This is a genomic window from [Acidovorax] ebreus TPSY, assembly GCF_000022305.1.
GTDB lineage: Bacteria > Pseudomonadota > Gammaproteobacteria > Burkholderiales > Burkholderiaceae_C > Diaphorobacter > Diaphorobacter nitroreducens.
Genome location: NC_011992.1, coordinates 1,602,851 through 1,659,095, shown reverse-complemented (window position 1 = coordinate 1,659,095; position 56,245 = coordinate 1,602,851). Strand labels below are relative to the sequence as shown.

At 66.5% G+C, this 56,245-nt stretch carries 51 protein-coding genes and 1 pseudogene (1 of these 52 only partly in view); 21 read left to right on the top strand and 31 right to left on the bottom strand.

The features are described from left to right. Positions 1 to 324 precede the first annotated feature (324 nt). From DTPSY_RS07875 to icd, 11 genes and pseudogenes are all read right to left on the bottom strand, one after another. A pseudogene (locus DTPSY_RS07875) lies at positions 325 to 1,152 on the bottom strand (type IV secretion system protein); the annotation flags it as partial. A 60-nt stretch (positions 1,153 to 1,212) separates the two neighbouring features. Next, a complete protein-coding gene (mobF, locus tag DTPSY_RS17785) occupies positions 1,213 to 4,494 on the bottom strand; it encodes a MobF family relaxase (protein WP_015913136.1) in 3,282 nt (1,093 codons plus the stop codon). 2 nt (positions 4,495 to 4,496) lie between these two features. Then, on the bottom strand, positions 4,497 to 4,751 hold the full coding sequence (locus DTPSY_RS07865; protein WP_015913135.1) for a hypothetical protein: 255 nt from the start codon (positions 4,749 to 4,751) through the stop codon (positions 4,497 to 4,499). Between the two features lie 26 nt (positions 4,752 to 4,777). Next, positions 4,778 to 5,269 (bottom strand): hypothetical protein, encoded by a 492-nt coding sequence (locus tag DTPSY_RS07860; RefSeq protein ID WP_015913134.1) that lies wholly within the window; start codon positions 5,267 to 5,269, stop codon positions 4,778 to 4,780. Between the two features lie 264 nt (positions 5,270 to 5,533). Beyond that, complete coding sequence (locus DTPSY_RS07855) at positions 5,534 to 7,249, bottom strand: type IV secretion system DNA-binding domain-containing protein (protein ID WP_015913133.1); 1,716 nt, start codon at positions 7,247 to 7,249, stop codon at positions 5,534 to 5,536. 9 nt (positions 7,250 to 7,258) lie between these two features. Then, positions 7,259 to 7,525, bottom strand: coding sequence for a hypothetical protein (locus DTPSY_RS07850; protein ID WP_015913132.1), 267 nt, complete (start codon positions 7,523 to 7,525; stop codon positions 7,259 to 7,261). Positions 7,526 to 7,746: 221 nt separating this feature from the next. Continuing rightward, positions 7,747 to 7,983, bottom strand: a complete 237-nt coding sequence (locus DTPSY_RS18540) for a hypothetical protein (RefSeq protein ID WP_187148603.1) — start codon at positions 7,981 to 7,983, stop codon at positions 7,747 to 7,749. A 537-nt stretch (positions 7,984 to 8,520) separates the two neighbouring features. Further along, a complete protein-coding gene (locus DTPSY_RS18385; protein ID WP_148215370.1) occupies positions 8,521 to 9,225 on the bottom strand; it encodes a hypothetical protein in 705 nt (234 codons plus the stop codon). 273 nt (positions 9,226 to 9,498) lie between these two features. After that, positions 9,499 to 9,819 carry a helix-turn-helix transcriptional regulator gene (locus tag DTPSY_RS07840; RefSeq protein ID WP_015913131.1) on the bottom strand — a complete coding sequence of 107 codons (321 nt, stop codon included), beginning with the start codon at positions 9,817 to 9,819 and terminating at the stop codon, positions 9,499 to 9,501. 80 nt (positions 9,820 to 9,899) lie between these two features. Further along, entirely contained in the window at positions 9,900 to 10,202 is a 303-nt protein-coding gene (locus tag DTPSY_RS17780; protein WP_187148602.1) for a hypothetical protein, read from the bottom strand. Positions 10,203 to 10,631: 429 nt separating this feature from the next. Then, positions 10,632 to 11,891 carry an NADP-dependent isocitrate dehydrogenase gene (icd, locus tag DTPSY_RS07830; RefSeq protein ID WP_015913129.1) on the bottom strand — a complete coding sequence of 420 codons (1,260 nt, stop codon included), beginning with the start codon at positions 11,889 to 11,891 and terminating at the stop codon, positions 10,632 to 10,634. Between the two features lie 273 nt (positions 11,892 to 12,164). Between icd and DTPSY_RS07825 the strand changes: the two genes are divergently transcribed. Continuing rightward, the gene (locus DTPSY_RS07825) at positions 12,165 to 12,428 is read left to right on the top strand and encodes a hypothetical protein (RefSeq protein WP_015913128.1); all 264 of its coding nucleotides are present in this window, start codon (positions 12,165 to 12,167) and stop codon (positions 12,426 to 12,428) included. Positions 12,429 to 12,514: 86 nt separating this feature from the next. Beyond that, complete coding sequence (locus DTPSY_RS07820; RefSeq protein WP_148215369.1) at positions 12,515 to 13,030, top strand: DUF192 domain-containing protein; 516 nt, start codon at positions 12,515 to 12,517, stop codon at positions 13,028 to 13,030. Between the two features lie 228 nt (positions 13,031 to 13,258). Here DTPSY_RS07820 and DTPSY_RS07815 read toward each other — a convergent pair whose 3' ends face one another. From DTPSY_RS07815 to xseA, 3 genes are all read right to left on the bottom strand, one after another. Further along, on the bottom strand, positions 13,259 to 15,493 hold the full coding sequence (locus DTPSY_RS07815) for an NADP-dependent isocitrate dehydrogenase (protein WP_015913126.1): 2,235 nt from the start codon (positions 15,491 to 15,493) through the stop codon (positions 13,259 to 13,261). Positions 15,494 to 15,836: 343 nt separating this feature from the next. Then, on the bottom strand, positions 15,837 to 16,418 hold the full coding sequence (locus DTPSY_RS07810; RefSeq protein ID WP_015913125.1) for a superoxide dismutase: 582 nt from the start codon (positions 16,416 to 16,418) through the stop codon (positions 15,837 to 15,839). Positions 16,419 to 16,565: 147 nt separating this feature from the next. Beyond that, positions 16,566 to 17,903 (bottom strand): exodeoxyribonuclease VII large subunit, encoded by a 1,338-nt coding sequence (gene xseA / locus DTPSY_RS07805; protein WP_015913124.1) that lies wholly within the window; start codon positions 17,901 to 17,903, stop codon positions 16,566 to 16,568. Positions 17,904 to 18,279: 376 nt separating this feature from the next. Here xseA and DTPSY_RS07800 point away from each other — a divergent pair, with 376 nt between their 5' ends. From DTPSY_RS07800 to adk, 6 genes are all read left to right on the top strand, one after another. Continuing rightward, the gene (locus tag DTPSY_RS07800; protein WP_011805510.1) at positions 18,280 to 18,918 is read left to right on the top strand and encodes a MotA/TolQ/ExbB proton channel family protein; all 639 of its coding nucleotides are present in this window, start codon (positions 18,280 to 18,282) and stop codon (positions 18,916 to 18,918) included. 31 nt (positions 18,919 to 18,949) lie between these two features. Then, on the top strand, positions 18,950 to 19,375 hold the full coding sequence (locus tag DTPSY_RS07795) for an ExbD/TolR family protein (protein ID WP_011805511.1): 426 nt from the start codon (positions 18,950 to 18,952) through the stop codon (positions 19,373 to 19,375). Between the two features lie 10 nt (positions 19,376 to 19,385). Continuing rightward, positions 19,386 to 20,402, top strand: coding sequence for a tetraacyldisaccharide 4'-kinase (gene lpxK, locus DTPSY_RS07790; protein ID WP_015913123.1), 1,017 nt, complete (start codon positions 19,386 to 19,388; stop codon positions 20,400 to 20,402). A gap of 8 nt (positions 20,403 to 20,410) precedes the next feature. Then, positions 20,411 to 20,593 (top strand): Trm112 family protein, encoded by a 183-nt coding sequence (locus DTPSY_RS07785; RefSeq protein WP_011805513.1) that lies wholly within the window; start codon positions 20,411 to 20,413, stop codon positions 20,591 to 20,593. Then, a complete protein-coding gene (kdsB, locus tag DTPSY_RS07780; RefSeq protein WP_015913122.1) occupies positions 20,590 to 21,378 on the top strand; it encodes a 3-deoxy-manno-octulosonate cytidylyltransferase in 789 nt (262 codons plus the stop codon). The genes DTPSY_RS07785 and kdsB overlap by 4 nt, the downstream gene beginning before the upstream one ends. A 121-nt stretch (positions 21,379 to 21,499) precedes the next feature. Beyond that, the gene (adk, locus tag DTPSY_RS07775; RefSeq protein ID WP_011805515.1) at positions 21,500 to 22,156 is read left to right on the top strand and encodes an adenylate kinase; all 657 of its coding nucleotides are present in this window, start codon (positions 21,500 to 21,502) and stop codon (positions 22,154 to 22,156) included. 87 nt (positions 22,157 to 22,243) lie between these two features. Here adk and DTPSY_RS07770 read toward each other — a convergent pair whose 3' ends face one another. Further along, positions 22,244 to 23,215 (bottom strand): asparaginase, encoded by a 972-nt coding sequence (locus tag DTPSY_RS07770; protein WP_015913121.1) that lies wholly within the window; start codon positions 23,213 to 23,215, stop codon positions 22,244 to 22,246. A gap of 82 nt (positions 23,216 to 23,297) precedes the next feature. Here DTPSY_RS07770 and lexA point away from each other — a divergent pair, with 82 nt between their 5' ends. The 3 genes from lexA (at position 23,298) to DTPSY_RS07755 (ending at position 25,157) form a co-directional block, all read left to right on the top strand. Next, positions 23,298 to 23,972, top strand: a complete 675-nt coding sequence (gene lexA, locus DTPSY_RS07765; protein WP_011805517.1) for a transcriptional repressor LexA — start codon at positions 23,298 to 23,300, stop codon at positions 23,970 to 23,972. 161 nt (positions 23,973 to 24,133) lie between these two features. Continuing rightward, on the top strand, positions 24,134 to 24,535 hold the full coding sequence (locus DTPSY_RS07760; protein ID WP_015913120.1) for a hypothetical protein: 402 nt from the start codon (positions 24,134 to 24,136) through the stop codon (positions 24,533 to 24,535). Positions 24,536 to 24,656: 121 nt separating this feature from the next. Next, on the top strand, positions 24,657 to 25,157 hold the full coding sequence (locus tag DTPSY_RS07755; protein WP_015913119.1) for a pyridoxamine 5'-phosphate oxidase family protein: 501 nt from the start codon (positions 24,657 to 24,659) through the stop codon (positions 25,155 to 25,157). Positions 25,158 to 25,388: 231 nt separating this feature from the next. Here DTPSY_RS07755 and hrpA read toward each other — a convergent pair whose 3' ends face one another. Both hrpA and DTPSY_RS07745 read right to left on the bottom strand, forming a co-directional pair. Next, entirely contained in the window at positions 25,389 to 29,414 is a 4,026-nt protein-coding gene (hrpA, locus tag DTPSY_RS07750; RefSeq protein WP_015913118.1) for an ATP-dependent RNA helicase HrpA, read from the bottom strand. Positions 29,415 to 29,461: 47 nt separating this feature from the next. After that, entirely contained in the window at positions 29,462 to 30,802 is a 1,341-nt protein-coding gene (locus DTPSY_RS07745) for an NAD(P)H-dependent oxidoreductase (protein WP_015913117.1), read from the bottom strand. A gap of 292 nt (positions 30,803 to 31,094) precedes the next feature. Here DTPSY_RS07745 and DTPSY_RS07740 point away from each other — a divergent pair, with 292 nt between their 5' ends. Further along, complete coding sequence (locus DTPSY_RS07740; protein ID WP_015913116.1) at positions 31,095 to 32,282, top strand: metallophosphoesterase; 1,188 nt, start codon at positions 31,095 to 31,097, stop codon at positions 32,280 to 32,282. A gap of 183 nt (positions 32,283 to 32,465) precedes the next feature. Here DTPSY_RS07740 and DTPSY_RS07735 read toward each other — a convergent pair whose 3' ends face one another. Genes DTPSY_RS07735 through DTPSY_RS07710 form a run of 6 tightly spaced genes read right to left on the bottom strand, consistent with a single transcriptional unit; the run spans position 32,466 to position 37,828 of the window. After that, the gene (locus DTPSY_RS07735) at positions 32,466 to 33,164 is read right to left on the bottom strand and encodes a nitroreductase (RefSeq protein ID WP_015913115.1); all 699 of its coding nucleotides are present in this window, start codon (positions 33,162 to 33,164) and stop codon (positions 32,466 to 32,468) included. 2 nt (positions 33,165 to 33,166) lie between these two features. Continuing rightward, the gene (locus tag DTPSY_RS07730; RefSeq protein ID WP_015913114.1) at positions 33,167 to 34,336 is read right to left on the bottom strand and encodes a thiolase family protein; all 1,170 of its coding nucleotides are present in this window, start codon (positions 34,334 to 34,336) and stop codon (positions 33,167 to 33,169) included. After that, entirely contained in the window at positions 34,333 to 35,817 is a 1,485-nt protein-coding gene (locus DTPSY_RS07725) for an AMP-binding protein (protein WP_015913113.1), read from the bottom strand. The genes DTPSY_RS07730 and DTPSY_RS07725 overlap by 4 nt, the downstream gene beginning before the upstream one ends. Next, positions 35,814 to 36,398 carry a biotin transporter BioY gene (locus DTPSY_RS07720; protein WP_015913112.1) on the bottom strand — a complete coding sequence of 195 codons (585 nt, stop codon included), beginning with the start codon at positions 36,396 to 36,398 and terminating at the stop codon, positions 35,814 to 35,816. Before DTPSY_RS07720 ends, DTPSY_RS07725 begins: the two co-directional genes overlap by 4 nt. A gap of 36 nt (positions 36,399 to 36,434) precedes the next feature. Then, positions 36,435 to 37,028, bottom strand: coding sequence for a CbiQ family ECF transporter T component (locus DTPSY_RS07715; protein ID WP_015913111.1), 594 nt, complete (start codon positions 37,026 to 37,028; stop codon positions 36,435 to 36,437). Between the two features lie 17 nt (positions 37,029 to 37,045). Beyond that, complete coding sequence (locus DTPSY_RS07710; protein WP_015913110.1) at positions 37,046 to 37,828, bottom strand: energy-coupling factor ABC transporter ATP-binding protein; 783 nt, start codon at positions 37,826 to 37,828, stop codon at positions 37,046 to 37,048. A 317-nt stretch (positions 37,829 to 38,145) separates the two neighbouring features. On the opposite strand from DTPSY_RS07710, the gene DTPSY_RS07705 reads away from it, so the two are divergent. Further along, positions 38,146 to 39,351 carry an MFS transporter gene (locus tag DTPSY_RS07705; protein ID WP_015913109.1) on the top strand — a complete coding sequence of 402 codons (1,206 nt, stop codon included), beginning with the start codon at positions 38,146 to 38,148 and terminating at the stop codon, positions 39,349 to 39,351. Between the two features lie 81 nt (positions 39,352 to 39,432). Here DTPSY_RS07705 and DTPSY_RS07700 read toward each other — a convergent pair whose 3' ends face one another. Continuing rightward, positions 39,433 to 39,780, bottom strand: a complete 348-nt coding sequence (locus tag DTPSY_RS07700) for an ankyrin repeat domain-containing protein (protein WP_011805530.1) — start codon at positions 39,778 to 39,780, stop codon at positions 39,433 to 39,435. A 168-nt stretch (positions 39,781 to 39,948) separates the two neighbouring features. Here DTPSY_RS07700 and DTPSY_RS07695 point away from each other — a divergent pair, with 168 nt between their 5' ends. Further along, on the top strand, positions 39,949 to 40,554 hold the full coding sequence (locus DTPSY_RS07695; protein ID WP_015913108.1) for a class I SAM-dependent methyltransferase: 606 nt from the start codon (positions 39,949 to 39,951) through the stop codon (positions 40,552 to 40,554). Between the two features lie 102 nt (positions 40,555 to 40,656). Here the strand turns inward: DTPSY_RS07695 and DTPSY_RS07690 are convergent, their stop codons facing one another. Both DTPSY_RS07690 and DTPSY_RS07685 read right to left on the bottom strand, forming a co-directional pair. Continuing rightward, positions 40,657 to 41,631 (bottom strand): Bug family tripartite tricarboxylate transporter substrate binding protein, encoded by a 975-nt coding sequence (locus tag DTPSY_RS07690; RefSeq protein WP_011805532.1) that lies wholly within the window; start codon positions 41,629 to 41,631, stop codon positions 40,657 to 40,659. A gap of 510 nt (positions 41,632 to 42,141) precedes the next feature. Beyond that, positions 42,142 to 43,292 (bottom strand): IS3 family transposase gene (locus DTPSY_RS07685; protein WP_085945350.1). Its coding sequence is split into 2 segments (ribosomal slippage): positions 42,142 to 43,046 and positions 43,046 to 43,292, totalling 1,152 coding nucleotides; the frame shifts between segments, so codons are not numbered across the junction. Between the two features lie 135 nt (positions 43,293 to 43,427). On the opposite strand from DTPSY_RS07685, the gene DTPSY_RS07675 reads away from it, so the two are divergent. Together DTPSY_RS07675 and argA are read left to right on the top strand one after the other, a co-directional pair. Further along, a complete protein-coding gene (locus DTPSY_RS07675; RefSeq protein WP_015913106.1) occupies positions 43,428 to 44,576 on the top strand; it encodes an acyltransferase family protein in 1,149 nt (382 codons plus the stop codon). Positions 44,577 to 44,863: 287 nt separating this feature from the next. Then, positions 44,864 to 46,210 carry an amino-acid N-acetyltransferase gene (argA, locus tag DTPSY_RS07670; RefSeq protein ID WP_015913105.1) on the top strand — a complete coding sequence of 449 codons (1,347 nt, stop codon included), beginning with the start codon at positions 44,864 to 44,866 and terminating at the stop codon, positions 46,208 to 46,210. A gap of 3 nt (positions 46,211 to 46,213) precedes the next feature. Here the strand turns inward: argA and bla are convergent, their stop codons facing one another. After that, the gene (bla, locus tag DTPSY_RS07665) at positions 46,214 to 47,104 is read right to left on the bottom strand and encodes a class A beta-lactamase (RefSeq protein WP_015913104.1); all 891 of its coding nucleotides are present in this window, start codon (positions 47,102 to 47,104) and stop codon (positions 46,214 to 46,216) included. Positions 47,105 to 47,207: 103 nt separating this feature from the next. Here bla and DTPSY_RS07660 point away from each other — a divergent pair, with 103 nt between their 5' ends. From DTPSY_RS07660 to DTPSY_RS07640, 5 genes are all read left to right on the top strand, one after another. Beyond that, entirely contained in the window at positions 47,208 to 48,074 is an 867-nt protein-coding gene (locus DTPSY_RS07660) for a LysR family transcriptional regulator (protein ID WP_015913103.1), read from the top strand. A 137-nt stretch (positions 48,075 to 48,211) separates the two neighbouring features. Further along, on the top strand, positions 48,212 to 48,571 hold the full coding sequence (locus DTPSY_RS07655; protein ID WP_041838994.1) for a DUF2946 family protein: 360 nt from the start codon (positions 48,212 to 48,214) through the stop codon (positions 48,569 to 48,571). 166 nt (positions 48,572 to 48,737) lie between these two features. Then, on the top strand, positions 48,738 to 50,912 hold the full coding sequence (locus DTPSY_RS07650) for a TonB-dependent receptor (protein WP_015913101.1): 2,175 nt from the start codon (positions 48,738 to 48,740) through the stop codon (positions 50,910 to 50,912). Positions 50,913 to 50,928: 16 nt separating this feature from the next. Beyond that, positions 50,929 to 52,482: a PepSY-associated TM helix domain-containing protein gene (locus tag DTPSY_RS07645; RefSeq protein ID WP_015913100.1), complete on the top strand. Its 1,554-nt coding sequence runs from the start codon at positions 50,929 to 50,931 to the stop codon at positions 52,480 to 52,482. Between the two features lie 25 nt (positions 52,483 to 52,507). Continuing rightward, on the top strand, positions 52,508 to 53,179 hold the full coding sequence (locus DTPSY_RS07640; protein WP_015913099.1) for a glutathione S-transferase: 672 nt from the start codon (positions 52,508 to 52,510) through the stop codon (positions 53,177 to 53,179). 85 nt (positions 53,180 to 53,264) lie between these two features. Here the strand turns inward: DTPSY_RS07640 and DTPSY_RS07635 are convergent, their stop codons facing one another. The 4 genes in view from DTPSY_RS07635 to cysT are tightly spaced (at most 59 nt apart) and all read right to left on the bottom strand, a layout consistent with a single transcriptional unit that may run on beyond the window. After that, positions 53,265 to 53,792, bottom strand: coding sequence for a disulfide bond formation protein B (locus DTPSY_RS07635; protein ID WP_015913098.1), 528 nt, complete (start codon positions 53,790 to 53,792; stop codon positions 53,265 to 53,267). A 59-nt stretch (positions 53,793 to 53,851) separates the two neighbouring features. Beyond that, positions 53,852 to 54,979 carry a sulfate/molybdate ABC transporter ATP-binding protein gene (locus DTPSY_RS07630; protein WP_011805541.1) on the bottom strand — a complete coding sequence of 376 codons (1,128 nt, stop codon included), beginning with the start codon at positions 54,977 to 54,979 and terminating at the stop codon, positions 53,852 to 53,854. Between the two features lie 11 nt (positions 54,980 to 54,990). Further along, on the bottom strand, positions 54,991 to 55,902 hold the full coding sequence (cysW, locus tag DTPSY_RS07625; protein ID WP_015913097.1) for a sulfate ABC transporter permease subunit CysW: 912 nt from the start codon (positions 55,900 to 55,902) through the stop codon (positions 54,991 to 54,993). Next, a protein-coding gene (gene cysT / locus DTPSY_RS07620; protein ID WP_011805543.1) for a sulfate ABC transporter permease subunit CysT crosses the window boundary here: on the bottom strand, positions 55,899 to 56,245 show its final stretch. The gene runs 505 nt beyond the window's last position; 347 of the gene's 852 nt are visible here — the last part of the coding sequence; its start codon lies beyond the right edge, outside the window; the stop codon is at positions 55,899 to 55,901. The genes cysW and cysT overlap by 4 nt, the downstream gene beginning before the upstream one ends.

Genomic DNA, 56,245 nt, shown 5'->3' with positions numbered 1-56,245 from the left:
TGACAGCCTGCGCGTAGCGCCCCGCAGGGGGCGGGAGGGAGGGATAAATAGGGAGCGAAGCGACCGGTTTATGCTCACTCCCGACAGGCTGGCGCGACGGTTGCAAATGCGAGGCAAGCTCGTAGCAGCTTGGGCGGCTCCGAAAAGCAGGAATTCACGGCGGGCGCGCTGTGATGCACAAGCCCGCAAGGCGAAAGCGCCAGCGCTGCAGCGTTGCTCTTTGTCTGCGCAGTCCCTGCAAGGGGCTGCGCCTGGCTGAATGCGAAGAAGCCGGGAGTTGCGCGCAGCGTGTCTCCCGGCTCTGTGTTGCGCCTGCAGGCGCTGCTACTTCTTCGGAAGCGTTGGCTTGCCGGCCTTGCGCACGACCTCGCCGCGCAGGTTCTTCGCGCCATGCATGATGCCGCTGGCCACGGCGCCCGCGCCGCTGCCGCCGCCACCAATCAGGCTGCTGGCGATGTCTTCGGACTTCATCAGGAAGTACGCGACAAAAACGATCACCGCCACCGACGACATGAACGCGCCGGCCCTGACCATCAATTCCATGAACCACGGCAATTCGGGATCGGCGCCGATGGTCGCCATCTGGGCGGCAAAGTCACCGATGACCCCCGCGCCCAGCGTGGCCAGCGTCACACCAACGACCAGCGAAACGCCATTGGCCAGCATGAACCTGAGCCAGTTGTGAAAGAGATGGCTCATCGGCTGCCAGGGCAGCCAGGCCACCAGCAGCGGGCCGAAGATCACACCCAGTTGCAGGGCCAACAGGGGGCCATAGAGGGCCAGCAGTAGCGCGAAGCTGACCAGGCCGGAGATGAAGAAAAGGATCACGTCGAAGGCAACCTGGGTGAGACTGCCGATAAGCGCCTTTCCGATACTGGCATCGCCCGTGATGAAGTCCCACGCCTTTGACCAGGCGCTTTTGCCGTCGTCCTTCTGCGCGCTCGGGAACATCGCGGTATTGAGCTTTTCGATTGCCGTCTTGACGGCATCCCCGGCGCTGCCGCCGCCTGCCGCGCTGGTAATCGGCGCGGTTAGCTCTGTCGTAAAAAACTTCGTCGTGGTCTGCATCCACGGCGTCCAGTTCAGCAGCAGCGCAAGCGGAAGGATCAGCACCAGCGCGCCCCGCGTCACGCGCGAGAGTGCGTCGGATAATCGCTGGGCAGCTTGAGCGTTGGCGCCGCGTCCTTGTGCTCCACGGCAGCATTGCGGGCGTCACGGAATTTCGCATCTCCCTCGGCGCGCTGCTGCTCGCGCTCCTGCGTGCGCTGAGCCTCCATCGCCGCATTCGCGTTGGCCTGGGCGATCGAGCTGGAGATGTCCCCCAGTAACGCCTGAACCTGCATGTTTTGGCTCGCCAGGGCTTGCAGGCCGCCCACGTTGGAATTGATGCCGCGCACCGTCGTCGCCTGCTTCTGCACGTCCGCGGCCGTCTTGGAAAGCCGGTTGCTTGTTCTGCTTGTAGTCGTCGCGCGCAGCCATGATCCAACGCTCGCCAGCGCTGGGCGCGCGTGGGCCTGCGTTGGCGGCGGCGTGTTGGCTCTCGGGGTTGGCCATGTCAGCACCCCCACGGGTGACGATGGTTGCGCGCTTGGTGGTCAGGCCCAGCGTAGCGGCCTGCCGCAGCTCTACGGACTGCGGCCCGCGTGCGTGCAGGTCGCGGTGATACGTGCGCCCGTCCCGATACTGCAAAAAGCGGTCGCCCTGGCTGTTGTACTCCCACCGGGCGCGGCCTTTCTCAATGTCGCGGTTGATCTTCGCCGCCTGGGGCATCGTGCCTCCGGTCTTGAGCGCTGCGCGTGCTAGATCCGCGTCGTGCTCGCGCTGCTCGGGCGTGCGCCGGTCGCGTATCAGCTCACGCGGCTGCTGCGCCTGTTGCGGCCTGCGCTCTGCGGCGCGCTCGGCTTGGTCGCGCTGGTAGTCCTGCGCGCGGTCGCGGTCGCGGTCTGCCCATGCTTCATGCTCCTGACGGCGCTCCGCGTCGGTCTGCGGGCGCCGTGGCTGCTCGTCGTCGTGCTCTTGCTCGGCCTGTTTGCCCTTGGCTGCGGCGCCACCCTCGGGGCCTGGCCCGTCGTGGCCTGGCGGCTGGGCGCGCTCATAGTCGGCGCTGGTGTCCTTGTCGCGGGCGCGGCTCATCTCCTTATGCAGCTCGTCGCGTTGCGCGTTGGTGTGGTGGTAGCTCATGGCCTCGCGGTGGCGACTGGCTGCAACGTAGCTCAGGCTGCGGTCGCTCATGGCGCTGTCGTGCGCGACGTGGGCACGGTCAACGGTCACGCCCTGGCTTTTGTGGACTGTGGCGCAGTAGGCGTGATCGAGGGCTTTGTATTGCTTCTGGCTGATGCTCTGCTCCTTGCCGTCCCCGTCGCGCTTGAGGGTCAAACGGCCGTCTTGGGCGGCGGTGACAGTCCAGGTTTGGCCGTTCTTCAGATCTAGGCTGCGGTCGTTCTTGAGCGTGATAACCCGGTCGCCCACGGCAAACGCCTGGGCGCGCTCCGCGCTCTCGGGCGTGCGCTGGGTCGTGAAAGTGCGGTCGGGGCCGTGCAACAGGCCGGCGTCCCTGGCCTGGGCGCGTGCGGCCTGATTGATGGCCTGCACTTCCTGGCGACGGGCGGCCAGGCTGATTGAGGTCTTCCCCTCCCGCAGGTCGTTGACGACGTTGCGCGCGATGGCCTCGCGCATATGCTCGGGCGTGGCGTGCTCACGCAGGTAGCCGCGCTCCTGCATAGTCTGCAGCGCCTTGCCGGCCTCGCCGTTCTTGAGGTCGGTCACCATCTGGCGGTCTGCCTCGTGGTGCTGGCGGCGGATCTCGGTCATCTCTGCGGCCTGGCCGGCTGCGGTCTTCATGCTGCGCATGGCTCCGCCTGCGTCCACTGGCTGAAGTTGCCGGGTGTCACCGACAAGCACCACCTTGGCGCCGGCCTGCTGCGCCTGGTCGCACAGGCGCGACATGAGGCGAGAGCCTGCCATGCCGGCTTCGTCCACGACGACGACGGTTTGCTTGTCTAGCTGCAGCTCGCCGCGCTCGATGCGCTGCAGCGTGCCGTGAATCGTGTCCGACTTGATCCCGCTGCCTTCCTCTAGGCCGCTAGCGGCCTTGCCGGCCAGGGCGCAGCCGACAACGCGGGAACCGCTGGCCTCCCAGGCTTCGCGGGCGGCGCCCAGCATGTAGGACTTGCCCGCCCCGGCCGTGCCTTCGACAACCGCAAAGCTGTTGCGACTGTCGGTAATGTGGCGCATGGCCTGCGCCTGGTCGTTTGAGAGCCCTTTCTTTTGAATTAGGTCTTCGACGTTGCGCGAATCCGCGCGGGCGTCGGTTGGCGTGTGCGCAGCGGCTTTGGCATATTGCGCCAGGCCGGTTTCGATTTCGAGCATTTCGCGGCTGGTAAAACGGTCGTTGCCCTCCTTGTCTTTTAGGCGCACCAGCTCCCCGGACTGCTCCAGCTCGCGCAGCTCTGACAGTGCCGCTTTAATGTCTTGGCCATTGACCTGGGCGCGTTCAAATGCGGCTCGCTCCAGTTGTGCGCGGCTGAGGGTTGAGGCTTCGCTGAATGCGGTTTCGTGCAGCTGCGCGGGCGGCTCTTTGCCCTGGCTAGCCTGGTGCGACTGGTCGCGCAGAGATTCGACGTTGAACCCGTTTTCTGCTGCTGCTTCGCGGGCGGCATTAAATGCTGTCTCGCGGGGGCGCTCGCCCTTCATTTCGCGCGTGGCCAACTGGTGCATTTCCCGGGCTTTGTCGCTTTTCATTCCGGTCTGCGCCTGGCGCTCGGCGATTTGTGCGGCCCTGGTGGAAAGCTGCTGTTCCAACTCTTTCGGGAATCCGTCAAGGCGAAACGATTTGCCGTCTTTCTCGATTTGGAAACCCAGCTTTTCCAGCTCGTGGGCAAACTCGGCACGATAGGCGGTGCCGATGGTGTGTGCATAGCGGGTGTCGAAATCGACGCGCTTGCCGTTCTCACTGATATTCATCACAACGCAATGCGTGTGCAAATGCGGCTCGCCTGCGCGGTTGCTGCTGTGTTCAAACGTGGCGGCGGCGATTTCGTGATGGGGGACTTTGATTGCCCCGGCGTGTCCCTCGCGCTGGATGAATGCGCCCCCGGTTTGCTCGGCGTATTCGATTGCCGATTCAATGGCGCGTTGGTGTGCCGCGCTGATTTCCCTTTGCAGCTCGGGCGATGCACTCGCCCAGGCGACGGAAACGGATTTGGGCGCGGAAAATGTCAGGTCATAGCCTGGCTTGTGGCGTTCATCCCCGGCGTTGTTGGAAAACGGATTGCCGGTTTTAGGGTCGTAGCCCTTCAGCGCGCTTTCGATCTCGCCACGATGAACGATGGAATCTTTGAAGCCCAGGCGCTCGGAGAATGCGCCAATCCATTTTCCGTTGGGTTCGTCGTGTTGCTTAGCGTTGGGGTCTTCTGCGCCCAGCTGGTAGCCCTCGTAATATGCTGCGACTTTGGAAACGCCGCCACCAGATTTAATTGATTTCATCGAAAGCATGGTTATTCTCCTTGAGCTTGATCTGCTGGATTTGCGGATTCAATCGGCAGAGCGAGAGGCATTTGCTTGGCTTCATCCTCGCGCTGCAGAATTTCACGCAACCGGCTTGCGCTGATGTTGTGCTTGTTGATCAGACTGATGATTTCCTTATGGCGTGCGGCCTGCGTATCTTTCTTGGCCTTCTCTATCTTGGCGTCCAGTTCGGCCAGCTGTGACTTCATGGCGTCGCGTTTGGCTTTGATTTTGTCGATGTTCATGATTGCTCGCTGTTGATTCAAATGGATTAACCTGCGGGTTTGATCCTGGGGAACTTCGCAAGGTCGGCGCCAGGTGCGGGGCCAAACTTGGTTTTGTCTTCTGGATCGGGCCAAACTTGATATTGAATAAAATATCGGTGCGCCAAGCGCAGCAAATAAACTTCTTCGGCCTCTCCGTCGCGTTTTATCGAATTCCCCGCCAGGTCGCGGGCGCGATATTCGCGGAAAGTCGGGATGCGCAGGAACTCATTCAAGTTCGTGAGAAGCAGGGTAAATGCTGAAGCTGAATCATTGAGGGCCATTTGCATATCACGCTGCCCAGCCTCCAGCGCCACCAAGCGCGATTCGTCCATGGGCGGTGCTGGTGTGGCGACGGGTAGGCCGATGGGCGCTTGTCCGCCCAGGGCCACGGCGCGCAGGTAATCGGTTTTCGATAGGCGCAGGGTCTTGCAAATGCGCTCGATTTCGGTCATTTCGTCGCCGTCCAGGCGGAACGTGATAACGTGTTTTTTGCTCATGCGGGCATCCCTTCGTGTAATACGGCGCAAACCCGCGCCGCTACTACACTTCTGCAGTTCGCGGACATTTTTTGTAATGCGGGCGTGGCGCAAACGTAGGACGCGCAAACCCGCTCCGGCATTGGGCACAGCACCTAAAGCGCCTGCACCCTTGGTGGGTAGGGTGCATACCTTGATACTGAGTTTCTTGCTTCTCCACGGACTGCCTGGGAAGTCCAAAAGAAAAGCCCAGCGCAAAGGCTGGGCGAGGGGTGAAAAGGATAATCAGATCACGTCGTCGGATTCGACGCCGGGCAAATCTGAATCGCTGACGGCGGTATTCTCTGTCTCTGTCGGCTTTTGAATCTCTGCGGGTTTTGCTGGTGCCGCGATCTTGATTTCCTTGCGGGTCGTGGCCTGGAAGTGCTCGGCGACTTTATGGCGCTCCATCCATTCGACTTCAATCGGCGCCGCTGGAATGTCGCCCGCGAAATTCAGAATGCCGTAGAGATCGGGGAAGTTCATAATCTCGCCGGTCATCACGATTCGATCTGTCGTGATTTGCTGGCTCCAGTTCTCGGATTTGCTGCCGCCAATTTGCATGCTCTGCGACGATTCACCGCCGCTTTGAATAACGCGGCTGATTTGCTGGTCGCCCAGGAGGCGAGACATAATATCCGCCGTGTCTGGATCGGGAACCCGGAAAACAATCTGAGAAGACAAGCAAGACATTAGCGTCGATGCGTCATTGACGCCATAGGCGCTCTTGAGCTGGGAAATCGTCTGCACGCCAATAATCGCACGGCCTCCGTTTTTACGGGCCTTCGTCAGAAAATCGAGAATCGAAGAAATCCGGCCAACGCTGGCGAATTCGTCAATGATCAGCCAGAATTTGCGGTTGTTGTCCGCCTCCAGCGAGAGAATCGACTTGCTGACAATATCGGTCATCGCCGCGATGATTGGGGCGACGGTGCTGATTTGTTTGTCGGGGTAGTTGAAAAATAGCCAGTTCTTGGCGCCGTTGTCTTCAACAATTGATTTGAGGGAGAATCCATTGTTCGCGCCTGCTGCGGGGTCGAGGTATTGGAAGGGTGAAATGTAGGTGCCGACGATGCCGCGAATGCTGCCGAACATCTTTTCATTGCCTTCGGCCACCAGCGGCTGCGCCGGGGTGCCCTCAAATACCATCCGCAATTCCTCGATATTGGCAATGATTGCCAGTCGAAAAATATCGAAGTTCGTCAGATCGTTTTGCCAGCAGTGTTTGAGAACCGCGCTCGTGATGACCTGGGCATATTGATTCCATTCCTTGGAGCCGCCATCGCCATCGGGAACGATGGATTTTGCAATCAGGTCGGCATCCCAAGGGCCTTCCATTTCTGCCAGCGGTGACCAACTGACGGCGCGTGAATCCAGCGGATTCAGGATAATGTCGCCGCGTTCTTCGTCGTAATAATTTTTGAGGAAGTTTCCGCCCGCGTCGGCAATAAAAACCCGGTCGCCACGCGCCGCAATACCATCCAGCATTTCGGAGATTGCCACAGACTTACCGACACCAGTTGAACCCGCCAGCATGAAATGGCGGGCTTCCAATCGCTCAGGGATTTTCTGGCCGCCCACGGTGAGGGAACCGGATTCTTTTTTGAGAATCTTTTGCAGCTGCTGGCCGTTCACGAGTTTCGCCCCGCGAATGTATTCGCCCCCTGCGCTACCCGAAGTCTCGCCAAAGCTGATGCCGATTTTTCCGAGGCCGCCACGAAACTTATTAAAAATATTGATGGGCGCATAGAAAAATAGCCCAAGGCCGACAGCTGCGGCAAGCAGCAGTTTGCCGATGCTATATGCCTCTTTGCCCTCAAAGGCAATGACAACCGAAGCCACGGCCAGCGCGGCGGCGAAGTGGCGTAGGTACATCAATACGCGATTTTCTCGCCCGCGCAGCACCCAAAATGCGGCAGCAGCCAGGATTGCAGTAATGGAATACAACAGGATATTGGTCATTTGAAAATCTCACTTCTTGAAAATGAAAAGAATCGGAGGGAGTCCGCCTATCAATGCCCCCAGCGCTGCGGCCAACTTGAATTGAAATAGTCCTTCTTGATATTGCGGATTGGTGAACAGCTCACGGAAAAAATTGGTGTAGTAGCCGAAGCTGGCAACCTGCCAGCTTGTATGCCTGAACATGAAAATGACCACGGCGGCCACAGCGCCCGCCAGGGCCAGGACTGCGGCCCACTTGAGAAGCCACCAGGCTTCGCCGACTTCTTGACGCACCATGCGCGCCCTCCTTTCTGTAGGTGCCGCCCTGAACTGCCAGGGCTGCTATCTACTTCTGCAGTTCGCGGACATAAATTGGGCGCCGGGCACAAAAAGATGGAGAAAGGGGAAGGCCCGCAGGGGCGGGCCGGGGGCAGCACGCGCGGGCGCGGCCTGGTGCCAGGTGGCCACGGCCACGGCCAGGGGCTTGGATGGTGCTGGGAAGGGGCATCGAAGGGGCTTCAATGGCCCTTCTGCTTTTCCCCTGGGTGGAAAGCGCTTGCGATTCCGATTGCCGTTTCCGATGGGCTTTCGGCTTCGGATGTTGGTTTGCTACTTCCGAAACCGATTTCTGATTCCGAATCCGAATCGGATTCGGAAATGGATATGGCGGGTGTTGGTCGGGGTGTTTGTATCGCTGCGCCGCCGCCTTGGCGTGGCTTTCCCTCTGAAAATGCCTTGGCTTGGCTGTATTTCATATCGTATTGATACGATACGTTATATGAATCAATCTGAATCGGATGTTGGTTTCGGAGGTCTATTTCGGAATCGGAATCGGAAACACATATCCGAAAGCGACTGCGGAAAGCGGGTTCGGAAGCTGGTTGATCAGGGCGCGGGCAGGCCGGGCGGGGGCACCGGCACCAGGCCACGCGGCGGGCCATGGCCGTGCGGCTGGTCGGCAGAAACGGCAGGGCGCGGCCGGGCGGGCTGGCATGGGCAATGGGGGCGCGCTGGTGGCCGGGCGCCCTGTGCCGTGGGGCACGTCGCGCGGCGGGGCGGGGACATGGGACGCTGCCCCATTCTGCAAACCCCCAGGAAGGCGCCAAATCGGGCGCTGGAGGGCCTTTGTGTGGTGCGCGCGTGGGTGGTGGCTTCGGCGTCAGAAAAGCCCGTACAGGCGCCGTAACGCCCTGCTGCTGGTCTTCTTGCGCAACTGCTCCCGTAGGCCCGCCCCTGCGGGCCTGTTCACATCCAGTCGCGCGGCGTGACCCACGGCATAGGGCACCCGGCCACTAGCGCGCCCGCAGCGGGCTTAGGGCGTCCCGCTGGATCGAACCCTGAGCTATGCCGCAGGGCTCCGGCCCGTGGTGGCGGCCGCCGTGGATCTTGGCCTGCAGGGCTGCGATTGCCGCTTTGCCGGCCGCTAGGCCCTCTGGGGTCGTCAGCCCTCGAGGCTCGGGTTTGTAGACCTCCACGGGCGCCGGTGCAGGCGCGGCACTGGCTGGCCGCGTGAGTTCACCAGCGGCGGCGCGCTCGGCCAGGCTTAGGGCGTAGCCTTCCGGGGCCTCGACCTTCCTCTCAGCCGCCAGGGCGGGCAGTTGCTCCAGCAGCAGGGCCAGCCACGCGACTTGTTCAGCCGCGGCACCCTCGACCAGCCTGGCAACTCTACGGCCAGTCGCCGGGGACAGCTTGGCTTTGCAGGCCGCCTGGTACACAAAATTTTCATCGTGACCACCACCTGCAGCCGGCAGGCTGCCGGTCTGCTGCTCCCCCTGCGCGTGTGCGTGTGCGTGTGCGCGCGGGGGTGGTGGTGTTTGAATAAGTTCTTCGTCGCCTAAGTCCTTCGTATCCTTTGTTCTTCGTAGCTTCGCGTTTGCCGTCTTCGGGTTCGCCGTCTTCGTGTTTCCCGAACTCGGCAAATCCGCAGAAATTGCCGGTTTGTTTGCGTTTTTTTGCGGGAAATTGGCGGCCTCGGGGGTGTCAGTGACGTGCCACACGACGCGCTCAAAGCGCCCGCCGTCGCGTCGCCGCTCGATCCAAAGGTAGCCAGCTGTCTCCAGCTCGGCGAGGCCGGCGCGCGTGCTGTCTCGCCCGTCTGTCTTTTGGTCTGCAAGGTGCGACAGACGGACGCGCCAGTCCTGTGGCAGGCCCAGGAGCCAGCACAGAATGGGCCTTAATCATCTCCTGGAGAGTGGGCGGCAGCCCGGCCAAGGCGCGGGCATTGAGGCCGGCGCCCTGCAGCGCCTGGGGCAGCTTTTTCAGGGGGCGGCTCATGCTGCACCCCCTTGCGCTGCTGCGGCAACCTTGCGCGGGCGCCCCGGGCCGCGACGGCTGGGAGTGACCTCCTGTGCCCGCGCCGCCGCCGTGGCGGCCTGCGCCAGCGCCTGCGCCTGCGCCGCCGCCGTGGCGGCTGCGCTCGACTCTGCTTGCCTGGAAAACCAGGCGTCCACCTGGGTGTCAATCCAGAAAATTCCCCTGCCAATTTTCACTGGCTGGGGGAAACCTATTTCTGGCTGGTCGAGCCAGCGCAAAAGCGCGCTGCGCGAGACCTTGCCGCGCTGCAGCACCTCGGGAAGTTTCAAAAAATTCATTTCCTTGTCCCTGTTGGGGCAAGGCCGCAAGCTATGATTTTGCTAGCGGGTGTGGAGGCGCTGCGGCCTCGATGGCACCGTCACCCCGCCAGCACGGCGCGGGGGATGGGCAGGAGGCGTGGGGAGAGGTTGAGGCCGGCGCAAGCGGCCGGCAGGCGCGGCGGGATCGCCGGGCGGGCCAGGGTATCCAGCCGACGCGCAGCAAGGGCGCCAGCTGCTTCAAGGCGCGCGGCCAGCAGGATCAGGGATGCAAGACCAAGGCCCAGCACCTGGCCAGCCTCCAAGGGCGCAGTGAAGCCGCGCAGACCAAGGGCGCGGCGCAGTTCAGTCAGCCAACCAAGGAGCTGCGGGCGCGATGGCAACACCTGTCCCACCTCGGCCAAGGCAAAAGACCACAAGCAGCCCGACTCGCCGCTAGGGTCATCCCCTGCGTCCAGCCTTGCCAAAAATGCTTGTGTGTCCATGTTTCATAGTGTCTTCTAAAAACTTCTTTGTGTCAAGAAGTTTTTTTGAATTTGTTCAATGAAAACAAAGACATACGATAGTTTTTGCCCGGACTTTTGTTCATCGCGTACGCATCTTGGGTTGGCGTTCTGACGGTACTTTTGGCGGTATTTAATTTGCCAATAATTGGCAAAATATAAGCAATTCAATAACTTGTGTTGATGAATTCGACCCAGGTTGAGAGCCATTCAAGGCCATTCCAACATCTGTTGGGATGGCCTTTTTGCTGGGCGCTGACCTTGCGCTAGGGCAAAAAAACCCGCCGACCAGCGGCGGGCCCAGTCACGCACCCGTGGTTGGCGGGGCGCTTACATGTGGTCGATCATCACCTGCCCGAAGCCCGAGCAGCTCACCTGCGTGGCCCCGTCCATGAGGCGCGCAAAGTCATAAGTTACCTTCTTGCTCTGGATGGCCTTCTCCATGGAACTGATGATCAGGTCGGCCGCCTCGGTCCAGCCCATGTGGCGCAGCATCATCTCGGCCGAGAGGATCTCGGAGCCCGGGTTGACATAGTCCTTTCCCGCGTACTTGGGGGCCGTGCCATGGGTGGCCTCGAACATCGCCACGCTGTCGGACAGGTTGGCACCCGGGGCGATGCCGATGCCGCCCACCTGCGCCGCCAATGCGTCGGAGATGTAGTCGCCATTCAGGTTCAGCGTGGCGATCACGCTGTACTCGGCCGGGCGCAGCAGGATCTGCTGCAGGAAGGCGTCGGCGATGCTGTCTTTGATGGTGATGTCCTTGCCGGTGCGGGGATTCTTGATGCGCATCCACGGGCCGCCGTCGATCAGCTGCGCGCCAAATTCCTGGGCTGCCAGTTCATAGCCCCAGTCACGAAAGCCCCCTTCGGTGAACTTCATGATGTTGCCCTTGTGCACCAGGGTCACGCTGGGCCGGTCATTGTCGATGGCGTACTGGATGGCCTTGCGCACCAGGCGCTGCGTGCCCTCGCGCGACACCGGCTTGACCCCGATGCCCGACGTTTCAGGAAAGCGGATCTTCTTGACGCCGAACTCCTCCTGCAAGAACTTGATGAGCTTCTTGGCCTTGTCCGACTCGGCCTCAAACTCGATGCCGGCATAGATGTCCTCGGAGTTCTCGCGAAAGATGACCATGTTGGTCTTCTCGGGCTCACGCACCGGCGAAGGCACGCCCTTGAAGTAGCGCACCGGGCGCAGGCAGACGTACAGGTCCAGCTCCTGGCGCAGCGCCACGTTCAGCGAACGGATGCCGCCGCCCACGGGCGTGGTGAGCGGCCCCTTGATGGAAACCACGTAGTCGCGCACGGCGTGCAGCGTCTCTTCGGGCAGCCACACGTCGGGGCCATAGACCTTGGTGGCCTTCTCGCCGGCATACACCTCCATCCAGTGGATCTTGCGCTGCCCGCCATAAGACTTTGCCACAGCCGCATCCACCACCTTGAGCATCACGGGCGTGATGTCCATGCCCGTGCCATCGCCCTCGATGAACGGGATGATGGGCTGGTGGGGCACGTTCAGCGACATGTCGGCGTTGACGGTGATCTTCTGGCCCTGGGGCGGAATCTGGATGTGCTGGTAGCTGGTCATGAAGCGGGTCTCCTGTAGGTGCGTGCGCAAGGCGGCGGGCTGCTCGCGCAGGAACGGGCCCAAAGATTCTAGGGCAAGGCTGCAGGGTGGCCCGCCCTGCAGCGCATGTCGGCCCGGCATGATGACCCGCGGAGGGGCGCTGTCAACGCGCGCTCCGGGAAGCCGTTGAGACAGGGCGTGCAACAGGCTCCGCGGCCGACGCACGCATCCGTGCCATGCGGCCTGGCCGCCTGGCGTATACCGGTTACCGACCCTTCCAAGGAATTGGCACATATGAAAAAACTCCTCGCTATCCTGGCCGGCGGTCTGCTCGCAACGGGGGCCTTCGCGCAAGCGACCCCTGCCACGCCCGCAGTTCCCGCCACCCCGGCCGTTGTGGCCGCCCCCGACACGGCCGCCCCTGCGGCCGCCGCACCGGCTCCGGCCGCCGCCACCAAACCCGCCAAGCTGCGCAATCACCACGCCAAGGCGCCCGCCAAGCACAAGAGCGCCAAGGTCGCCAAGAAGACCGCCAAGCGAAGCAAGACGGCCGCCTGATTGCCGCGGCCACTGCTGAACAGCCCGCTTCGGCGGGCTTTTTGTTGCCTGCTACGCTCGGGGTTCCGCATTGCCCCTGCCAACCCATGTCTTCCATGCCCATGTTTTCGCTCACCGCATCTGCCATGCCCATCGCGCGATTGCTGCGCAGCTTTCTGTCTCCCCTGCTGGCATACGGCGTGGCCTTAGGCCTGTGCGCAGCCGCGGCGGCGCAGGGTGTTCCGCAAATGAACCTGCCGCGCGTGGAGCTGCAGGCAGGCATGCACCGCATCGACGCCCAGGTCGCCACCGCGCCGCAGGAGCGCCAAGTCGGCCTGATGCACCGCCGCGACATGCCCATGCACGAGGGCATGCTGTTCGTCTTCGAGCAGCCGGCCACGCAATGCTTCTGGATGCGCAATACGCTGCTGCCGCTCACCGCGGCCTTCGTGGCCGACGACGGCACCATCGTGAACCTGGTGGACATGCAGCCGCTGTCCGAAGAATCGCACTGCTCCAAGCGGCCGGTGCGCTTCGTGCTGGAGATGAACCAGGGCTGGTTCGCCAAGCGCGGGCTGAAGGCGGGCAGCAGGCTCAGCGGAAAACCGTTTGCGCAGCGGTAGCGCGCTATTTATTCAGGAGCTGGCAGCGCTTTCCCCGCAAGGATTTCATGAAATATTTACCTTGAAACCATTGCGTATCAAGCGCGAATAGCTTCATTTTTCATAGCACCATAGTCCGCGATGGCGAGACCCCCCGGAGGCCGGACAAAAAGAAACCGGCCTCCCCTTGCGGGAAGGCCGGTCACGGCCGGGTGCCAACGGCCGGGATGACACCCAGCCGGTGCTCCGTCAGGCGAGCGCTGCGATGGCCGCGTTGAACGTGGCGCTGGGGCGCATCACGGCGTCCAGCTTGGACAGATCGGGCAGGTAGTAGCCACCGATGTCGGCGGGCTTGCCCTGCACCACACGCAGTTCCTCGACGATCTTGGCCTCGTTATCGGCCAGGGTCTTGGCCAACGGAGCGAACTTGGCGGCCAGCGCGGCGTCCTCGGACTGCGCGGCCAGGGCCTGGGCCCAGTACAGCGACAGATAGAACTGGCTGCCGCGGTTGTCGATCTCGCCCACCTTGCGCGAGGGCGACTTGTTCTCGTCCAGCAGCTTGCCGGTAGCCTGGTCCAGCGTCTTGGCCAGCAGCTTGGCGCGGGCGTTGTTTTCCTTCAGGCCCAGGTCTTCCAGCGACACGGCCAGCGCCAGGAATTCCCCCAGCGAGTCCCAGCGCAGGTAGTTCTCTTCGACCAGCTGCTGCACGTGCTTGGGAGCGGAGCCGCCCGCGCCCGTCTCGTACATGCCGCCGCCGGCCATCAGGGGCACGATGGACAGCATCTTGGCGGAAGTGCCCAGTTCCATGATCGGGAACAGGTCGGTCAGGTAGTCGCGCAGGATGTTGCCGGTCACCGAGATGGTGTCCAGGCCACGCGCCACGCGCTCCAGCGTGAAGCGCATTGCACGCACCTGGCTCATGATCTGGATGTTCAGGCCGGTAGTGTCGTGGTCCTTCAGGTACTTCTCGACCTTCTTGATCAGCTCGTTCTCGTGCGGGCGATAGGGGTCCAGCCAGAACACGGCGGGCATGCCGGAGTTGCGTGCGCGGGTCACGGCCAGCTTCACCCAGTCGCGGATCGGAGCGTCCTTGACCTGGCACATACGCCAGATGTCGCCGGTTTCCACGTTCTGCGACAGCAGCACTTCACCCGTGGCGATGTCCACGATGTTGGCCACGCCGTCTTCGGCGATCTCGAAGGTCTTGTCATGCGAGCCGTATTCCTCGGCCTTCTGCGCCATCAGGCCCACGTTGGGCACGGTGCCCATGGTGCGCGGGTCGAAGTTGCCGTGCCACTTGCAGAAGTTGATCATCTCCTGGTAGATACGGGCGAAGGTCGACTCGGGCATCACGGCCTTGCAGTCGTAAGGCTTGCCGTCGGCGCCCCACATCTTGCCGCCCTGGCGGATCATGGCGGGCATGGAGGCGTCCACGATGATGTCGTTGGGCGAGTGGAAGTTGGTGATGCCCTTGGCGGAGTCCACCATGGCCAGCGCCGGACGGTGCTCCTGGCAGGCGTGCAGGTCGCGGATGATCTCTTCGCGCTTGGAAGCTGGCAGCGTCTCGATCTTCTCGTACAACGTGGCCATGCCGTTGTTGACGTTGATGCCCAGCTCGTCAAACAGCGCGCCGTGCTTCTCGAAGGCTTCCTTGTAGTAGATCTTCACGCAGTGACCGAACACGATCGGGTGCGAGACCTTCATCATCGTGGCCTTCACGTGCAGCGAGAACAGGATGCCGGCTTCCTTGCAGTCGGCCAGTTCCTTCTCGTAGAAGGCGCACAGGGCCTTCTTGCTCATGAACATGGAGTCGATGATCTCGCCGTCCTTGAGCGCGACCTTTTCCTTCAGCACGACGGTCTTGCCGGACTTCGTCTCCAGCACCATCTTTACGTCGCGGGCCTTGTCCAGGGTCAGGGACTTTTCGCCATGATAGAAGTCGCCCTCGTGCATGTGGGACACATGCGTCTGCGACCACTGCTTCCACTCGCCCATGGAGTGCGGGTGCTTCTTGGCGTAGTTCTTCACCGCGGCAGGCGCGCGGCGGTCGGAGTTGCCCTCGCGCAGCACCGGGTTCACGGACGAGCCCAGGCATTTGCCATAGCGGGCCTTGATGGCCTTTTCCTCGTCGGTGGTGGGGTTCTCGGGGTAGTCGGGAAGGTTGTAGCCCTTGCCTTGCAGTTCCTTGATGGCGGCGATCAACTGCGCCACGGACGCGCTGATGTTGGGCAGCTTGATGATGTTGACGTCGGGCTCGAGCGTCTTCTTGCCCAGTTCAGCCAGCGTATTGGGTACGCGCTGCTCGGGCGTCAGGAAGTCGGGGAACTCACCCAGGACGCGCGCCGCCACGGAGATGTCGCTCTCGGCCACTTCGATACCGGCCACCGACGCGAAGCTGCGCACGATGGGCAGGAAGGAGGCCGTGGCCAGGCGGGGAGCCTCGTCGGTCAGGGTATAGATGATGGTGGGTTTCTGGGTGCTCATCTCGTCTCTCAGGTAAACAAAACAGAGGTCTTGCGCCGCCGGTCCGCGGCCTCGCGCGCAGTCATCCGATGTGACAGTCCGGATTGTGCGCGAGTCGTTGCGCGGAAATCGTGTAATTTGCAATCGAATATCGCATTGCAAAAAATTGACAGGGGAACTGGCACTTTTTTTTGCAAGTCTTCTACAAGACTGTCGTCCCGCTGCCAAATTACCCAGGGAGGCCGTACCAATGAGGCCGCCGCCCGGGCCGTCAAGCCAGACGAAAAAACGGCCCGCAGATTCCTCTGCGGGCCGTTTGTCTTTGGGTCGCTCAACGCCGCAGGGCGCGGCGTGCGCTTTCGGCTCAGGCGAAGTTGGTTTCGGCGAACTTCCAGTTCACCAGCTTGTCCAGGAAGGTCTCGACGAACTTGGGACGCAGGTTGCGGTAGTCGATGTAATAGGCGTGTTCCCACACGTCCACCGTCAGCAGCGCCTTGTCGGCCGTGGTCAGCGGCGTGCCGGCGGCACCGGTGTTCACGATGTCCACCGTACCGTCGGCCTTCTTGACCAGCCAGGTCCAGCCGGAGCCGAAGTTGCCCACGGCGCTCTTCACGAACGCTTCCTTGAACGCGGCGTAGCTGCCCCACTTGGCATGGATCGCCTGGGCCAGCGCGCCGCTGGGCTCGCCACCGCCGTTGGGGGCCATGCAGTTCCAGAAGAAGGTGTGGTTCCAGATCTGCGCGGCGTTGTTGTAGATACCGCCGGACGACTTCTTGACGATCTCCTCCAGCGTCATGTTCTCGAACTCGGTGCCCTTTTGCAGGTTGTTCAGATTCACCACGTAGGCGTTGTGGTGCTTGCCGTGGTGGTATTCCAGCGTTTCCTGGCTGTAGTGCGGGGCCAGGGCATCAATCGCGTAGGGCAGCGGAGGCAGGGTATGTTCCATGGTCAAGTCCTTCGTGGGTTGGGATGGGGGAGATCGCGGCCACCAGGGCACGGCGAAGCAACGGGCATTGTAGGAAAGTAATAGCACTCGCCGCTGTAGGCGGGCGGCGACTCCTGCCCTCTGGTACGGGATTGACCCGCGCCGCGTTCACAGCAAGCGGCGCTGCGATACCGTCAGGTCCAGTTCACCCTCGGCCAACTGGGCATGCACGGCGTCGCCCAGGCGCACCTGGGCGGGGCGCGTCACGGGTTGCCCCTGCGCATCGGTCAGCAAGGCATAGCCGCGCTGCAGCACCAGGCGCGGATCCAGCAGTTGCAGCCGCAGCGCCGCGCGCTCCAGGCGCTCTCTGCGCTGCACCAGGCTGCGCTGCACGATTTGAGGAAAATGACTCTGCAGCGCTTGCCCCGCATGCGTAAGCCGCTGCGTTTTCAATAGCAATCCGTGGCGCAGGCGCTGTTCCAGGCCGCTCAGCCGCAGTTGCTGCCGCCCCACGAAACCCGAGGGCCGGCCCAGCCGCTGGGCCGCCTGGTCCAGCCGTTGGTGCCGCAGGTCCAACTGGCGCTGTACGCCGTCGGCCAGCCGTTGCGCCAGCAGGTCGAGTGCCCCCAGCCACACGGCACGCGGCTGTGCCACCAACTCGGCGGCGGCCGTGGGCGTGGGCGCGCGCAGGTCGGCGCAGAAGTCGGCGATGGTGAAGTCGGTCTCATGCCCCACACCGCTGACCAGCGGCACCGGGCTCTGCACGATGGCGCGGGCCACGCGCTCGTCATTGAACGCCCACAGGTCTTCGATGGAGCCACCGCCGCGCACCAGCAGGATCACGTCGATGGCTGGCGACGCCCCGGCATTCAGAGTCAAATCACCGTCCAGCGCCCGCCCTGCCTGCGCAAGCAGATACATTTTTGATAGCGCTTCGGCAATCGATGCCGGCGCCTGCGCCCCCTGCACCAGGGCCGGCACCAACACCACGGGAATGTGCGGCACGCGCCGGCGCAGTGCCGTCACCACGTCATGCAGTGCCGCAGCGCCCGGCGACGTGACCACGCCAATGCCGCGCGGCATGGCCGGCAGCGCGCGCTTGCGCGCCGCGTCGAACAGGCCTTCGGCCTCCAGTTGCGCCTTGAGGCGCATGAACTGCTCGAACAGCGCCCCCTGCCCCGCGCGCTGCAGGCTGTCGACGATGAGCTGCAGGTCGCCGCGTGCCTCGTACACGCCCAGCCGGCCGCGCACTTCGACCAGTTCGCCGTCGCGCGGGGTGAAATCCAGCACGCCTGCCGCACGGCGGAACATGGCGCAGCGGATCTGACCATTTCCATCCTTCAGCGTGAAGTAGCAGTGCCCGCTGGACGCGCGCGAGAAGCCCGTGATCTCCCCGCGCACCGCGACAGGATTGAACCGCGCCTCCAGCGCATCAGCAATGGCGCGGCATAACGCGCCAACCTCCCAGATTCGCGGCGCCACGCCTGTATCTGCACGCTCAAACACAGGCCGCTCCACGCTTGTACGCGCACCGGGCCGGTGCACTAGTCCACAGATCCGGGCATCCGGCGCCACGGCGGAAGGCCATGCGCCAACCCGCCCCCATACCACAAGAGTACGTGCAACCCATTGATTTCAAAGGTTTTTTTGATGCACAGTTTTTCATCAAACTAAGCAAACCACGTAACGGCGCCGCTTCGCGACGGGTATGCACGTGGTTTCCCACAAAGTTATCCACAGAAAATGTGAGTCTCCCGGGCGACTCTACGTGCCCCGGCCCTGTGCTCCGAACGGGGGTGGCGTAAAGCAGACGATGCGCCCAAAGGCCGGCTTGGAAGCTGCGCCATAATCCCCGCTGCTTTTTACGTGAGCGGAGTGAGAATTGCTGTCGATCATACAAGCCGCGGGCTGGCCGATCTGGCCCCTGATTGCCTGTTCCATCCTGGCGCTGGCGCTGGTTTTTGAGCGCTTCGTCGCACTGAAGACCGCCCGTGTGGCCCCCCCGAAGCTGCTGGACGAGGCCATCTCGGTCTCCTCCAAGTCCATTCCCTCGCCCGATGTGGTGAACCAGCTGGCGCAGAACTCGGCCCTGGGCGAAGTGCTGGCCAGCGGCCTGCGCACGCTCAACAGCAACCCCCAGAGCACCGAGGCCGATGTGCGCGCCGCCATGGAGGGCGCGGGCCGCGCCGTCGCCCACCGGCTGGAGAAGTACCTCAACGCCCTGGCCACCATCGCCTCGGCCGCACCGCTGCTGGGCCTGCTGGGCACAGTGATCGGCATGATCGAGATCTTCGGCTCCCAGGCCGGCACGGGCGCCGTGGGCGCGACGGGCGGTGGCAACCCTGCGCAACTGGCGCACGGCATCTCCATTGCGCTGTACAACACCGCCTTCGGCCTGATCGTGGCCATCCCGGCGCTGATTTTCTGGCGCTACTTCCGCAGCCGCGTGGACGCCTACCTGTTGACGCTGGAACTGGCGTCCGAGCAATTCGTGCGGCACATCAACCGCTTGCGCAAGTGAGCGGCGCCAGCGCACAGAGGCACGTTTCGCCATGAACTTTCGCCCCCGCCAAAAGGAAGAACCGGAGATCAACCTGATCCCCTTCATCGACGTGCTGTTGGTGATCCTCATCTTCCTGATGCTGACCACCACCTACAGCAAGTTCACCGAGCTGCAGCTCACCCTGCCCGTAGCGGACGCTCAGCAGTTGCGCGACCACCCCAAGGAAGTCATCGTGGCCGTGGCCGCCGACGGACGCTACGCCATCAACAAGACCACGCTGGAGGGCCGGCAGGTCGACCAGGTGGCGCGTGCGCTGGCCGATGCCGCCACTGCGGGGCCGAACAGCGTGGTCATCATCAGCGCCGACGCATCGGCCCCCCACCAGTCCGTGGTCACGGTGATGGAGGCCGCGCGCCGCGTGGGTCTGTCGCAGATCACCTTTGCCACCCAGTCGTCGGCCACGGCCGGCAAGTAAGCCTGCGCCGATGGCCGCGCCCGGCCGCCCGTCCCCCCTGGCCGAGCGGCTGCGCGGCGCCTGGCAGCACCGTGGCGCGCTGGCCCTGGCGCTGTGGCCGCTGTCGCTGCTGTACGGCGTGCTCACGGCGCTGCGCCGCGCGCTCTATCGCACGGGTCTGCTGCGCAGCGAGCGGCTGCCCGTGCCCGTCATCGTGGTCGGCAACGTGATCGCCGGCGGCGCCGGCAAAACGCCCGTGACCCTGGCCGTGGTGCGCCACCTGCAGGCCCGCGGCTGGCGGCCGGGCGTCATCTCGCGGGGATACGGCCGCGCCACCGTTGACTGCCGCGAAGTGCTGCCCGCCAGCAGCGCGGCCGAGGTGGGCGACGAGCCGCTGCTCATCGCCCGCGCCAGCGGCGCCCCGGTCTTCGTGGCGCGCAGGCGTGCCCAGGCAGGGCGCGCGCTGTTGGCCGCCCACCCCGCCACCAACATCCTGGTTTGCGACGACGGCCTGCAGCACCTGGCCCTGGCGCGCGACCTGGAAGTCTGCGTCTTCAACGACGAAGGCGCCGGCAACGGCTGGATGCTGCCCGCCGGCCCGCTGCGCGAGCCCTGGCCGCGCGCGGTGGACCTGGTGCTCCACGCCGGCTCCTCGCCCGGTGGGGGCGCGCCGCAATTCGCGCTGTCACGTGAACTCGCCACCCATGCCGTGAATGCCAGCGGGCACCAGCTGCCGCTGGAGCAATTGCAGGGCGAACCCTCGCACGCACTCGCGGCGATCGCGCGGCCGCACGACTTTTTTGCGATGCTGCACGCCAGGGGCATTCAGCCCGAGAGCGAGGAAGCACTGCCCGATCACTATGATTTTTCTAGCTGGAAGCGCCCGCCGGATAAGCGCTTACGGCTGATTTGTACCGAAAAAGACGCCGTCAAGCTCTGGCCCGCGCACCCGGACGCGCTGGCCGTGCCGCTGGCCCTGCGGATCCCGCCGGCCTTCTTCGACGCGCTCGACGCCCGCCTGGCGTCGCTATCATCGTCCGGCCATTGAGGAACACCATGGATCCCAAACTGCTTGAACTGCTGGTCTGCCCCGTCACCAAGGGCCCGCTGACCTACGACCGCGAACGCCAGGAACTCATCTCGCGCAGCGCGCGGCTGGCCTATCCCGTGCGCGACGGCATTCCCGTGCTGCTGGAAAACGAGGCCCGCCCCTTGAGCGACGAGGAGCTGGAACAGTGAGTCGCGCCGCACCGTTCACGGTGCTGATACCGGCGCGCCTGGCCTCCACCCGCCTGCCCAACAAGCCCTTGGCCGATATCGCCGGGCTGCCCATGGTGGTGCATGTGGCCCGCCGCGCCAGCCAGAGCGGCGCCCAGCGCTGCGTGGTCGCGGCGGACGACGCGCGCATCGTCCAGGCCTGCCAGGCGCACGGGGTGCAGGCTCTGCTGACGCGCGCCGACCACGCCAGCGGCAGCGATCGCCTGGCCGAGGCCTGCGAGCTGCTGGGCCTGGCGGGCGAAGACATTGTGGTGAACGTACAGGGTGATGAGCCCCTCATCGACCCACGGCTGATCGACGCCGTGGCCGCACTGCTGCATGCGCGCGGCGATGCCAGCATGGGCACCGCCGCGCACGCCATCGACAGCGCGGAGGACTTTGCGAACCCCAACGTGGTGAAGGTGGTGCTGGACGCGCAGGGCCTCGCGCACTACTTCAGCCGCGCCCCCATCCCCCACGCACGCGACCACGGGCCGGGCAGCCTCTGGTGGCAGCCGGGCCAGACGGGGGTGCCCGTGGGTTTCGCACCGCTACGGCACATCGGCATCTACAGCTACCGGGCAGGCTTTCTGCGCCGGTTTCCACAGCTGCCAGCGGCGCCGACCGAGCAACTGGAAGCGCTGGAGCAGCTGCGCGCCCTCTGGCACGGCCACCGCATCGCCGTGCACGTGACCGGCAGCGCACCCGGTGCGGGCGTGGACACGCCAGCCGACCTGGAGCGCGTGCGCACCCTCCTGGGCGGCTAGCGCGGCCGTCAGCTTGGCGCATGGCCCGCGTGCTATCCTTGTTCGCAACAAGAGCACCTGTCCCGCGCTGGCGCGCCGACGGCAAGCGTGCCCGCTGATTTCAAAACACTAGAGGACATCCATGAGACTGATTCTGCTCGGCGCTCCCGGCGCCGGAAAGGGTACGCAGGCCGCGTTCATCTGCCAGAAATTCGGCATCCCCCAGATCTCCACCGGCGACATGCTGCGCGCCGCCGTCAAGGCCGGCACGCCCCTGGGCCTGCAAGCCAAGGCCGTCATGGATGCGGGCCAGCTCGTCAGCGACGACCTGATCATCAACCTGGTGAAGGAGCGCATCGCCGAGCCCGACTGTGCCCAGGGTTTCCTGTTCGACGGCTTCCCACGCACCATCCCCCAGGCAGACGCCATGAAAGCCGCGGGCGTGAAGCTCGACTATGTGCTGGAGATCGATGTGCCGTTCGACGCCATCATCGAGCGCATGAGCGGCCGCCGCTCCCACCCGGCTTCGGGCCGCACCTACCACGTGAAGTTCAACCCGCCCAAGGTCGAAGGCAAGGACGACGTGACGGGCGAGCCCCTGGTGCAGCGCGAGGACGACAAGGAAGAAACCGTCAAGAAGCGCCTGCAGGTCTACAGCGACCAGACCCGCCCGCTGGTGGACTATTACTCCAGCTGGGCCAAGACCGATCCCGCCAACGCGCCCAAGTACCGTGCCATTCAAGGCACCGGCAGCGTGGAGGAAATCACCCAGCGCGCCCTGACGGCACTGTCAAGCTGACGAACCCGCCGCCGGCCCCCGCCAACGCCCCGCAATGCGGGGCGTTGTGCTGTGTGCCCAGGCAAGCGCCTCGGCCCATGACGGTGCTTATGAATTAGCGGACTGCATCAGCTCCAGCAGCAGGCTGACCCGTGCCTTCACAGGGCTCAGCCCATCCGCATCGCGCCAGGGCGTGCCCGTCAGGTCCATCATCCGCCCCTGCAGGCAGCGCGAAGCCACGCGCACCTGCACCCCAGCCGTCACGGCACGCGCGAGCGCGGCCTCCAGCGCATGGTGCAGCGTGCCATTGCCGGTGGCGGCCACCACGAGGCCGTGCACGCCCTTCTCCACCAGCCAGTCCACCAACGCGCCATCCGCGCCGGCGTGGCTGAGGACGATTTCCACGCGTGGCCAGGCGGCATCTGGCAGGATCGGCACCAGCGCGCCATGCGCGGGCTGTTCCACCTGCGGCGCAAGGCCGCGGGCCCAGCGCACGCGCCCCGCTTCCATCCAGCCCAGAGGCCCAGCATCGCCGGAGTCGAACGCGTCCAGCCGCAGCGGGTGCACCTTGCTCACCTCGCGTGCCCCGTGCACCACGCCAGCGGCCGCCATCAGAACCCCCCGCGCTGAGGGATCGGCCGCCAGCGTGACGGCATCCAGCAGGTTCTGCGGCCCGTCCGGCGCGAGCGCCGTGGCCGGACGCATGGCACAGGTCAGTACCACCGGCTTGGCGGTGGTATCGAGCAGGTTGTGCAGCAGCCATGCGGTTTCCTCCAGCGTATCCGTGCCGTGGGTGATGACGACGCCGGCCACGGCCGGGTCGGCCAGGTGTGCGGCGCAACGACCGGCCAGGCGCGCCCACACGTCAAAGCCCATGTCCTTGCTGTCCAGCTGCGCCACCTGTTCGGCCACCAGCGCACCGCCCGCGGCCTGCACCAGGCCGGGCACCGCGGCCAGCAATTGCTCCACGCCGATCTGCCCGGCCGTGTAGCCCACGTTCGCACCTTGCACCGCGGAAGAGCCCGCAATCGTGCCGCCGGTGCCCATAACGACGATTTTTCTTGCAGCTGCCACTTGCATCCCTCCAAAAACTGTTCAAAAATACAGATACTGGATTAAAAAACAGTAACCCACTCAACCACCGACCGCATTGGATCGCACCATGCTCGACAGTCCCAAGCTCACCGCCCGCCAGCAGCAGATCCTGGACCTGATCCAGACCGCCATCGCGCGCACCGGCGCCCCGCCCACCCGCGCCGAGATCGCGGCAGAGCTGGGTTTCAAGTCCGCCAACGCGGCCGAGGAGCACCTGCAGGCGCTGGCCCGCAAGGGCGTGATCGAACTGGTCAGCGGCACCTCGCGCGGCATCCGACTGCGCGGCGAAACCGTGCGCAACATCAACGCGGCGCGCGGCGCCCAGTTCAACCTGCCGATACCCGGCCTGTCGCAGCTCACGCTGCCGCTGGTGGGTCGCGTGGCGGCTGGCTCGCCCATTCTCGCCCAGGAGCATGTGGACCAGACCTATACGGTGGAAGGCAGCCTGTTTGCGCACAAGCCCGACTACCTGCTCAAGGTGCGCGGCATGTCCATGCGCGACGCGGGCATCATGGACGGCGACCTGCTCGCCGTACAGGCAACGCGCGAGGCGCGCAACGGGCAAATCATCGTGGCGCGCCTGGGCGATGACGTCACGGTCAAGCGCCTGCGCCGCACAGGCAGCGCCATCGAACTGCTGCCCGAGAACCCCGACTACCCGGTGATCCGCGTCGAGCCGGGCGAACCTTTCGAGATCGAAGGGCTGGCCGTGGGCCTGATACGCAACACCATGCTCATGTAGTCCGTTGAATGCAGCGCCGCCGCAGGTGGCGGGCGTTTGGCAGGCGGTAGCCCGGGCATGCCCCGTGGCTGCGGCATGCCAACCCTGCGGATGCGCGCTTGACGTCCTTGGCAATCCTGCCTGTGTTCCACCTTCATGCCCTGGCATGCCGGAGTCTTCACATGGGATTTGCCCTCTTTGCCTTTGCCTCCCTTTCCCGCCCCTTGCGCCGCCTGCGCCGATGGGGACTGGCCGCACGTCATATGTCGCGCGGCGCGGCACCCTCTGCTTGCACCACGCACGGACGCGTCGATGCACTCCAGGGAGCGACGCCCAACGCCGGCCCTCCCGATAGCCCCGCCGTGGCGGGCATGGCGCCAGAAAATCCGGCCCGCCACCGCGCCTTTGCCATGCCTGCCGCGGATGCGGCCACGCAGCACACAGGTCTGCGGCCTGCGATCTCTACCCGTTCGCTCCCCCTGCGCGTGATCCTGCGCCATGACACCGACGACGCCTGCAAGCTCGTGATTTCCGGCCGCATGGCCGATGTGTGCGCGGAACTGGAGCGCCTGGCCCTGCGCTGACCGCGGGGCACTGCTGCGACCGCTTCTGACACTTTTCGAAGGCGTCGCGGCCGCAGCGCGTTCATCGCAGGCCCGTTTCTACAATGCACGGCACTTGCAACTTCCCGCCCCCAAGCACGCCATGACCCACGAGTCCCGCCTGGACCGCTTGCTGCGGCAACTGCTGTGGGGCCGGCGCACGGCCGCGCTGGCAACGCTGCAAACCCTGCCCGGCGCGGAATCGGTGCCATTCACAACGCCGGCGGTGTCGTTCGTTCCGTATGCCATCGACTCCACGGCCCAGGTGCTGGTATTGCATGTCAGCGCCCTCGCCGCCCATACCCGCAACCTGCGGCAATCGCCCGCGGTTTCTCTCCTGATCACGGCGCCCGAGGACGCGGCCCAGCCCGTGCATGCGCTGGAGCGCGTTGCCATCCAAGGGCAAGCCGTACTGCTTGCGCCCGAGGCAGCCGCCAGCGCGCGCGCCGCCTACCTGCGGCGCTTCCCTGAGGCAGCGCCCATGACGGCGCTGGGCGACTTCCAGTTCGTGCAGATCATCCCTTCGGTGGGCCGCCACGTGGCAGGGTTTGGCGCGGCGCGGGATTTATCTGCCGAGGAGCTGAAGGCGCTGCTCACGTCTTGACGCTGGGGCGATCGGCGCCGCCAGCAGTTGGATGGCAAGGGCCGTTCCGCCCAGGCGAGCGCTGGCGGCCGCAAGCCCGGTGCCCGGGAAGGCCATACGGGCCGCTGCCAGGGCCGGTTTGGTGATTGGTTGGCGGACGCTCGCCGTGCGCGCCAAAGCATGAACGGCCCCGCCCACGGCAGCCGGTGGCGGCACATCTGCCCCGAAGGCCTGTCCCCGCGCGAGAGCCCCTCAAGACACCAGTTGCGACCAGACCTTGTCCAGCCGCTTGCCGCTGACCGGATACGGCGTGCGCAACTCCTGCGCGAAGAAGCTCACGCGCAGTTCCTCCAGCATCCAGCGGTACTCCTGCATACGGGCATCCACCTGGCCCTTGCGCTCGGCGACCATGCGCCAATAGCGCTGCTCCAGCGGCTGCAGTTCCTTGAGCTTGGCGGCATCGCGTGCCGGGTCGGCGCGGTACTTGTCCAGGCGCGTGGCGATGGCCTTGAGGTAGCGCGCGTAGTGCTGCAGCTGCGCCCAGGGCGCGGCAGCGATGAACTGCTTGGGCATCAGGCGCTGCAGCTGCTGTGACGCGTCGGCCGTGGCCTCGGGAGCGTTCTTGGTGTCTTTGATCTTGCGCTGCGTGGCGGCGTATTCGATGAGGATGGCCGCCGCCATGCGCGCCACCTCGTTGGCGATCAGCGTGAGGCGCCCGCGCCCGTCCTGCACGCGCTGCTTGAACTGTGCCTCGTTGCTGGGCAGCGGCTCCTGCAGGAAGGCGCGGTCGATGGCCACGTCGATGATTTGTGCGCGCAGCTCCTCCTGCGTGCCCAGCGGCATGAAAGCCACGGCCATTTTCTGCAGATCGGGGATGTTCTTTTCCAGGTACTTGAGCGCGTCCTTGATCTGCAGCGCAAACAGCCGGCGCAGGCCCACGCGGTGGCGCGCGGCGGCGACTTCGGGTTCGTCGAACACCTCGATGCCCACCGCATCGCCGTGGTCGATGAGCGCGGGGAAACCGATCAGCGTCTGGCTGCCCTTGGCGATTTCCATCAGCTCGGGCAGTTCCCCAAAGCTCCAATCCTCGTAGCGGGCATCGGCCTTGCGGGCCGCGGGCGCGCCGACGAGTGGTTCTTTTTTGATAGCTGCTGGCGCTCTATTTTCCTTGGTTTCAGATGGTTTTCCACCGGAGTCTGGCTTCTGGTGAGCGCCACCAGCTATCTTTAATGAAGCAAGCGCCTGGAACGCCCCACGTGCCTTGCTCCCCCACTCCGCCTTGAGCGCGCCCAGGTTGCGTCCCTGGCCGAGCTGGCGGCCGTGCTCATCCGTCACGCGAAAGTTCATGAACAGGTGCGGGCTGAGCATGTCCAGCTTGAAGTCCGCGCGCTTCACGTCGAGCGAGGTTTCATCGCGCACTTGCTTGAGCAGCGTGTCGATCAAGCTGCCCTGGGCCCAACGCTCTTGCTCGGTGAACAGCGACGCCAGCCGCGCAGCACTTTCCGGCAGCGGCACGAAGCGGCTGCGCGGGCGCTGCGGCAGGCTCTTGAGCAGTGCCTGGATCTTGTCCTTGAGCATGCCGGGCACCAGCCATTCCGCACGCTCCTCGCTCACCTGGTTCAGCACGAACAGCGGCACCGTAACGGTGACCCCGTCGCGCGCGTCACCGGGGCTGTGCAGGTAGCTGGCCGTGCAGTCCACGCCGCCCAGCTTCACCGTCTTGGGAAAGTTGTCGGTGGTGATGCCCGCGGCCTCATGGCGCATCAGCTCGTCGCGCTTGAGAAGCAGCAGGCCGACGTTCTCCTTGCCGGCACTGCGGAACCACTTGTCGAACGTGGCGCCGCTGTACACGTCTTTGGGAATCTGCTGGTCGTAGAAGGCGAAGATGAGCTCGTCGTCCACCAGCACGTCCTGGCGGCGGCTCTTGTGCTCCAGCTCCTGCACCTTGCGCACCAGCTTGAGGTTGGCGCCCAGGAACGGCCAATGCGTCTCCCACTCACCCTCGACCAGCGCCTGGCGAATGAACAGGTTGCGCGCCTCGTACGGATCCACGCGGCCATAGCTCACGCGGCGGCCGTTGTAGACCACCAGGCCGTAGAGCGTGGCGCGCTCGAGCGCGACCACGTCGGCCTGTTTCTTGGACCAATGCGGGTCCAGCAGCTGCTTCTTGAGCAGATGGCCGCCCACCTCTTCCAGCCATTGCGGTTCGATCGCCGCGATACCGCGGCCGTACAGGCGCGAGGTCTCGACCTGCTCGGCCGCGACGATCCAGCGGCCAGGCTTCTTGGACAGGTGCGCGCCCGGGTGCGGGTGGAACTTGATGCCGTGCGCGCCCAGGTAGGCCTCGCTCTCCTCGGCCTTGTAACCAATGTTGCCCAGCAGGCCCGACAGCATGGACAGGTGCACGGCCTCGTAGCCCGCGGGCTCGGTGTTCACCTGCCACTGGTGCTCCCGCACCACGGTGAGCAGCTGCGAATGGATGTCGCGCCACTCGCGCACGCGGCGGATGTTGATGTAGTTCTGGCGCAGCAACTGCTCCCACTGCCGGTTGCTGAGCTTGTGGGTGGCCTCCTCCGCATCGGCGGGGTGGAACTGTGCCAGGCGCTCCTCGCCTGCGCCCTCCGCTTGCGCGCCGCTGCTGCGCTGTGCGACGGGCAGGAAGGCCGTGTTGCGCGCTTGGGCCGCAGGTGCGGTCTGGGCCGCCATCTCCTTGCGCGTCTTGGCGACGATCTTGCCGCCGCGCGCATCCTGCAGCCACTTCCACAGGCGCAGGTAGCCGGTGAACTCGCTTTTCTCGTCGTCGAACTTGGCATGCTGCTGGTCGGCCTGCTGCTGCGCCTCCAGCGGCCGGTCGCGCACGTCCTGCACGCTGAGGGCCGAGGCAATGACCAGCACCTCGGCCACGGCGCCGCGGGTGCGGGCCTCCAGAATCATGCGGCCCACGCGCGGGTCCAAGGGCAGGCGCGACAGTTCGCGGCCCATGGGCAGCAAATTGCCGCGCTCGTCCACGGCGCCCAACTCCTGCAGCAGTTGATAGCCGTCGGCGATCGCACGGCCCGAGGGCGCCTCGAGGAACGGGAAGTTCACCACGTCGCCCAGGCCCAGCGACTTCATGCGCAGGATGACGCCCGCCAGGGACGAGCGCAGGATTTCGGGGTCGGTGAAGCGGTCGCGCTGGTGAAAGTCCGCCTCGTCGTATAGGCGGATGCAGATGCCGTTGGCCACGCGGCCGCAGCGCCCGGCGCGCTGGTTGGCCGCCGCCTGGCTGATGGGCTCCACCAGCAACTGCTCCACCTTGCTACGGAAGGAATAGCGCTTCACGCGCGCCGTACCTGCGTCAATGACGTAACGGATGCCCGGCACGGTGAGCGAGGTCTCGGCCACGTTGGTGGCCAGCACGATGCGCCGTCCGGTGTGGCCGTCGAAGATGCGGTCCTGCTCGGCCTGCGACAGGCGCGAGAACAGAGGGAGTACCTCGGCGTTCCGCAGCACTGGCGAGTGCTGCAGGTGCTTGCGCAGGTGGTCCGCCGCCTCGCGGATCTCGCGCTCGCCGGGCAGGAAGACGAGGATGTCTCCGCCCTTGCCGCCCGTCCACAACTCGTCCACGCCGTCGGCAATGGCATCGTTGAGGTCGAAGTCCTTCTTTTCTTCAAAGGGCTTGTAGCGCATCTCCACGGGATAGGTGCGCCCGGACACCATGATGACCGGCGCCGGACCGGCCTTGCCCTCGAAGTGCTTGGCGAAGCGCTCCGCGTCGATGGTGGCCGAAGTCACGACCACCTTCAAATCGGGCCGCTGCGGCAGGATCTGCTTGAGGTAGCCCAGCAGGAAGTCGATATTCAGGCTGCGCTCGTGCGCCTCGTCGATGATGAGCGTGTCGTAGGCCTTGAGCAGCGGATCGGTCTGCGTCTCGGCCAGCAGGATGCCGTCGGTCATCAGCTTGACCGAAGCGCCCTTTTGCAGCGTGTCCTGAAAGCGCACCTTGTAACCCACCACCTCGCCCAAGGGGGTGTTCAACTCCTCGGCAATGCGCTTGGCCACGCTGCTGGCGGCAATGCGCCGCGGCTGGGTGTGGCCGATCAGGCGTCCTCGCGCGCCCTCGGGCGCGTTGCACTTGCCGCGTCCCAGGGCCAGCGCTATTTTTGGCAGCTGCGTGGTCTTGCCCGAGCCCGTCTCGCCGCAGACGATGATGACCTGGTGCTCGGCCATGGCCGCCATGATTTCGTCACGGCGGCTGGAAACGGGGAGTTGCTCGGGAAAGGTGATCGTGAGGGGCATAGGGGCGGGAATTATCCCAGCCCCCAGGCACCCGTGCCGCACCAGGGTCAGGCGGGGAACATGGCCTCCATCTCCCGGCGCACCCGATAGGCGTGGGTGGTGGCGTCCATCTCCACATCGTCCCAGGACAATGCCTGGCCTTTTGCCACCGGGCGCACCACGCGCGCGCTGTGCGCCAGGCCCAGCGGCAGGCCCCTGAGGCTGCGCGACGTCGCAGCCGGCAGCAGCTTGCCCCAGACGGTGTAGCCGCCCTCGCCATCCAGCAGGTCGCCCGGGCGCAGGTCACGCTTGGCCGTAGCCACCACATCGGCGTTCCAGCCCTGGGGCACGCCGGTGGGCTCGCCGCGCAGCGCCACGCTGGCCACCGACATGCCCACCTCCAGCCCGATGAGGTGCCAGCGCTTGTACAGCGTGAAGTAGCGGCCCGTGGGGTCGGTGTGGGCGTTGTATTCCTCGAAACAGTGGCGGATGTAGTCAGTCTCGCCCTCCACCGTGACCCACACGCCCATGCGGATGTCGTAGGGGATCCGGCGGCCGTCCTTCTCCAGCGACGAGATCACTTCCACCATGCCTTTTTTCTCTAGCACTCCGCCCTCGCCCACCGGGCGCGTGACGTAGGGAATGTCCTCCACACTGGCGGGCGGGTACTGCAGGCCGTTGCTCGGCACGGCCAGGCCCGTGGCGTTGGAGACGGCCGTGCTCTCGATGCTAGGCTTGGACCCGTCCAGGAAGCTGTTGAACATCTTGGGGTTCAGGCCGCCACGCTGCGCCTGCTCGGGCGTCAGGCCGTAGTAGCCCCACACCGTCTCGGGCGTGGATTCGCAGAAATGCGGCAGCCACTTGTGCCCGCGCCCGGCCGCCACCACCGGAAAGCCGCAGGTGCGGGCCCAGTCCACCAGCTCGCAGATCATGGCGGGCTGATCGCCATAGGCCAGCGAATAGACCACGCCCGCGGCCAGGGCCTTGCGCGCCAGCAGCGGGCCGCAGAAAGCGTCGGCCTCCACGGTCACGTTCACCACATGCTTGCCGTGGGCGAAGGCGTCGAGAATGTGGTCCACCGCCGCCAGCGGGTTGCCCGTGCATTCGACGATCAGCTCGATCTGCGGGTGGCGCACCAGGGCCTGCCAGTCCTCGGTGATCCAGGTCGTGCCCTGCTCCAGCGCCTGCTGGGCAGAGGCGGCCTCCGACTGCTCGGGCGCCCATCCCACGCGCGCCAGGCTGGCGCGGGCGTTGGCCGGCGACAGATCGGCAATGCCCACCAGGTGCACGCCCGGCATGCGCGGCACCTGCGCCAGGTACATGGCGCCGAACTTGCCCGCGCCGATCAGCCCAATGCGGATGGGACGCCCTTGCCGGGCACGCTGCAGCAGTTTCTGGTGAAGGTTCATGGGTATGGCAAACGATGGAAGTGCGCCGCTGCGGCGCGAAACCCCGGCGCCTGCTGGCGCGCGGGCCGGTGGGAATCCCACGGCCACCGTAGCGCAGGGTACGCCCCACGTCTCTTGGGATACGCCCTAGGCCGGGACACCGCCCCAGTACCCCACCGCCTGCAAGGCATTGAAAAGGACCGTTATCCTGCGCACGTTCTCGTCCGGCGGGGCGCACCCTCTTGTCGCCGCGCCGCCCCCACGCCGGCCCCATACGCCGGTGCCGCTTTCTTCTTTGCATCCCCGGCTTTCCATGGTGTCTCTTGCTGCGTTGGTGATTCCGCTGCTGGCGGTCTGGCTCTGGGGGCCCGTGCGCGGCATGTCGCGCCGGGCGCGCCTGGTGGCCATTGCGCTGACCGCCCTGCTGGGCGTTACTCCGGCCCTACTGCTCAAGCTCTTGCAGGCCGGCGCGATGGATTACGCCACCCTGGCCTATCTGCAGGTGCCCGGCGGCTGGGTGTTGGGCACACTGGTGCTGATCATTGCCTTTCTTCTGGCGCGTGATGCCGCATGGCTCGCGGCGCGGGCCGCCGCGCTCATGGGCGGGTGCGACACATGGCACCTGCGACTGCGCGGCAGGCGGTTGACCGGCACCGCCGTGGCACTGGCGCTGGGCGCGGCGGGCTTTGGCACGGCGCAGGGCCTGCAGCCGCCCACGGTGCGTGAACAGTTGGTGCACCTGCCGCAATTGCCCGAGGCCCTGGATGGCCTGCGTGTGGCCGTGCTGGCGGATATCCACGCGAGCCCCATCAACCATACCGCCTACGTGCAGAGCGTGGTGGAGCGCACCCACGCGGCGCGGCCCGACCTGATCGTCCTGCCCGGTGACCTGGTGGATGGCGGCGTAGGCAGCAGCGCCGCCTTCGTGGCTCCACTGGCGCAACTGCGCGCACCGCACGGCGTATGGGCCGCACCCGGCAACCATGAGTACTACGGCGGCTACAACGCCTGGATGGCGGAATTTCGCCGCCTGGGCCTGGGCGTCTTGGCCAACCAGACCCAGGTGCTGCAGGTGAATGGCGCGCGTCTGGCACTGTCCGGCGTGGGCGACCCGGTCTACGGGCGCACCTCTCACCACAATGCCGACCCGCGCGTGCCCGAGGGCGTGCCCCCCGATGTACCCGCGGTGGCCCGGCAGGCGCGCGCGGCGCAGGCCGACTTCCACCTGCTGCTGGCGCACCAGCCCAAGCTCGCGCGCGACAACGCCGCGCACGGCGTGGACCTGCAGGTCTCGGGCCACACGCACGGCGGGCTGATCAGCGGCATGGACCGCTGGCTGGTCGCTCCGTTCAACAACGGTTTCGTGCGCGGGCAATACGACGTGGACGGCATGCGCCTGTTCGTGAGCGCGGGCGCGGGCCTGTGGGCCGGCTTCGCAGTGCGGCTGGGCGTGCAGCCCCATATCGACCTGTTGGTGCTGCGCCGTGGCACAGCGTCGTAAGACCGCGCGACGGCCCGGTGCCGTCAAATACTGAATAAGTCGGCACGAGGGTACGCCCTGCGCTGCGAGGGGACGCACCTCGCACGCAAAGCCCCGCCATCACCATCGCGACCGTTATGCAACGCAGCAGGCCGCAGAAAAGGTGCGGCTCACGACACGCGAGGGAACGTGTTCCGCATTCCCTCAGCGCAGCACGGTGAAGTAGCGCTCCAGCGCCTCGCGCTCGGTGCGCGTGCGGTTGACGGGTGCGCCCGCGTCTTCCCAGCCCAGCGCCATGCCGCAGACGACCGCCTCGCTGGCCGGCAGGTCCAGCGCGTCGCGCACGACCTGCGGGTAGCTCGCCAGCGCACCAATGGCACAGCTGGCCAGCCCCTGGGACTGCGCGGCCAGCATCAGTCCGTGCAGGCACATGCCCAAGTCCATGAAGCCACCTGCGCCGAAACCGCGGTCGATGGTGACGATCAGCGCCACGGGTGCATCGAAGAAGCGGTAGTTGCGCTCGAACTGCGTGGCCCGACCCGCGCCGTCGCCGCGCGCCACACCCAGCGCCCCGTACAGCGCCTGCGCGGCTGCCACCTGGCGTTTGCGCAATGCCAGCGGCATGGGGCGGGGGAAATAGCCATAGTCCTCGGCCTCAGGCACCTGGTCGCGCCACGCCTGGCACAGCGCGGCACTCAGGCGTTCGCGCACCGCGCCCTCCACGGCCCAGAAGCGACCCGGCTGCAGATTGGCCCCGCTGGGCGCCAGCCGCGCCGCAGCCAGCAACCGCTCCAGCAGCGCGAGGGGCACGGGCCGCGGCAGGAAGGCGCGCACGGAATGGCGCGCCTGCGCCAGCGTCTCGAAGGCGTCCTGCGCCACAGGCATCACCAGCGGTTCGGTCATTCTCACTCCGGCATTTCCACCCAGGTGGCCGCACCCAGGCCACCCGCACCCGCAATGCACGCCATGCCGCGCAGCGTGCGGTCGGTGCGGTCGGCACCCTGCCGCTGCGCCATCTGCGCCAGCACGCGCACCAGCGCAATGGCGCCCGATGCACCGATGGGGTGCCCGCGCGCCAGGCCACCCCCGCCCCGGTTGATGGCACCGAGCGGCAAGCCCAGCGCATTGCAGAACGCCAGGCCTTGCGCCGCAAAGGCGTCGTGCAGTTCCAGCGCCTCCAGCGCCGCCCAATCCCAGCCACAGCGTTGCTGCGCGGCGCGTGCCACGTCGACGGCGCAGAGCATGGGCGACTCGGGCGCGCCACCCACGCTGACGCTGCCGCGCCACTGCGCACGCGGCCGCACGCCCCAGCGCGCGCAGGCCGAGGGCGTGGCCAACAGCAGCAGGGCCGCGCCGTCCGCCTTGGGCGACACGGCGACGGTGCTGAGGCTGCAATCCTGGCCGTCCACCGACTGACCGCTGGCCACCGCAGGCATGCGCGCCACCCGCGCGGCGCTCAACAGGCGCGGGTAGGCGTCTTGCGCCAACCCCCGCAGCGGCACGATTTCATGGGCCATGGCAGCGCGCGCCGCCACGCTGCGCGCGTGGCTGGCCATGGCGTACGCATCCTGCGCGTGGCGCGTGAGCCCCAGGCGCCGCGCGCCGTCCAGCGCGGCCAGCAGCATGTCGGGGTCGCGCGCGGGCCAGGGCGTGAAGGGTGGCCGGTCATAGGGCACGGGTGCCTCCTCCGCCTGCAGAGGCCGATGCATGCGCAGGGGTGCGCGGCTCCACGCCTCGGCCCCGCCGGCAACCACGACATCGGCCTGGCCCAGCGCCAGCAGACCGCAGGCATGGGTGACGGCATCCAGCCCCGCGCAGCACTGGCTGTCCAGCGTCACGGCGGGAATGCCCTCGGGGAGGCTGGCCGCCAGCGCCAGCATGCGGGCAGGGTTGCCCCCGGCTCCCAGGGCGTTGCCCAGCACCACGGCATCGACGGCCTCGGCCGGCAACCCGGCATCCGCCAGCATGCGCGCCACCAACGGCGCCGCCAGATCGTGCGGCTGGCAGGCCGCGAGCGCCCCGCCGACCGGCGCCACCGGCGTGCGCGCCCAGGCCAATATGGGAATAGCGTTCACCGCCAGCGCTCCAGCGGGGGCGACGGCGCCTGCAGCGCGCGGGCGATGGCTGTGTGGTCGGTCTTGCCGCTGGGCGTCTGCGGCCAGTCGCCCACCCACACCCACCAGTGGCGCGGCGCCTTGTAAGGCTCCAACACCGCGCGGCACCAGGCCGCAAGCTCCAGCGCTCCGGGTGGCGGCGCGTCGCCCTGCCACTGCAGCACCGCCTGCACACGCAGGCCGCGCAGGCCGTCGGCCACACCCTGCAGGCTGGCCTGCGCCACCTGTGGGTGGGCCAGCAGGCGCGCCTCCACTTCCTCGGGGAACAGGTTCTTGCCTTGGGTGACGAGCATGCGGTTCTCGCGACCGCACAGGTGCAGCAAACCGCTGTCGTCCACGTAACCCATGTCGCGCACCGAGAGCCAGTCGCCCTCGCGCAGGGCGGCGGTGCCGTCGGCGGCGTTCACGTAATCCATGAACAGCATTGGACTGCGCACCCAGATCAGCCCCGGCACGCCCTGCGGCAGCGCGGCGCTGCGGGGATCGGGGCCGATGTGCAGGTCCACGTTGCTGAACGGCCGGCCCACGGCCTGGGCCGGCGCGCCCGGCTCTGCATCCATCCAGGCGACGTAGCTGGCCTCGGATGCACCGTAGAACTCCACGATGCGTGCGCGCGGGAACAACCGGCGCAGCGCGGGTGTGCGCTCGCGCAGCCAGCGCGCGCCGCTGATCAGCACCAGCTCCACCCCCTCGATCGGTGCCAGCTGCCGCCGCTCGGCCCACTGCAGCATCAGCACAAGCTGGCTGGGCACCGCCACCAGCAAGGGCGCGCCGCCCGCGCGCAGGGTGTCCAGCGCGCGCGGCGCGGAAAAGCGCTCCTGCAGCACCGCGCCAGCGCCCGTCCACAGGCCCAGCAGCGCGCCGAACAGGAACAACGAATGCGACATGCGGCCCGGCGCCAGCACACGCGTGGCCGCCGCGACACCAAAGTCCTGCAGGCTGACGCGAAAGCTCTCCACCCAGGAGCGGTGGTGGCGCATGAAGCCCTTGGGCAGGCCCGTGCTGCCCGAGGTGAAGCCCACGTAAAACGGCGACTGCGGCGTGGCCGCTGCCGGGCCGCCGGAGCCCAGAGGCAGCCGCTCGGCAACCGCCCGGGCCACACCCGCCGGCCACTGGGGATCGCCCATCGCCGCGCAGCGCCCACTGGCGATCACGCCCAGGAATTCCACCACCCCCTCCAGCGTGCCGGCATCACCGGGCAGCAGCACGGTGGCCGGCGCGCCTTGCGCATCCCAGTAGCGCGCCCGCGTCTGCACACGGTCGTGCAGCGTCGCGAAGTCCCACTGGGTGGTTTCATTGGCCAGCGCCAGGGAGTGCGGCCGCGTGCGGGCCCAGTGCGCCAGGGGGCCATGTACCCACTCGAACAGCTCAGGCAGCGCATCGCCCGTCAGCAGTTGCGGCAGGGGCGCCAGCGCCTGCCGCTTGCAAGGGTGGGTGTTCAACGTTCGCGCCCACCAAACGGCCAGTCTGGCAGCGCCTTGGCCACGGTATGCACCACCACCGCGCAGAGCGCGCACTTGACCAGGTCACCGGGCACGAAGACCAGGTCCGCCAGAAAGGCCTTGTCCAGCGGCATCTGCGCCAGCAGCACGAGGCCGGCAATGCCCATGGCATGTAGGAAGACCAGCCCGCCAAGCACGGAAGCGATGAACGCGCTCGCGGCCGTGCGCAGCGGCGTGCCCTGCGGCAGTGTGCGCATCAGCGCGCCTGTCACCCCTGCCGCCAGAGCGTAGCCCACCAGGTAGCCGGCCGACGGCGCCATGAACACCCCCAGGCCGCCCCGCCCGCCCGACAGCAGCGGCAGGCCGGCCGCCACGGCCGCCAGGAACAGCAGCATCGACTGAAAGCCCCGGCGCGCGCCCAGCAGGCAGCCGGCCAGCATCACGCCCAGCGACTGCAGCGTGATCGGCACGCCCAGCGGTAGGTCGATCTTGGGAATGAGCCCCATCACGGCCATGAGCGCGGCGAACAGCGCCACCAGCGCCATGGAGTGAGAGGCCTTGCGGGATATGGCAGCAGTCATACAACTCCTTGGGTCGACAAGAAAAAACAGGAATAGTCAGCCGCCCAAACGGGCGTAGAGGGCATCGGCCACACGCTGCGCCCCCTGCAGCATCTGCACGGTGAGCGGCGCGACCAGCCGCAGGCCGCCGGCACGGCCGGTGCGCAGGCGGTGGGCTTCGTCCAGCTTCTTCCACTGCACGAAAAAATGTTCGGTGAACCGCAGCATCAGCGCCAGTTGCAACGACACGCGCTCCGGCCGCAGGCCAAGGCGCGCCAGGGGCCGCAGCAGCGCATCCAGCACCTGCAGCAAGTCCATGGGACGCGTGCTCACGGTGAGCGCCACCCCCAGTGTGGAGGCGCAGGCCAGGCGCAGCGCGCTCACCGCCGCCACCTCGGGTCGTCCCATCCACAGGTGAAAGCCCGCCACCAGCGCCGCGGCGATGAGCACCGACACGATGAGCCGGCGCGCCACGCGCGTGGCCGGCCCCAGGCTCCACCACAACAGTGCGCACGCCACGCCCGCCGCCGCCAACGCCCCCGGCGCCGACAGCACGAACAGCAACGTGCCCAGCACCGCCATGCCGGCCAGCTTGCACCCCGCGGGCCAGCGGTGCAGCCAGGTGAGGTGTTCGCTGTAGAGGCTACCCATGGCGGTGCATCCTTCGCTCAGGCCGCGGCGCGCATATGGGCATGTGGCATGCCCGCCGCGGCGCGGGCCCGCGCCACCTGTTGGGCAACGGCGGCTTCATACGCCGCGCACACATCGTGGCCGCGGCCGTCCGCCTGCACCCGGCCTTCATGCAGCCAGACCACGCGCGGGTAGTCGCGCACATGCTCCAGCACATGGGTGGACACCACCACCTGCCGCCCGCAGGCGGCAATGTCATCGGCCAGCCGTGCCTGCCCCGGCAGGTCCAGGCTGGCGAAGGGTTCGTCCAGCAACAGCGTTCGCGGCCCGGCGAGCAGCAATGCGAGCCAACAAACGTGCTGGCGCTGGCCCTGGCTCAACGCCCCGACCGCGCGCGCGGCCCAGTCGGCAAGGCCCCGTTCGGCCAGGAAGGCGCGGGCGCGCGCCAGCGCATCACGCCGGGACAGGCCCTGCGGTTGCAGGCCCAGGGCGAGCTCCTCTTCCACCGTGGGAAAGATGATTTGATCGTCGGGGTTCTGGAACATCATGCCCACGCGCTGGGCCCGCAATTGCCCTTGCGGCAGTGCCTGCAAATCCTGCCCGTGCGACAGCACCTGGCCGTCGTCGGGCACCTCCAGCGCGCACAACAGCCGCAGCAGGCTGGTCTTGCCTGCGCCGTTGTGGCCGATCAGTCCAATGCGCGGCTCGGCCAGCGTGAGATCAAGCCCGTCAAAGACCTGCGTGACACCGCGGCGCAGGCGCACCTGCCGCACTTGCAGCACGGGAGCGCTAAGGGGGTGAGAGGAACAGGAGGGGGGCATGCCAAAAAGCCAAGCAAATTCGCCGCGGATTCTACGCCCCTTAAAAATCCTTTTCTTTCAGCAAAAAGCATCTATCGCCAATCAATTTCCGACAATAAGCAGGCAAATCACATCCGCAACCTTCAGCAAAAGAGCACAAAAATTCGGCCCTTTCAACGCAGTTACCTTCAACTGGGCTCATTTGCGACAACCCACCCTCTTCATGCCACCATCTGCATCCTTTATCGCGTCATCTACCGCGAAAAATGATGCATGGTCTATCCCGGAACCGTACATCCAGCGAAGACAATAGGTGTCCTGTTCGCCGCCTTCCGCCCATGAAAACCTCTTCCACCGCTCTTGAACGCCGCAATCTTGGCCTGCTGGTCGCCGCCCAGTCATTGGGTGGTGCCTCGCCCCCCATCATCATTTCGCTCGGGGGCTTGGTGGGCCAGATGCTGTCGAGCACGCCTACCGCCAGCACGCTGCCCGTGAGCCTGTACCAGCTGGGCCTGGCCCTCTCTACCCTGCCCGCGGCATGGCTCATGCACCGCGCGGGCCGCCGCACGGCCTATCTGCTGGGCGCGGTGCTGGGCGTGCTGTCGGGCTTGATCGCGGCCTGGGGCATCAGCCAGTCGGACTTCCTGCTGTTCTGCCTGGGCACGACGCTGGCGGGCTTTTACGGCGCCTGCGTGCAGAGCTACCGCTTCGCCGCGATCGACGCGGTGGGCGACACCACGCGGCACGCCAGCGCCATATCGCGGGTCATGGTGGGCGGGCTGATCGCGGCCATCATTGGCCCGCAGGTGGTGATCTGGACGCGCGACAGCCTGCCCGCCACGCCGTTCGCCGGCAGTTTCTACAGCCAGGCCGCGCTTGCGCTGCTGGCGTTGCCCCTGCTGCTGGCCCTGCGCCTGCCGCCCGCACCGCCGCGTGCCGAGCCGCATGGCGCGCGGCCGCTGTCGCAGATCGCGCGCACGCCGCAGTTCATCGTGGCGGCCATCGCGGGCGTGGTGAGCTATGGGCTGATGGCCTTTCTGATGACGGCCGCTCCCATGGCCATGGTGGGCTGCGGCCACAGCGTGGGCGAAGCCGCCCTGGGCATCCAGTGGCATGTGCTCGCCATGTTCGCACCCAGCTTCTTCACCGGCCGTCTGATCGCCCGTTGGGGCAAGCGCGCCGTAACGGGCCTGGGGCTGGTGCTGATTGCCGCGTCGGGCCTGCTGGCGCTGATGGGACTGGCGCTCACCCATTTCTGGGGCGCTCTGGTGCTGCTGGGCGTGGGCTGGAACTTCGGCTTCATCGGCGCCACGGCCCTGCTGGCCGACTGCCACCGCCCGTCCGAGCGCGCCAAGGTGCAGGCGCTGAACGACTTCCTGGTCTTCGGCACCGTGGCCGTGGCGTCCTTCGGCTCGGGCCAGTTGCTGCACAGCGTCGGCTGGGGCGGCATCAACGCCGGCATGCTGCCCATGGTGGCGGTGGTGCTGGCGCTGCTGGGCTGGCAGAGCCTGCGCCAGCGCCGCGGGGCCGCTATCCAAAGCTGATTACTCCTTTTTTTATAGCTGCCAGCGCTTTATCAGTAAGCGCTACAGCACAAAAAATGCCTTGACGCTACGCCCCGTGCGCTACAACGGCAGCCAGCGCCGCCACGCTGCCACGCGCCTGGGCGGCGGCACGTCCCGCGCACCCCGGCTGCGCAGCAGTGCGGCCAGCTCACCGCGGCCATGGCGCAGCGCAGCCTGCAGCGGCGTGAGCCCGTCGAACTCCGACAGCAGGTGCGGATCCGCCCCGTGCTCCAGCAGGTAGCGCGCCACCGCATCGTGGCCCTGCACCAGGCTGGCGACGAGCGGCGTGCACAGCACCTCGGGGTGCTGGTAGTTGGGATCCACGCCCGCGCTGATGTGATAGCGCACCCGGGCCAGATCCCCCGCGGAGGCGGCGGCGTACAGGTCTTTCCAGTCTCCGGCGGACATGGGCGCTCCTTTCATCGGGTTCTCATACGGCACTGCCGCGCAATATAGACGCCGCAGTACGCGCAGCACACCGGGGAGCCCCCACGGCAACCGCCCGCCATCGCGATGGACTGGTCCATACTCCCGGCGAGCGGTCCCAGCCCGGCGCCGCCTTCTTCAGGAGCATGCGTGCAATCGGCGAGTGAGCAGTGGTTTGACGAGGCGTACTACCAGCGCTACTACTTCGACAAGAAAACCAGCGTGGTGGACCCCGGCCATGCGCAGCGGCTGGGCAGCTTCGTCTGCAGCTATCTGCACTACCTGCGCGTGCCCGTGGCACGGGTGCTGGACGTGGGCTGCGGCATCGGCCTGTGGCGGGACATGGTGCAGCACCACCTGCCCGGCGCGCTCTACCAGGGCGTGGAATACAGCCCCTACCTGTGCGAGCGTTTTGGGTGGGAGCGCGGCTCGGTGGTGGACTACACGGCGCGCGAGCCTTTCGACTTCGTCATCTGCCAGGGCGTGCTGCCTTACCTGGGCACGCAGGACCTGGCGCGGACGCTGGACAACCTGGGGCGCCTGTGCCGCGGCGCGCTGTACCTGGAGGCCGTCACGCGCGAGGACTACGAGCGCGACATCATCGACGAAGACCTGACCGACCCGCGCCTGTACCGCCACCGCGCGTCGCTGTACCGCCGCGGCCTTGCGCGGCACTTCATCGACATGGGCGGGGGCCTGTGGCTCAGCCGCCAGGCGCAGGTGCCGCTGTTCGCCCTGGAGGCTCCGGGACAGTAGCAGCACTCATTGATTGATAGCTGCCCGCGCTTGACCGGTGGGCGTCAGACGCAAAAAAGGCCGTGAATCCTCACGGCCTTTTTTGTCACCTATTGCATGCGTTTAGTCCGCCGTAGCGCCCGATGCCTTGACCGCAGCACCCCACTTCTGAATATCGGCGGCGATCAGCTTGGCAAAGTCGGCCGTGCTCAGGCCATAGGCCTCGGCGCCCAGGTCGGAGATCTTCTGCTTCACGTTCTCCTGGGCCAGGATCTCACGCACGTATTTGTTCATGCGTTCGGCCAGGTCCTTGGGCAGGCCCTTGGAGCCGATCATGCCGTACCAGGGCTCGGCCTCGAAGCCGGGGAAGCCCTGCTCCGCCAGCGGCTTCACGCCCGGGAACTTGGGCGAGGCGGTTTTGCTGGTGATGGCCAGCGCCTTGATCTTGCCGGCCTCGATCTGCGGCTTGAGCGGCACGGGGTTGTCGATGGCGTACTGCACTTCGTTGGACATCACGGCCAGCACCAGCGGCGCGGAGCCCTTGTACGGCACGTGCATGGTCTTGGCCTTGGCCTGCATGTGGAACATCTCCACGATCATGTGCTGGGGCGAGCCCGCGCCGGCCGAGCCGAAGTTGATCTTGTCGGCCTTGATGAGCTTGAGCAGTTCATCCACCGAGTTGATGCCCGAGTTGGCGCCCGTCACCAGCAGGAACGGCGCCTTGGCCAGCGGGGTGATGGGCGTGAGGTCCTTCACCGGGTCGTAGGGCACGTTCTTGTACAGCGTGGGCGAGATCACCACCGGGCTGCTGGAGCCCACCAGGAAGGTGCCGCCGTCGGGCTTGGCGCGGCTCACGTAGGCGGTGGCGATGTTGCCGTTGGCACCGGCCTTGCTTTCCACGATCACGCTGGCAGTGATGCGCTTTTCCAGCTCGTTGGCGATGATGCGCGCCAGCATGTCGCTGGTGCCGCCGGGTGCGTAGGGCTGCACCAGCGTGATGGTCTTGACCGGCCAGGCATCCTTGGCCAGCGCCATCGTGGGTGCGCCTGCGGCCAGGGCCAGGACTGCGCCAGCGGCAAGAACGGTTCTGCGGAACATAAGCTCTCCTTCATTGAAGGCCCTTGTGGGGCCGGTGTACGAGGCCCGCGAAGGGCCGCTTGCAGAAAAGAAAAAGCGTCCGCTGGGGCGAACGCATCATCAGGGTTAACCCTTTGATGGTAACCGGAAAGACAATTTCACCGTCTCCGCCATGGGCCCCGCGTGCCCGCGGTCACGCCACGGTTGCTTGCAGCGGAACTTCGCACTCACCCGAAAGTCATCACCCTGAATTGGTAGCGACATTTGGTAACCCGCCCCCTGTGGACGGCCCCTAGAATCCGACGGCCGGGCGCAGATCCGGCGCGGCACGCAGCGCGTGCCCACGACCGCAGGACCGCTTTCACGGCCTGCCTTACCGACACAGGAGCGAAGGGTGCCGCGCCGTCCTCAGGGACGGCTGGCAGTGTCGACCACTCCCAGCCAGCGCAATGCGGCCAGGCACGGCCAGGGCAGCGCATTGGACTGGCGAAAAGCCCATTCCGGGTCGGGATGTGAATCGCCCCGGATTCCCTAGACACTTTTGAGCCGTTGGGAATGGCGTCTCTCGAACTCTACCGGCGAAGTATCTCCGGCAGTGCCATGGCGGCGCTTAGGGTTGTAGAACATCTCGATGTAGTTGAAGACATCGGCTCTCGCGTCATCGCGGGTCGGATAGATCTGGCGGCGGATGCGTTCGCGCTTGAGCAACTGGAAGAAGCTCTCGGCCACGGCGTTGTCGTGGCAGTTGCCGCGACGGCTCATGCTGCAGATCAGCTTGTGGTCGCGTAGGAAGTCCTGCCAGTCATGCCCAGTGAATTGACTGCCTTGATCCGAATGCACTGTGACTGGCTGCTCGGGTCGACGACGCCACAAGGCCATCACCAGCGCATCGAGCGCCAGCCCGGTATCGATGCGGCTACCCATTGACCAGCCGACCACCTGACGCGAGAACAGATCGACCACCACGGCCAGGTACAGCCAGCCCTCATGGGTGCGGATGTAGGTGATGTCGGTCACCCAGGATTGATTGGGCTGCGCCACGGAGAACTGGCGCTGCAGGTGGTTGGGCGCGACGACCGCGGGCTTGCCACCACGCATGCCAGGGCGACGGCGGTAGCCGGTCTGCGAGCGCAGTCCTTCGAGTTTGAGCAATCGGGCCACGCGGTGCTTGCCGCAGGACTCGCCTAGATCGCGCATGTCCAGGGTGAGCTTGCGGTAGCCGTACACGCCGCCGCTCTCCAACCACGCGTGCTTGAGCAGGCCCAGCACCCGTTGATCGTCCTGGGCGCGTGGGCTCACCGGATCGGCCTTCCAGGCGTAGTAGCCGCTGGGGTGCACCGTCATGATCTTGCACATGCGGCGCACGCTGTGCTCGTGTTCATGCCGCTCGATAAATGCGTACTTCACCCGGACTGCTTGGCAAAGTACGCTGCGGCCTTTTTTAAGATGTCGCGCTCCTCGGTCACACGCTTGAGCTCGGCCTTCAGGCGGCGCATCTCGTCGGCTTGCGAGCACTGCGCTTGGCGCTGGTCAGGCGACATCTGCTTGACTTTGATCCATTGATACAGACTGTGCTGGCTGACGCCAAGCCTGGCCGACACGTCGGCCACCTTGTGGCCTCGTTCGGTGATCTGCTTGACCGCTTCGATCTTGAATTCTTCGGGGTATCTCTGCTTGCTCATGGCACCTCCTATTGGGCCTCAGGTTTGAGGCTCAGAGGTGTCTAGAAAACCCGGGGCGATTCAATGTGATTGGTGATGAACACGGCGGGCGCCAGGCCTGCCCAGCAATGGAGGTGCCGCGTTTTGGCAGACAAAATGGACAACCCCCGGGTGACCCCCCTCAGCCATGACGGCCGCGCGCCGAGTCTGGCCTACAACAGCGCACTGGACGGACTGCGCGGCGTGGCGATCCTGCTGGTGATCCTGTCGCACGCCCATGCGCCGCTGTTCGACGGCGCGTTCTACGGGGTGGACCTGTTCTTCGTGCTCAGCGGTTTCCTGATCACCTCGTTGCTGCTGCAGGAACTGCAAAGCAACGGCCGGCTGGACTACTGGCGTTTTTACCGCCGCCGCTTCTTCCGCCTGATGCCCGCGCTGGCGCTGTTCCTGGGGGCGTACTGCGTGTTCGCGCCGCTGCTGTGGCCGGACCTCACGGACGTGTATTCCGACGCGCTGGTGTCCCTGTTGTACCTGGCCGACTACGGCATCGCCTTCTTCGACAGCCCCGACACGCTGCTGCACATGTGGTCGCTGTCGGTGGAAGAGCACTTCTATCTGGTCTGGCCGCCGCTCCTGGTGGTGTTGGCGCGCTTCACGCCGCGCGGCGCGCTGTGGCGCCCGGTGCTGGGCCTGCTGGTGCTGGCGTGGGCCTGGCGCGTGCTGTGGGTGGCGCAGGGCCAGCAGTTCTACGAGATTTTCTTCCGCTTCGACACCCGCGCCACGGGCCTGCTGGCCGGCAGCCTGCTGGCCACGCTGCTGCACGAGCAACCCGCCTGGTTCCAGGCGCTGCGCCAGCGGCTGCACCATTTCATGTGGGTGGTGCTGGCCGTGCCGCTGCTGATGGCCCAGTCCTGGGACGACATGAACGCCATGCTCTGGGGCATGACAGTGGTGGAATGCGCCGCCCTGGTGGTGCTGCTGGCGGTGCAGCAGCACCGCGGCGCGCTGCACCAGATGCTGAGTGCACCGGCTCTGATGCTGGTGGGCAAGCTGTCGTACGGCATCTACCTGTGGCACTACCCCGTGGTGCGCTACCTGCGCGCCGACCTGCCGTGGCCGGCCGTGGTGGTGCTGGGCTTCCTGATCTCGGCGGCGCTGGCGGCGCTGTCGTACTACACCGTGGAACGCTGGGCCATGCGCTGGCGCGATGCCCGCCCCGCCCAGCGCAAGCCGGCCCCCGTGCGGACGGCGCGGCCGGCTACCGCACGCGGTTCGCTGGCGCTGTCGGCGCGCGGCGAGCGCTGATGGCCGCGTGGGCAGCTATTATTTGAATAGCTGTCTGCGCTTGTCCTGCGGTGGATTCCAAAATAAAACCCTTCAGAAACTATCACAATCAAGCGCTGGCAGCTATTATTTAAGGAGCATTCCTCCTCCCTCCCCGCGCTGCCCGCGGCACGGCGCGCAGCCCGCTACACTGCGGCCTGCGCTTGCTGGCGCCCCTGCCCTGGTACAGGCGCACGGGAAGCCGCGAGCGCTTTTCGTCTCCGCCCCTCTTTTCACCGCTCCACCGCCAACCCTTTGACGCACCGCCCATGTCCACGGTCTTCAACTTCACCTTCGTTCCCTGGTTCCGGTCCGTGGCGCCGTACATCCACAAGTTCCGGCACCAGACCTTCGTGGTGGGCCTGACGGGTGAGGCCATCGCCGCGGGCAAGCTGCAGAGCATCGTGCAGGACCTGGCGATGATCCAGGCCATGGGCGTGAAGATCGTGCTGGTGCATGGCTTTCGCCCGCAGGTCAACGAACAGCTGCACGCCAAGGGGCACGCCCCGCGCTACTCGCACGGCATGCGCGTGACCGATTCCGTGGCGCTGGACTGCGCCCAGGAGGCCGCGGGCCAGCTGCGCTATGAGATCGAGGCCGCCTTCAGCCAGGGCCTGCCCAACACGCCCATGGCGGGCTCGCGCGTGCGCGTGATCTCCGGCAACTTCCTTACGGCGCGGCCCGTGGGCATCGTGGACGGCGTGGACTTCAAGCACTCGGGCCTGGTGCGCAAGGTGGACGTGGAAGGCATCCGACGCACGCTGGAGTCCGACGCCATGGTGCTCATCTCGCCCTTCGGCTTCTCGCCCACGGGCGAGGCTTTCAACCTGGCCATGGAGGAAGTCGCCACACGCGTGGCCACCGAGCTCAAGGCAGACAAGCTGCTGTTCCTGACCGAAGTGCCGGGCATCCGCATCCAGCCGCTGGAACCCGACGCCGAGGACAACCCCATCGACACCGAACTGCCCCTGGCCGCAGCGCGCCAATTGCTGGCCCAGTTGCCGCCCGCGCAGCAGCCGACCGATGTGGGTTTTTACCTGCAGCATTGCGTGAGGGCCTGCGAGCACGGCGTGGAGCGCAGCCACATCCTGCCGTTCGCGGTGGACGGCGCGCTGCTGCTGGAGATCTACGTGCACGACGGCATCGGCACCATGGTCATCGACGAAAAGCTGGAAGAGCTGCGCGAAGCCACCATCGACGATGTGGGCGGCATCATCCAGCTCATCGAGCCGTTCGAGCGCGACGGCACGCTGGTCAAGCGCGACCGCACCGAGATCGAGCGCGACATCGCCGCCTACACCGTGATCGAGCACGACGGCGTGATCTTCGGCTGCGCCGCGCTCTACCCCTACCCGGAGGCCGGCACGGCCGAGATGGCCGCCGTCACCGTGTCCCCGCAAAGCCAGGGCACCGGCGACGGCGAGAAGCTGCTCAAGCGCATCGAGCAGCGCGCGCGCATGCTGGGCCTGTCCAGCATCTTCGTGCTGACCACGCGCACCATGCACTGGTTCATCAAGCGGGGCTTTTCGCCCGTGGACCCCGACTGGCTGCCCGACGCACGCAAGCGCAAGTACAACTGGGACCGCAAGAGCCAGGTGCTGGTCAAGAAACTCTGAGCTTCACCCTGCGGCCGCCAGCCATGCGGCCGCCAGCGACCCCACCTCGGCAATCGCCGCGTCGCGCTGCGCGGGCGCGGCGGGGCACTGCGTGAGATAGCACGCCACCACGGCCGGCGCCCCACCCTCCGGCCACACCACGCCCACGTCGTTGCTGGTGCCGTTGGCGGTGCCGGTCTTCTCGCCGATGCGCCAGCCCGCCGGCATGCCCGCGCGCAGCCGCTTGTCTCCCGTGAGGTTGCCCAGCAACCAGCCCTGCAACCGCGCCCGTGCCTCGCCAGACAGCGCATCGCCCAGCACCAGTTTCTGCACGGTGTGCACCATGGCGCGCGGCGTGGTGGTGTCGCGCAGTTCGCCCGCAGGCACATCGTTGAGCGCGGGCTCGATGCGGTCCAGCCGTGTGTGCGCATCGCCCAGCGTGCGCAGCCAGGCCGTCAGGCCGGCGGGCCCGCCCTGGCGGCGCAGCAGCAGGTTGGCGGCGCTGTTGTCGCTGAGCACCATGGTGGCCTCGCACAGCTCGGCCACGGTCATGCCGGCGCCGCCCGCGTGCGGCTCGGTGCGCGGGGAATATTCCACCAGATCGTGCCGGCCATAACGCACGCGTGCATCCAGCCGCTCCAGCCCCTGGTCCGCACGCTGCAGCACCTGGCCGGCCAGCAGCAGCTTGAAGGTGCTGCACAGCGCAAAGCGCTCGTCGCCGCGGTAGGTCGCAAGGGCGTCCGAGCCCGTGTCCAGCACGGCCACGCCCAGCCGCCCGCCCACGCGCTGCTCCACCCGGCCCAGCGCGGCCTGCAACTGCTGCGTGGCCTGAGCCCTGTTTTTCTCGACCCCGGTTTGGGCACAACCTACCAGGGGCAGCAGCGCGGCACCCAGCAACCAGCTTCTTCGGTCCATTGTTTTACCTCGTCATGTGTGGAAAGAAGGCGCCACGATAAGGCGGCACAAGTGGCTTGACCATCGACAATAATCGCCACCAGCCCTTAGAAAAACTTCACCCATGCACCTGCCCCTGAATGCGCTGCGGGCCTTCGAGGCGGCGGCCCGCCACCTGAACCTGACACGCGCCGCGGAGGAACTGCACGTCACCCAAACCGCGGTGAGCCAGCACATCCGCAACCTGGAGGAACGCGTGGGCAAGCCGCTGTTTCGCCGCCTGCCGCGCGGCCTGGCATTGACCGATGAGGGCCGCCAGTTGGTGCCCGTGCTGTCCGACAGCTTTGCGCGCATCGGCCAAGCCCTGCAGCGCCTGGCCGACACCCGCCCGCGCGAGGTACTCACCGTGGGCGTGGTGGGTACGTTCGCCGTGGGGTGGCTGCTGCCGCGCCTGCGCGCCTTCCATGAAAGCCACCCCTTCGTCGACCTGCGCCTGCTCACGCACAACAACCGCGTGGACCTTGCGGGCGAAGGGCTGGACTGCGCCATCCGCTTCGGCGACGGTGCCTGGCACGGCACCGACGCCGAGCGGCTCATGCCCGCGCCGCTGGCGCCCCTGTGCGCGCCAGAAGTGGCTGCGCGCCTGCGCGAACCCGCCGACCTGGGCGCCGAGGCACTGCTGCGCAGTTACCGCACCGACGAGTGGCCCGCATGGTTCGCCGCTGCCCATGCGCCCTGCCCCGTGCTGCGCGGCGCGGTGTTCGACTCGTCGCTGACCCTGGCCGAGGCCGCAGCCCAAGGCGCGGGCGTGGCGTTGCTGCCCGTGCGCATGTTCGAGCGCGAACTGCGCCAGGGGCGGTTGGTCCAGCCCTTCGCGTGCACGGCAGCGCTGGGCGACTACTGGCTGTGCCGCCTCAAGTCACGCGCCCCGACCGATGCCCTGCAGGCGTTCCGCGACTGGCTGCTGCGCGAGTCCGCGCCGCCGCAGTGATGCCACCCCGCCAGCAAAATCACATCAAAAAAGCCTTTCAGCCTTATAAATCAAGCGCCGGCAGCTATAAAAGTGGAAGCACCCTGGTTGAAAAAATGCCTGCGCGGCGCAGCCCCGCAATGGGCATAATCGCCGCCATGAACTGGCCCCGCCTCTCGCTCACACTGCGCACCTGGGTGCTGGGCTGGTTCATGGCTTCGCTGGGCGTGGCCGTGGCCTCGCCGCTGGTGCATCCACAGTCCCTGCAGCTGGTGTGCTCGGCCTCGGGCGCGGTGATGCTGATGGTCCAGGCGGACGACGGCAGTGTGGGCGCCCTGGGCGCGTCCGGTATGGACTGCCCCTTGTGCGCGCCCGCAGGCGCACCGCCCGCCCCCGAAACCGCGTTGGTCGAGCCGCCTCCACCTTTGGCCCATGCGCTGCAACCCATCGAGGCGGCGCGCATTGCCGCGGCCACCGCAGCGCCGCTGCCGGCGCGCGGCCCTCCCTCGACTCTCTGACCCTGCCGGGCCGCAAGGAGCCTGCTGGCTCCCCAAGCGGCCCTTACCACGCCCACGCACTGGGTGTGCCTTGCCGCACGAGACAGCACCACCCCCCGCGCACCACTGGGGCGGCGCGCTGCACTCGTCGGCCGTTCTTCTGCAGAGACCGAGAGAGTTTTCACGCATGTTCCGTATCGACATACGCCAGAGCGCCGGCGCGTTCACCTTGGCCGCGCTGGCCGGTGCCGCCCCCGCCCAATCCACCGACCCGCTGACGCCCACCCTGCCCACCGTGGAGGTAAGCGACGCCACCCAGGCCCCCGGCCTGCTGCCGCTGGACACCCCGGTGGAGACCGGCAGCCGCCTGGGCCTGACCCCGCGCGAGACGCCCGCCAGCGTCACCGTGGTGGACCGCAGCACCATCGAAGCGCGCGGCGCCCAGGACACCCAGGAGGTCCTGCGCGCCATCCCCGGCGTTTCTGCCCACAACGCCCCAGGCTCCATGTCGGCCAGCTACCGTGGCTTCACCGGCAACTCGGTCACCCAGCTCTACAACGGCATCACCGTCCACTACGGCAGCGCGACGCGCGCCGTGGACAGCTGGATTTACGACCGCGTGGAGGCCGTGGGCGGTGCATCGAGCTTTCTGTATGGATCAGGCGCCGTGGGTGGCTCCCTCAACTACATCACCAAGACGGCCGAACGCTACGATTTCAGCGAAGGCCAGCTGCGGCTGGGCCAGAACAACCTCAAGGAAATCTCGCTGGGCCTGAACCGCCGTCTGGGAAGCAGCGATGGCACGGCGGGCACGCAGCATTTCGCGCGCATCGATCTGAACCACCGCAATGCCGGCAGCTGGGTCGAAGGAATGCACACACAATCCACCCAACTGGCTACCTCGCTGCTGTCCGACTTCGGGGGCGGCTTCACGCACACCCTCGCCTACGAACTGCAAAAAGATAACGTGGACCGCCCTTACTGGGGCACACCCACACTCAATCCGACGGCCGGGGAAACCCGAATCGACCGAGCCACCCGGTTCAAGAATTACAACAGCGCCGACGGCATCTACGCTCACCAGGTGCAATGGCTGCGCTCGATTGCCCAATGGCGCACCTCCGATGCGCTGCAGTTCAAGAACACGCTCTATGCCTATGACGCGCTGCGGGACTACCGCAACGTGGAAACCTACCGTTTCAATGCCAGCAACACCCAGGTGATCCGCACGGGCACCTACCTGCAACGCCATGATCAGAAAGTGCTGGGCAACCGTTTCGAAGGCACCTACAAAGGCAGCCTGGCTGGCCGCAAGAGCGACTGGGCCTTCGGCCTGGATGTGAGCGTGAACCGGCAAACGCGCTTCCCCAACGGACTCTCCAGCATCGTGAGCACGGTGGACCCCTACCAGTTCACGACTGAGAACTTCTTCGACATTCCCGACATGCAACCGGGCTTCAACCCGGACCGCGACAACAAAACCACGTCCACGGCCTTGTATCTAGAGAACCGCACCGCGGTGCTCCCCGCCCTCCACCTCGTCACCGCCCTGCGCCACGAGCGCATCGAGCTGGACCTGACCAACCGACGCGCCGTCACGACCGCCAACCCCGCGACCTTCAGCCGCGGCTACCGCCCCACCACGGGACGCATCGGTATGGTCTGGGACATAGCTCCCGACGCGAATCTCTACGCACAGTACGCCACCGCCGGCGATCCGCCCTCCGGCTCGCTCTCCACCGCGACCTTCGGGGATGTGCGCAACAACAGCGAGCTGACGACCGGACGCCAGTTCGAGCTGGGCAGTAAATTCGATTTCTGGGACCGCAAGGGCTCCGCAACCCTGGCCGCTTTCCAGATCACACGCAACAACATCGCCTCGCAGGACCCCAACAACCCCGGCCTGACCATCCTGGTCGGCGAGCAGTCCTCCCGGGGTATTGAACTCGCGGTGGGCCTGCGCCCTTCCGTCCAATGGCAAGTGCAGGCCAACCTGATGGCAACCCGTGCCCGGTACGAGAACTTCATGCAGGGCGGGGTTTCGCTGGCCGGCAAGACCCCCACGTTCACGCCCGAACGCGTCGCCAACCTGTGGGTGACCTACGCCATCACCCCCATCCTCCATGCCAGCGCGGGACTGCGCCATGTGGGCAAGACCTATGCCGACGCGGCCAACACCATTTACTGGCCGTCATACACGCTGCTCGATCTGGGGCTGTCCTGGAAGATCAGCAAGACAGCCTCGCTGACCGGGCGCCTGCGCAATGCCACCGATCGGATCTACGCCGCCGAAGGACGCCCGGGCCAGGCCTACCTGGGCGCGCCGCGCACGGGCGACGTGACGCTGCACGTCGCCTTCTGAGCAACCGGAGGCCATGATGGTGCATGCCAAACGCTGGCTGTTTCTGGTCCACCGCTGGCTGGGCGTGCTGCTGTGCGCCTTCTTCGCCATGTGGTTCGTCTCCGGCGTGGTGATGATGTACGTGGGCTATCCCAAGCTCACGCCCGCCGAGCGGCTGATGCACCTGCCGCCGCTGCGCGGCGCCGCCGTGGCGCTGGAGCCCGACCAGGCCCTGGGCGCCGCCGGGCTGCAGGGCCCGCTGCGCGACCTGCGGCTGGCCGTGGCCAACGGCGGGCGGGCGGTGTACCTGGCCACGCCCCAGCCGTCCAAGGCCGCCCCGCCCGGCGACGCACGCCCGCGCGGCGCCCCGGTGGTGATCGACGCCCGCACCGGCGCCGTGCTCACGGCCGTCGACGCGCCACGGGCATTGGCCAGCGCTGCAGCCTACGCGCAGGGTCCGGCCCATGCCGTTCACGAAGGCACGCTGCAGGAAGACGCCTTCACCCACTCCCGCGCGCTGGACATGCACCGGCCCCTGCACCGCGTGCGCCTGGGCGATGCACACGACACGGTGCTCTACATCTCCGGCACGACCGGCGAGGTGGTGCGCGATGCCACACGCACCGAGCGCCAATGGAACTACGCGGGCGCGTGGCTGCACTGGCTGTACCCGTTGCGCGGCGGCCTGGTGGACCGCTACTGGGCGGACATCGTCAATGCGCTGTCGCTGCTGGGTATCGCCGCAGTGGTCACAGGCGGCGTGATCGGCATCCTTCGCTGGCGCTTCGCGGGCACCTACCGCAGCGGCCGGCGTACGCCGTTCCCGTCCGCATGGGCGCGCTGGCACCACGTGGCGGGCCTGCTGTTCATGGTCGTCACGCTCGCCTGGATCTTCAGCGGCCTGATGTCCATGAACCCCTGGCGCATCTTCGACAGCGGCGCACCCGCTCTGCGCACCAACGCCATGCACGACGGGCCCCTGCAGCTGCCCCACGCAGGCGCACCCGTGGCCGCCCTGCTGCAGGCTGCGCCCACCGACACGCGCGAACTGCGGTGGAGGCGCACCGCCGGCCATACGCTGGTGCAGGCGTTGCCCGCCTCTGGCCCGCCCACGGTGCTGGACGCGCATACCGCCCTGCCCCACGCATGGCAGCCGGGCGAGCTGGAAGCCGCCGCAGCCCGGCTGGTCGATGCGCCGCTACAGCGCGTCGAGACCCTGCGCGCGTACGACGCTTATTACTACACGCGGGACGCCCACACCATGACCGGCGGCACCGACAAACCGCTGCCCGTGCTGCGGCTGGTGTTCGGTGACCCGCACGCCAGCTGGGTGCACCTGGACCCACACACGGGCGCCGTGCTGGGTCGGCTGGACCGGCACCGCCGCACCTCGCGCTGGCTGTTCGGCCTGCTGCACAGCTGGGACTGGCTGCCACTGCTGCAGCGCCGGCCGTTGTGGGACGTGCTGCTGGTGGCGCTGAGTGTGGGCGGCACGGTGATCAGCCTGAGCGGCATCGTGCTGGGCTGGCGGCGCGTACGGCGCAAGCTGGGCTGGCACACACCTGCCGCACCCCAGGCCCCGATGCGGTGATGGACAGCGCTGCATACTCGGGTGCATGCCCGCCACGTCTGCCCTGCCCGTTCTGTATTCGTTTCGCCGCTGCCCCTATGCCATCCGCGCGCGCATGGCGCTGGCGGTGAGCGGCCAGCGCTGCGAACTGCGCGAAGTGGTGCTGCGCGACAAGCCGGCGGCGCTGCTGGCCGTATCGCCCCAGGCCACGGTGCCCGTGCTGGTGCTGCCGGGGCAGGTGCTGGAGCACAGCCTGGACATCATGCGATGGGCTTTGGCGGCCCATGACCCGCACGGCTGGCTCATCCCCGACCGGGGCGAGCTGGACGCCATGCTGGAGCTCATCGCGCAGTGCGATGGTCCGTTCAAGCGGGCGCTGGACCGTTGCAAGTACCCCAACCGCTACCCTGACGCCAGCCCGGCGGACGAACGGGCCGCCGCCCATGCCTGGCTGCGGGTGCTGGAACAGCGCCTGGCCTTGGAGCCGGGCGGGCACCTCTTCGGCCCACGCGCCGCCTTGGCCGACATGGCCATCGCGCCCTTCGTGCGCCAGTTCGCCGGCATCGACGACGCGCAGTGGCAGGCCGCGCCCTGGCCACATCTGCGCGCATGGCTGGTGCGCTGGCAGCAGTCGCCGCTGTTCCTGGGCGTCATGCACAAGTACGAGGCCTGGAAGCCCGGCGCGCCGCCCGTGGTCTTCCCACCCCCAACCGCGTGAGATGGGTTGGAGACGGGGTGAAGACGAGGTGAAGCGCCGCGGGGCGCCCGAAGGCGCCCCGCGAGAGGTCAAAAAAGACGCGTAGTTATGCCCGGGCCAGCGTGTCCGGCGCGCCGCGCCCGCCGCGCACCAACAGCACCAGCAGCAGCACGGCAAACACCAAGAACCAGACAAACGACCAGTTGGCGATGGAGCCGCCGAGGAACGTCCAGTCCACCGCCGTGCAGTCACCCGAGCCGCGGAAGATCATGGGGATGGCGCGGCTGATGGGGTAGTTCTCGATCATTCCGTAGAAGTCGCGCCCGCAAGTGGCGATCTCTGGCGGGTACCACTGCAGCCAGCTCTGGCGCGCGGCCGTGAAGCCGCCAAAACCCGCCGCCGCCAGCGCCAGCACCGTCCAACCCATCCACCAGCCTTTTGCGCCTCTAGCGCTTGCCAGTCCTGCGAAGACCGCTACACCTATGAGAGCATAGCGCTGCACGATGCACATCGGGCAAGGCTCCAGTCCCACCACATGCTGCAGGTACATGCCAAAGGCCAGCATGGCCACGCAGGCGGCACTGATCAGCGCCAGGATGCGGCGCGGGGCGGTATCAATCCAGTTCAACAACACTTTTTGTTTTCCTTGCAGGGAGCGGCCTCCGCATCCGCTCCCTTGGCAGGCAGCGGCGCTCAAATGCCGGCGGCTTCGTCCAGAAACACCTTGGCGCGCCGCGGTGTCACCACCAGCGTCTCGCCCTCACGCAGCCCCATCTCGTGGAATTGCTGCGCCGGAATCTGCGCTTCGATCAACGCGTCCGAGGGCGCATTGTCCGCCGATTGGGTATCGCCCTCGGGGATTAGTTCCAGCCGCGCGATCGGCCCCACCACGATGGCGCGCGCCAACTGCACCACGATGCCGCGCGGGCGCCCGTGCGCGTCCAGCGCCTGGCCGGGGGAATAGCGCTCCACGTCCAGGTCGTGCGGGCGCACGTAGGCGAACGCGCGCGCATCGTCGGCGTGCTGGGCCTCGGGGCTCTCCAGCTGCATGCCGTCGTCCAGGTACACCCGGCCGTCGTTGGCGCGGCCCTTGAACAGGTTCACGTCGCCCAAAAAGCCATAGACGAATGGGCTGGCAGGGTTGTCCCATACCTGCTGGGGCGTGCCCTGCTGCTCGATGCGTCCCTGGTTGATGACGACCACGCGGTCGGCCACTTCCAGCGCCTCCTCCTGGTCGTGCGTGACGAAGATGCTGGTCACGTGCAGTTCGTCGTGCAGGCGACGCAGCCAGCGGCGCAGCTCCTTGCGCACCTTGGCGTCCAGCGCGCCGAAGGGCTCGTCCAGCAGCAGCACCTTGGGCTCCACGGCCAGCGCGCGCGCCAGGGCGATACGCTGGCGCTGCCCGCCCGAAAGCTGGGAGGGATAGCGGTCGGCGATCCAGTCCAGCTGCACGAGCTTGAGCAGGCTCATCACCTTCTCCTTGATCTGCGCTTCGGACGGCCGCTCCTTGCGCGGCTTCATGCGCAGGCCGAAGGCCACGTTGTCAAACACCGTCATGTGCCGAAACAGCGCGTAGTGCTGGAACACGAAGCCTACGCCGCGCTCGCGCACGTGCACGTCGGTCGTGTCCTCGCCGCTGAAGTGGATGCTGCCCACGTCGGGGGTCTCCAGCCCCGCGATGATGCGCAAGAGCGTGGTCTTGCCGCAGCCCGAGGGGCCCAGGAGCGCGATGAGTTCGCCCGACTGGATGTCCAGGCTGACGTCGCGCAGCGCCTGGAAGTCGCCGAACTGCTTGCTGACGTTGCGGATTTCAATGCTCATGTGTTCATCCTTCAGCGCGGCGCGCCGGGCGCGGGCGCAGGCCGCTCGGGCGGCAGCGCGGCAGCAGCCTTCATTTCCTGTTCGCTCTTCCACTCGGCCACCGACTTGATGACCAGCGTGACCAATGCCAGCAGTGCCAGCAGCGAGGCGGCTGCGAACGCGGCCACCGATTGGTATTCGTTGTAGAGGATCTCCACGTGCAGCGGGATGGTGTTGGTCTGGCCGCGGATGTGGCCCGACACCACCGACACCGCGCCAAACTCGCCCATCGCCCGGGCATTGCACAGGATCACGCCGTACAGCAGGCCCCACTTGATGTTGGGCAGCGTCACGTGCCAGAAGGTCTGCCAGCCGCTCGCGCCCAGCACCACCGCCGCCTGCTCCTCGTCGTTGCCTTGCGCCTGCATCAGCGGGATCAGTTCACGCGCGATGAACGGGAACGTGACGAACACGGTGGCCAGCACGATGCCCGGCACGGCGAAGATGATCTTGATGTCGTGCGCCGCCAGCCAGGGCCCCAGCCAGCCGTTGGCGCCGAACACCAGCACGTACATCAGGCCCGCCACTACGGGCGAGATGGAGAACGGCAGATCGATCAGCGTGGTCAAGAAGGCCTTGCCCTTGAACTCGTACTTGGCGATGCACCACGCCGCGGCGATGCCGAACACCAGGTTCAGCGGCACGGCGATCACGGCAGTGAGCAGCGTGAGCTGGATGGCAGACCAGGCGTCGGGCTCGCGCAATCCCTCCAGGTAGGCATTCACGCCCTTGCGCAGCGCCTCGGTGAACACGGCGGCCAGCGGCAACACCAGGAACAGCAGCAGGAACACCATGGCAAGGCCAATCAGCGCCCACTGGATCCAGCGCGCCTCGGTCGTTCCGGCCTGCGCGCGCCGCACGGTACGGGTGTTCGCGGCGCTCATGCGGGTGCTCCTGCGTGGCGGCGCTGCCAGGCCTGCAAGGCGTTGATGACCAGCAGAAGGACGAAAGAGATCACCAGCATCACCACCGCCACGGCAGTGGCGCCTGCGTAGTCGTACTGCTCCAGCTTGCCGATGATGATCAGCGGCGTGATTTCAGACACCATGGGCATGTTGCCGGCGATGAAGATGACGGAGCCGTACTCGCCCACGGCACGCGCGAACGCCATGGCAAAGCCGGTGAGCAGCGCGGGCATGATGGCCGGCAGGATCACGTGGCGAAAGATCTGCCAGCGCGTGGCGCCCAGGCTGGTGGCCGCTTCTTCCAACTCCTTCTCGCTGTCTT

Excerpts from the sequence above, each read along its gene's own strand:
- mobF (WP_015913136.1), bottom strand. The coding sequence starts at position 4,494 with ATGCTTTCGATGAAATCAATTAAATCTGGTGGCGGCGTTTCCAAAGTC.
- DTPSY_RS07865 (WP_015913135.1), bottom strand. The coding sequence starts at position 4,751 with ATGAACATCGACAAAATCAAAGCCAAACGCGACGCCATGAAGTCACAG.
- DTPSY_RS07860 (WP_015913134.1), bottom strand. The coding sequence starts at position 5,269 with ATGAGCAAAAAACACGTTATCACGTTCCGCCTGGACGGCGACGAAATG.
- DTPSY_RS07855 (WP_015913133.1), bottom strand. The coding sequence starts at position 7,249 with ATGACCAATATCCTGTTGTATTCCATTACTGCAATCCTGGCTGCTGCC.
- DTPSY_RS07850 (WP_015913132.1), bottom strand. The coding sequence starts at position 7,525 with ATGGTGCGTCAAGAAGTCGGCGAAGCCTGGTGGCTTCTCAAGTGGGCC.
- DTPSY_RS18540 (WP_187148603.1), bottom strand. The coding sequence starts at position 7,983 with ATGAAATACAGCCAAGCCAAGGCATTTTCAGAGGGAAAGCCACGCCAA.
- DTPSY_RS07840 (WP_015913131.1), bottom strand. The coding sequence starts at position 9,819 with ATGAATTTTTTGAAACTTCCCGAGGTGCTGCAGCGCGGCAAGGTCTCG.
- icd (WP_015913129.1), bottom strand. The coding sequence starts at position 11,891 with ATGACCAGCTACCAGCACATCCAGATTCCGCCCCAGGGCCAGAAGATC.
- DTPSY_RS07825 (WP_015913128.1), top strand. The coding sequence starts at position 12,165 with ATGAAAAAACTCCTCGCTATCCTGGCCGGCGGTCTGCTCGCAACGGGG.
- DTPSY_RS07820 (WP_148215369.1), top strand. The coding sequence starts at position 12,515 with ATGTCTTCCATGCCCATGTTTTCGCTCACCGCATCTGCCATGCCCATC.
- DTPSY_RS07815 (WP_015913126.1), bottom strand. The coding sequence starts at position 15,493 with ATGAGCACCCAGAAACCCACCATCATCTATACCCTGACCGACGAGGCT.
- DTPSY_RS07810 (WP_015913125.1), bottom strand. The coding sequence starts at position 16,418 with ATGGAACATACCCTGCCTCCGCTGCCCTACGCGATTGATGCCCTGGCC.
- DTPSY_RS07795 (WP_011805511.1), top strand. The coding sequence starts at position 18,950 with ATGAACTTTCGCCCCCGCCAAAAGGAAGAACCGGAGATCAACCTGATC.
- lpxK (WP_015913123.1), top strand. The coding sequence starts at position 19,386 with ATGGCCGCGCCCGGCCGCCCGTCCCCCCTGGCCGAGCGGCTGCGCGGC.
- DTPSY_RS07785 (WP_011805513.1), top strand. The coding sequence starts at position 20,411 with ATGGATCCCAAACTGCTTGAACTGCTGGTCTGCCCCGTCACCAAGGGC.
- adk (WP_011805515.1), top strand. The coding sequence starts at position 21,500 with ATGAGACTGATTCTGCTCGGCGCTCCCGGCGCCGGAAAGGGTACGCAG.
- DTPSY_RS07770 (WP_015913121.1), bottom strand. The coding sequence starts at position 23,215 with ATGCAAGTGGCAGCTGCAAGAAAAATCGTCGTTATGGGCACCGGCGGC.
- lexA (WP_011805517.1), top strand. The coding sequence starts at position 23,298 with ATGCTCGACAGTCCCAAGCTCACCGCCCGCCAGCAGCAGATCCTGGAC.
- DTPSY_RS07760 (WP_015913120.1), top strand. The coding sequence starts at position 24,134 with ATGGGATTTGCCCTCTTTGCCTTTGCCTCCCTTTCCCGCCCCTTGCGC.
- DTPSY_RS07755 (WP_015913119.1), top strand. The coding sequence starts at position 24,657 with ATGACCCACGAGTCCCGCCTGGACCGCTTGCTGCGGCAACTGCTGTGG.
- hrpA (WP_015913118.1), bottom strand. The coding sequence starts at position 29,414 with ATGCCCCTCACGATCACCTTTCCCGAGCAACTCCCCGTTTCCAGCCGC.
- DTPSY_RS07745 (WP_015913117.1), bottom strand. The coding sequence starts at position 30,802 with ATGAACCTTCACCAGAAACTGCTGCAGCGTGCCCGGCAAGGGCGTCCC.
- DTPSY_RS07740 (WP_015913116.1), top strand. The coding sequence starts at position 31,095 with ATGGTGTCTCTTGCTGCGTTGGTGATTCCGCTGCTGGCGGTCTGGCTC.
- DTPSY_RS07735 (WP_015913115.1), bottom strand. The coding sequence starts at position 33,164 with ATGACCGAACCGCTGGTGATGCCTGTGGCGCAGGACGCCTTCGAGACG.
- DTPSY_RS07720 (WP_015913112.1), bottom strand. The coding sequence starts at position 36,398 with ATGACTGCTGCCATATCCCGCAAGGCCTCTCACTCCATGGCGCTGGTG.
- DTPSY_RS07715 (WP_015913111.1), bottom strand. The coding sequence starts at position 37,028 with ATGGGTAGCCTCTACAGCGAACACCTCACCTGGCTGCACCGCTGGCCC.
- DTPSY_RS07710 (WP_015913110.1), bottom strand. The coding sequence starts at position 37,828 with ATGCCCCCCTCCTGTTCCTCTCACCCCCTTAGCGCTCCCGTGCTGCAA.
- DTPSY_RS07705 (WP_015913109.1), top strand. The coding sequence starts at position 38,146 with ATGAAAACCTCTTCCACCGCTCTTGAACGCCGCAATCTTGGCCTGCTG.
- DTPSY_RS07700 (WP_011805530.1), bottom strand. The coding sequence starts at position 39,780 with ATGTCCGCCGGAGACTGGAAAGACCTGTACGCCGCCGCCTCCGCGGGG.
- DTPSY_RS07690 (WP_011805532.1), bottom strand. The coding sequence starts at position 41,631 with ATGTTCCGCAGAACCGTTCTTGCCGCTGGCGCAGTCCTGGCCCTGGCC.
- DTPSY_RS07675 (WP_015913106.1), top strand. The coding sequence starts at position 43,428 with ATGGACAACCCCCGGGTGACCCCCCTCAGCCATGACGGCCGCGCGCCG.
- argA (WP_015913105.1), top strand. The coding sequence starts at position 44,864 with ATGTCCACGGTCTTCAACTTCACCTTCGTTCCCTGGTTCCGGTCCGTG.
- bla (WP_015913104.1), bottom strand. The coding sequence starts at position 47,104 with ATGGACCGAAGAAGCTGGTTGCTGGGTGCCGCGCTGCTGCCCCTGGTA.
- DTPSY_RS07660 (WP_015913103.1), top strand. The coding sequence starts at position 47,208 with ATGCACCTGCCCCTGAATGCGCTGCGGGCCTTCGAGGCGGCGGCCCGC.
- DTPSY_RS07655 (WP_041838994.1), top strand. The coding sequence starts at position 48,212 with ATGAACTGGCCCCGCCTCTCGCTCACACTGCGCACCTGGGTGCTGGGC.
- DTPSY_RS07650 (WP_015913101.1), top strand. The coding sequence starts at position 48,738 with ATGTTCCGTATCGACATACGCCAGAGCGCCGGCGCGTTCACCTTGGCC.
- DTPSY_RS07645 (WP_015913100.1), top strand. The coding sequence starts at position 50,929 with ATGGTGCATGCCAAACGCTGGCTGTTTCTGGTCCACCGCTGGCTGGGC.
- DTPSY_RS07640 (WP_015913099.1), top strand. The coding sequence starts at position 52,508 with ATGCCCGCCACGTCTGCCCTGCCCGTTCTGTATTCGTTTCGCCGCTGC.
- DTPSY_RS07630 (WP_011805541.1), bottom strand. The coding sequence starts at position 54,979 with ATGAGCATTGAAATCCGCAACGTCAGCAAGCAGTTCGGCGACTTCCAG.
- cysW (WP_015913097.1), bottom strand. The coding sequence starts at position 55,902 with ATGAGCGCCGCGAACACCCGTACCGTGCGGCGCGCGCAGGCCGGAACG.